The sequence below is a fragment of the Actinomycetota bacterium genome, assembly GCA_035765775.1.
GTDB lineage: Bacteria > Actinomycetota > CADDZG01 > JAHWKV01 > JAOPZY01 > DASTWV01.
On the sequence record DASTWV010000050.1, the window covers coordinates 57,672 to 107,551 of the forward strand.

Genomic DNA, 49,880 nt, shown 5'->3' on the forward strand with positions numbered 1-49,880 from the left:
CACCGGGGCGGCGATGCTCGCCCGGCCCACCAGCACCGCCATCCCGGCGCGCCGGGCCTCGAGGATCCCTTCGGCCAGCAGACGGGTCTTGCCGATGCCGCCCTCGCCGGTCAGGAACACGCAGGAAGAGGCCCCGTACTTAGCCGACCTCAGGGCCGCTCGCAGGCGGTCCAGGTCGGCCCGGCGGCCCACCAGCACCGAGGATCTACGGACTCCTCCCTCCACGCGGCCCATTGTGCTGGCATTAGTTCCGTGGCGTCCACGGATGTGGGCGGATGGGGGCCGCTCCTAGCATCGCAGCACGGGCCAAGGGGTCCCGATCCCGGAAGGAGTACAGCGATGGCGAGCACCGAAGTGGCGTTGGACCCGCAGAAGATGGAGGAGGCCGCCGGGCGGATCATGTCGCTCTACGTCGGCTCGATGATGACCTACATGATCGACATCGGGCACCGCACCGGGCTGTTGGCCACGGCGGCGCAGGGACCGGGCACCGCAGCCGAGCTCGCCGCCCGGGCCGGCCTGCACGAGCGCTATGTCCGGGAGTGGCTGGGCGCCGTGGTGACCGGTGGGCTGTTCGACTACGACCCCGAGTCCCGGACCTACGCGCTGCCGGCGGAAGCCGCCATCGTCCTGACCGCCGGGCCGATGCCGATGTCGGCCTTCGCCGGCCTGCAGACCCACCTGGGCAAGCACGTGGGCGACCTCGCCCGGGTCTTCCGGGAGGGCGGCGGCGTGCCCTACTCCGCCTTCCGCCCCGAGTTCACCGACCTCATGGACCAGATCGGCCGGGCCTGGTACGACTGCTCCCTGGTCGATGCCTACCTGCCGCAGGTCGAGGGGCTCACCGCCACCCTGGAGGCGGGGGCGGCGGCCGCCGACTTCGCGTGCGGCACCGGCCACGGCCTCGTCGTGCTGGCCCGCCGGTTCCCGGCATCGTCGTTCGTGGGCTACGACCTGGACGAGGGGGCAATCGCCTGCGCTCGGGCCGAGGCGTCGGGGGCCGGGCTGAGCAACCTCCGCTTCGAGGTGGCTGACATCGCCCGGGTGGACGTCGCCGGCGCCTACGACGCCGTCTTCGTCTTCGATGCGGTCCACGACCAGGTCGATCCGGCAGGCGTTCTGCGGGTCATCCACCGTGCCCTCAAGCCGGGGGGCGTCTTTGTTATGAAGGAGCCGCGGGCCGCCGACCGGTTGGAGGACAACATCGGCAACCCGTTCTCGCCCATCATGTACTCGGTGAGCACACTGCACTGCCTCACGGTGTCGCTGGCGCACGAGGGCGCCGGGATCGGCACGGCCTTCGGCGAGGGCCTGGCCCGGTCCATGCTGGCCGAGGCGGGGTTCGAGGTTGTGGCCGTGGAGGGGATCCCCGGCGACCCCATGGACGCGGTGTACATCGCCCGTCCGGCCCTGGGCCGGTGAGCGGCCCGGGGGGATCCGGCCCTGCGCTGTCGCCGGAGATGATCGCGGTGATGATCGCCGTCACCCGGTTCCACGCCGCCGCCGAGGCGATGGCGGCCATCGGTGCCCGGGCGGCCGTGGACCCGGCCGCCATGCCCGACCGGGTGACGGATGCGGTCGACGACGTGCTGGCGGCGGCCGGCGTTCCGGATCTCGGGCTGCTGGAGGCGCCGCAGCGGGCGATGGTGGCGGCCTACGTCCGCTCGGCGTTCGGCCAGACCGCCCACCTGCTGGCCGATCCTACCCGGGCGGAGGGCTGGAGCTATACCGATGTCGCCGTACTGGAAGGCCAGGGCCGGGCGTCGATGGGGGTGCCACCGATGATCGCGGCGGCGGCGCAGATCACCGAGGTCGGGACCCTGCTCGACGTCGGCACCGGTGTCGGGTGGCTGGCGGTGGCGGCCACCCGCGTCTGGCCCGGGTGCCGCGTGGTGGGCATCGACCTGTGGGAGGCGTCCGTCGAGCGGGCCCGCGCCAACGTGGCCGAATCCGGCTTGGCGGACATCATCGAGATCCGCCTCCAGAGCGTGGCCGACCTCCCCGACCGGGACCGCTTCGACCTGACCTGGCTGCCGAGCTTCTACCTGCTCCCCTCCGTGCTGCCCGCCGCCTGCAAACGGATCCTGGCGGCGACCCAGCCCGGGGGCCAGATCGTCGTCGGCCGCTACGACGCCCCGCCCGACCCACTGGCGGCGGCGACGCTGCGGCTGCGCCTCATCCGCGACGGCGGGACGTGGCTGGAGCCCGGGGAGCTGACTGATCTCCTGGCTTCGAGCGGGTGGAGCGACGTCCGCGTCCTGCCGAAGGCGGGGCCTCCCGGTATGACCCTGGTGGCGGGCCGGAAGGACTGAGGCCGGCTTCACTCACCTAGGGCGTCGGCCCTCGCACCGCCGGGGGCCCGGGAGCGGGAACAATGGAGAGGTGGGTGACTCCCGGTACATTCGGTTCTTCGACGAGGTCGGCATCGCTGACATCGGCCTCGTCGGCGGCAAGAACGCCTCGCTGGGCGAGATGTACCGGGAGCTGTCCGCCCAGGGCGTGGCGGTGCCCAACGGCTTCGCCACCACGGCCGACGCCTACCGCCTCGTGCTGGAGGAATCCGGCGCCGGGCCGAAGCTGAAGGAGATCCTCGACGGGCTGGATCCCGGCGACGTCGCCGACCTCGCCCGGCGGGGCAAGGCCGCCCGCCGGGTCGTCTACGGCGCCCGCCTGCCGCACGAGATTGCCGGCGAGGTCCTGGCGGGCTACGGCCGCCTCCAGGAGGAGTACGGCCCGGACCTGAGCCTGGCGGTGCGCAGCTCGGCCACCGCCGAGGACCTACCCGATGCCAGCTTCGCGGGCGCCCAGGAGAGCTACCTCAACATCGCGGGCGACGAGGAGCTGCTGGAGGCGTGCCGGCGGTGCTACGCCAGCCTGTTCACCGACCGGGCCATCGCCTACCGCACCGAGAACGGGTTCGACCACGAAGCGGTGGCGCTGTCGATCGGCATCATGAAGATGGTCCGCTCGGACCTGGCCGCCTCGGGGGTGATGTTCACCGTGGACACCGAGTCCGGCTTCCCCGACGTCGTCTTCGTGACCGCCGCCTACGGGCTCGGGGAGAACATCGTCCAGGGGGCCCTGGAGCCCGACGAGTTCTACGTCCACAAGCCCACCTTCGCCGCCGGCCGCCGGGCGGTCCTGCGCCGCCGCCTGGGGGCCAAGGAGCGGACGATGGTGCTGGCGACCGGGGGTGTGCACAAGACGACGCGCAATGTCGTCACCCACAAGGCCGAGCGGGCCCGCTTCTGCATCACCGACACCGAGGTGCTGGCGCTGGCCGAGTCCGCCATGGCCATCGAGGCGCATTACGGCCGGCCGATGGACATCGAGTGGGCGAAGGACGGCGTGGACGGCCAGCTCTACATCGTCCAGGCCCGCCCCGAGACCGTCGCCTCCAGGAAGACCGGCGCCACCGTGGAGCAGTACGTCGTGCTGGGCAAGGGCCCGGTGCTGGTCGAGGGCCGGGCGGTGGGGGAGCGGGTGGGGTCCGGGCAGGCCCGGGTGGTCGAGAGCCTCGCCGACCTGCCGGCGTTCCGGCCGGGTGAGGTGCTGGTGGCCGAGACCACCACTCCGGACTGGGGGCCGGTGATGGCCACCGCCGCCGCCATCGTCACCAACCACGGTGGGCGGACGTGCCACGCCGCCATCGTCGCCCGGGAGCTGGGGATCCCGGCGGTGGTGGGCGCGGGCGACGCCACCGAGCGGATCCCGGGCGGGGCAACCGTGACGGTCTCGTGTGCCGAAGGGGCCACCGGGCGGGTCTACGAGGGCTCCCTCGAGTTCCGCATCGACCGCACCGACGTCTCGGCGATGCCCCGCCCGGCCACCCGGATGATGGTCAACCTGGGCAACCCCGACCTGGCGTTCCAGACCTCGATGCTGCCGTCGGACGGCGTGGGCCTGGCGCGGATGGAGTTCATCATCGCCGAGGCCATCAAGGCCCACCCGCTGGCGCTCATCCACCCCGACCAGGTGCCGGACCGGGAGACGAGGCGCCAGCTGGCGGAGCTCACGGCCGGCTATGCCGACGGGGCGGCCTTCTTCGTCGAGCGCCTCTCGGAGGGCATCGGGACCATCGCCGCCGCCTTCTGGCCCCGGCCGGTGGTGGTGCGCATGTCGGACTTCAAGACCAACGAGTACGCCAGCCTGCTGGGTGGGGCAGCCTTCGAGCCCACCGAGGACAACCCGATGTTGGGCTTCCGGGGCGCCGCCCGCTACGCCCATCCGGCCTACGCCGAGGGCTTCGCCCTGGAGTGCGCCGCCATGGTGCGGGTCAGAGAGGCGATGGGGCTGGACAACGTGGTGCTCATGATCCCGTTCGTGCGCCGGGTGGGCGAGGCTCGGGCGGTGCTGGAGCGGATGGCCTCGCTCGGTCTTCGGCGGGGCGACCACGGGCTGCAGATCTATGCCATGTGCGAGGTCCCCAACAACGTGGTGCTGATCGATTCCTTCGCCCCGCTGTTCGACGGGTTCTCCATCGGTTCCAACGATCTCGCCCAGCTAACGCTGGGCGTCGACCGGGACAGCGAGACGGTGGCCTTCGACTACGACGAGCGGGACGAGGGCGTGAAGGAGATGATCCGCCGGGCGGTGGAGGGCTGCCAGCGCCACGGCATCCACTCCGGCCTGTGCGGGCAGGCCCCCTCCGATTACCCGGACATGGCGCAATTCCTGGTGGAGCTGGGGATCGAGTCGATGAGCCTGAACCCCGACACCCTGGTGAAGACCACCGAACGGGTGCTGGAGGTGGAGGCCCGGCTGGGCCGGAAGCCGCGAGGCTGACGCCCTGCGGTCTCCCCTTGGATCGTTAGACCTCTGTTTGTGCACCGGTAAGCAGGATAATCCTGCTCAGCGATGCACAAACATGAAGCCGCACAGACGCCGTCGCCCGACGCCTACCCGGTGGGGCGCGGCCCCCGGCTCCGGGGAAGCAGGGCGCTGGTGACCGCCAGGTAGGCCAGCGACACGGCGACCGCGACGCCGGCCACCGGCGCCAGGGTTGCACCGGCTGTCGCCAGGACGAGGGCCATGACGGCGACGTCTGCGGCCGCCAGCACCATGCCCGCAAGGCCCAGCCACCGGGGCCCGTTGTGCAGGAACCACGAGGTCACGGCCAGGCCCAGCACCGACACCCCGATCACTGCCGCGGCGGCCGGGCCGCCCAGGGCAAAGGCTCCGGCGCCCAACGCGTGGCGGAGCGGCTGCCCGGCCCCGCCGGCGGTGGACAGGACCCATAGCAGCCCGCCGCTCACCGCCAGCAGGCCGCTGCCCACAAGGCCGCCCACCCCGGCGATCACCGGCCCGGGGGCGTTGGGGGCCAGGAACTGCAGGCGGGCTGAGATGACGGCACTCCCGAAGGCCAGCCCGGTGGCGGCCACGATGAGGCAGATGGCGGCGAGCACCTCGGCCGCGTGGTGCCCGCTCACAGTCCTGGGCAGGGCGAAGGGCGAAGCGCTGCCGGTGGCGAGGCTGACGAGCCCCGTGGCCGTGACCGCCAGCGCCGCCACCGCGGTGGCCACGTGGGGCGGCGGACCCACCTGGGTGCGGCCGGGCCGGTGGGGCCGCTCGGTGACCTGCTCGGCGGCGATCACCGGGCACCCCCCTGCGACTCCGCGGCCTGACCGGGCTGCGCCGGCGGCTGCATGATCGGGCTGAGGTGCTGGCTGATGTAGCGCCACCCGGCGCGATCCCGGACGAGGACGTGCGTGGCGCGGAACTGGCCGTCGATCGGGCGGCCCTGGTAGGCGCCCCGCTGGTTGTGGATGCCGATCGCCACGGCGGCGTCGCCGTGCTTCCGCACCACCGCCTGCTCCCACGCCAGCTGGTGCATGACGAAGCTGCCGGAGCGGTAGCGGTCCAGCCACTGGGTCTTGTCCAGCACGAACCCGGCCGGGCCGACGAGCCGGAAGTCGTCGGTGGCCATGGCGTCCAGCACGGCGGTGTCGCCGGCCTGCTCTGCCTGCGCCCAACGCTGGCCCAGCTCGAGGATCTCCTGGGTGGCTTCCATCTGCTGCCTCCTCTCTCCCGGGGGCGACCCCCTGCCTTCTGACGATGATCTTAGATATCTAATGGTTAGAAGTCAAATGCTTAGGGATCTAGGTCTGGCGTGTATCCTGGCGCCGTGCCGCCGCCCCGGGAGGTCCCCATCGGTCTGGTGCTGGCCAACACCGCCAAGGCGGTGAGCCGGGCCTTCGACGACGCCCTGACCGCGGCGGGCGGCTCCCGCCCGATGTGGCTGGTCCTGCTGGCGCTCCAGATGCGCCAGCACGGCAGCCAGGTGGACCTCGCCGCCGAGGTCGGCATCCGGGACGCCACCCTCACCCACCACCTCAACGCCATGGAGGCCCGCGGCCTCGTCACCCGGGAGCGCGACCCGGCCAACCGGCGCACGCACCAGGTGCGCCTCACCGATGAGGGCCGGGCGATGTTCTTCCGGCTGGCCTCGGCGGCCCAGGGGCATGACCGGCGCCTGCGGGCCGGCTTCGGCGATGGGGAGTTGGTGGCCCTGCGCGAGGCCCTCGGGCGGCTGCAGGCCAACGTGGCGGGGTAGCAGCGGACCGTACTGGTCGGCGGCTATGAGGTCACTCTGCACGCTTCTGGGGGCAAATCGACCTGCGATGATGTGGGCCCGAGTCCGGGCGGCACCCGGACCCATGCCATCGCTCGGGGTTGACCATGCGGCCCCTCGGGTGAAGTCGGGGACTTTCGTCCCGGCCAGTGGGACAAATGTCCCCCGAATGATGTGGGCGGCGGCCCGGTTGGCGTCTGACCCGAAAATTCCTGGCTGGGAGGCCAGCTTCGCCAAGCTGTGCGGTGGGGCGGCAGGCCTTGTCGTCATACCTGTGGAAAGGTAGGCTCGGCTCCCGGACCGGGAACGTCGATCAAGGCGAAAGGAGCCGGCATGCCGAATCAGGACGTCGACCGGGTACAGCTCAGCCCGCTGGGCAGCGCCCGCCACCAGGCCGGCCACGAGGCGGGCGAGCACGGCCCCCCACAGGTACGCACCGCGCCCGGCCAGGTCGTCCCCGAGCTCCACGTCTGCATGGGCCTCAACGCCTGCACGGGCCAAGGAGCCAACGGGTCGGGCCCCATGGCCGGCATGGGCGACTGCGCCACCGTGGCGCACGTGTGCCATGGCGCCAACAACTGCCGGGGCCAGGGCGGGTGCGGCTACTCGGGCAGCGACTACGAGCAGGCCAAGCCCGGTGAGCAGGCGTGCAAGTACAGCGGCAGCTGCGCCAGCCCGATCAACATCTCCCGTATGAGCTCGGCGGGGCCGAATAAGGGCAAGAGCGTCTGGCAGCTCGCCCGCTTCCTGTTCGAGAAGCGCATGTACGACGCGGGTGTCCCCTTCGGCCCGTCACCCGGCCAAGGCTCCCCGGACGATCTCGTGCCGTCGTACGAGTCCCCCTACCAGGGCTGTTGATGGCCGAGCCGGCCCCCCGGTTGGGCTTCCCGGACCTGGGGATCGGCGTCGGGCTGCGCTCCGCCCACTTCCCGTACCTCGACGCCCACCTGGACGGCGACCTCCCTCCCGCCGTGGACTGGTTCGAGTGCATCACCGAGAACTTCCTCGACTCGCACGGGTGGCCCCGGCGCATGCTGGACCGCATCGCCGAGCGCTACCCGGTCGTGCTCCACGGCGTGTCGCTCTCCATCGGCAGCACCGACCCTCTCGATTTTGAATACCTCGCCAAGGTGCGGTCGCTGGCGGCCGCGACCCGGGCCCACTGGGTCTCCGACCACGTGTGCTGGACCGGCGTGGCCGGGGTCAACACCCACGACCTGCTCCCGATGCCCTTCACCGAGGCGTCCCTGGCCCACGTCGTGCAGCGCATCACCACCGTGCAGGACTTCCTGGAGCGCCCGCTCGTCCTGGAGAACCCCAGCACCTACCTGACCTTCCGCCAGTCGACGATGACCGAGGCCGAGTTCATGGCCCGCATGACGGAGGGGTCGGGCTGCGGCCTGCTGCTGGACGTCAACAATGTCTACGTCTCCAGCGTCAACAACGACTTCGACCCGTACGCCTACGTCGCCGCCCTGCCGCACGGGCGCGTGGTCCAGATGCACCTCGCCGGCCACGCCGACGAGGGGACCCACATCGTCGACACCCACGACCGCCCGGTGGCGACCCCGGTCTGGGACCTGTACGCCGACGCCGCCCGGTGGACGGGGGGCGTGTCCTCCCTGCTGGAGTGGGATGCCCGCATCCCGCCGTTCCCCGAGCTCCTGGCTGAGGCCGCAAAGGCCCGCGGCCGGGTGGCGGGCATCGGGGAGACCGCCGTACAGCCAGCCGGGCCGGGGGCCTCCAATCCCGTGTCCCATCTCGTGGCGGTGCCGGCCGGTGCCTGAGCCCCCGGGCCTGCGCCCGCTCCAGGCCTGGGTGCAGGCGGTCCTCCGCCATCCCGACGGGCCGGCGGCCGGGGCGGCGTCGCCCGAGGCGGTCTCGGCACTCGGGCGGGAGGCCCGGGTCGGCGAACTCGTGGCGCCGTCGTCGCGCCTCGGCCCGGAGGAGCGCCTGGGCCTATACCACCGGGGCTACCACCTAAGGCTCCTCGAGTGCCTGCGGGCGATGCACCCGGGCCTGCGCCACGCCCTTGGTCCGGATCTGTTCGACGGCTTCTCGCTCGACTACCTCCACGCGCATCCCTCGACCAACCGGTCCCTGTTCCAGCTCAACGCTGGCTTCGCCGCGCACCTGGAGACACACCGCCCGGACCGGGACGGGCCGGACGAGGTGTGGCCCGACTTCCTCATCGAGCTGGCCCGCCTGGAGCGGGCCTTCCTCGAGGTGTACGACGGCCCGGGGGTCGAGGAGGACTGGATCCCCTCGGCACAGGACCTGCCCGCCGAGCACTGGACCGACGCGGACGTGGTCCTCGCACCCTGCACCCGGCTGCTCGGCTCCCGGTTCCCGGTGGGCGACTATCTGGTCGCCGTCCGGTCCGGGCAGGATCCGCCGCTGCCCCTGCTCGACCCCCTGCCGGAACCCACCTTCCTGGCCCTGACCCGGCGCGCCTACCAGGTGTCGATCCTCACCCTCGACCCGGCGGGCTACCAGCTGCTGGAGGCTCTCGGTGCCGGCGTCACCCTCTCCCGGGCTGCCGCCGGGTGGGAGATGGCGTCCGCCTGGGAACAGCTGCGCCACTGGGCCGACTGCGGCCTGCTGGCGTCGGTTTCACCGGTCCGCTCCACCACTCCGGCTTCCCGGCGTACGTCCGACATCCCTGCTGCCCGCTGACCCCACGACCCACAAGGAGCCCGGCATGGTTTCGGCAATCCAGAGTGCCCCAATCGACGCCACCCAGCCCATCCGTGACCGGCACGCCCTGCAGAACCATCTCATCCACGCCGCCCAGCTGGAGCTGTCCACCATCCCGCTGTACCTCTACGCCGCCTACTCGATCCAGACGCAGAGCTACTGGAGCTGGAACCCGGGCATGTCGGCCCTGCGGACCATCCGCAGCGTGGTGATCGAGGAGATGCTGCACCTGTGCCTCGCCCGGAACCTCATGGTTGCCATCGGTGGCGGCGAGCGGCTCCACTTCTACGACAAGGGCTTCGTCCCGACGTACCCCAGCCCGATGCTGCACCGGATCCCCGAGCTGTTGCTGCACCTCGAGGCCTGCACGGAATCGTTGATGGAGAACGTCTTCATGCCGCTCGAGCTGCCCGCCAAGACCGACGCACCCCCGCAACCGCACCGCTACAACACCATCGGCCAGTTCTACGCGGCCATCGTGGACGGGTTCAAGCACCTGGACAGCGAGAAGCTCTGGGCCGACAACCAGCCCGACCTCCAGTACCAGAGCGCGTACTGGAACAACGACGGGGGCGGATCCCCGGTCCTGGTGTGCAACTTGGACACGGCACTGGAGGCCATCGCCACCATCGTCGAGCAGGGCGAGGGCCTGCACCCGGGCGACGACGAGGTGCCGATCGAGCCGCAGAAGCCGACTCCGGGCGCCAACGAGCTGTCCCACTACGCCAAGTTCCAGCAGATCCAGTTGGGGATCGACCAGATCGGTGTCACCTGGCCGGTTCCCACCGACCCCAAGGCGTCCGACTTTCAGGGGACGCCGGCCGAGGGCTTGGCCGAGTTCTTCAACGCCGCCTACTCCTACGTGCTGGCGATGATCGACGCCCTCTATTCGACCTCCCGCACGACTGTGCAGCCGGGGGCGCGCAGCCCCCGCTACGGGCTGGAGCGGACCTTCATCGGGGCGATGAACGGGCTGCTCTTCCCCATCGCCAACCTGCTGGTCGCCACGCCGATCTCGGCCAGCGCACATGCCGCCCCCACCTTCGAGTTCCACGCCTTCGCCGAGTCGCCGCCCAAGAAGGAGCAGCTGGCGGCGATGTGCGACGGCCTGCTCGGGAGGTTCCCGGCGCTGGGAGGCGACAACGGCGTCCGCACGTTGATCGGGCTGCTGCCCCCGGTCTGAGGTCAGGTCAGGATGGCCATGTCGTATGTGGAGTCGAGGTTGCGCGGGCCCAGGTGAAGGCGTTGTGGAGCGCGAGGAACCCGGTGACCGCATCGGTGCTCGAGATGTCGACGCGCGCTGGCACCTTGATCTCGGCACCCCGTCGGCGTAGACACCCCAGTGCCAGGGCGGTGCCGTGCACCGACGCCGTGGTGATCGAGCCGGACCCGGCCCAGCGGAGGTCGGCTTCGGGCGAGACGACCGCCAGGTGAGCGGGTTGCCGCTGAGGCCCGCGGTGGTGGGTGAGCGGACCATCACCGGCCCGGTCAGGGTGACGGCGGCGGGCGGGGAGGCCGACGGCTGTCCGAGCTGGCGGTGGGGGCGGGGGCCTGAAAGCTGTGAGTGCGCCGCGCTGACGCTGGTGGGCGAGGCCAGGGTGATCCCCGCCCCGGTCATGTCGGCGGTGGGGGCTGGTCGCCACCTGGCCCGATGGGCTGCGGGCGGTCACGGCGGCGTGCCTCCCCCGGGGAAAGGCACGCACTGGCCCCATCCCTAGGAGGGCCGTGAGGGCAGCGAGGGTGCGGGGCTTCATCTCCCCGGTTTAAATCGGCAGGAAGCTTGGTCGGCTCCACTCACTGGGTGCGCGTGCTGGCCCGGCTGGCGCCGGGCGGTGCTGGCCGGCAACATCGACCGCGCACCCCCCACAGCCACAGGCTGACCGAAAAAATTCCTGGATTTTCCTGCGCCGAGGGGTCCCGGGAGCCCTGCGGGAGCGGGGCCGGCCGTACTCTCTCCTTGGGACGCCGCCAATAGGGCGGCCGGGGATGGGAGGAGAAGGGATATGCCGCTCTACATGGACGTGCACCACAGCCTGCCCGAGGGTGCCACCGCAGCCGACGTCGCCGGTGCCCACGCCGAGGATCTGAAGGTGCAGGAGCGCTACGGGGTCAAGTACATCAACTACTGGGTGGACCAGGAGGCGGGCAAGGTCTTCTGCCTGGTGGAGGCGCCGGACGCCGAAGCCGCCCACGCCGTCCACCGCGAGGCCCACGGCCTCGTGGCCGATGAGATCTTCCCGGTGGTCCAGGGCTAGAAAGCCTACGAAGAGGGGTGCGCTGGGCGGCGGCTTGCACGAGCGCCGCCCAGACATCCAGGACAGTGCCGAACCCCCCGGTCCTCCTAGTCCCACGACGGGAGGGCCGGTGCGCGCGGGCGCCCGTGAGGTGACCAGCGGCGTATCTGGGCCACCGAAGGTGGCGGACCCGCACCCGCATTCGGTTCTTATTGTGCGATGATACAAGCGGCCAGACGGAGAACTGGTACAACGCACGGGAGCCATGCCATGCCTGACCACTGGCCACGGCCACTGTCCCTCGCCTCGGCAGAGTGCCCGAGATGCCGTGCTCCGGCACTGACCAGCGGTGAGTCCTTTGTGTTCCTATCGACCTCGGGGCCGGTGATCCATCAGATGTGGCGGTGCGCCGAGGGGTGCTGGTGGTTCAGCTTCCTGCCCAGCCCGGAGCTCGGGGACGCCGAAGGATAGTTTCCCGGCTACCGCACCGTCCGGTCGCCTCTGAGGGTAGGGAATGCCCCGGCCGGAGGTGCGTTGGCCGGGGTCGATGGCCACCGACGGAACTGCGGAACTCCTGCTCCACAACGAGCCGGTCCTGATCGCGGCCCTGGTGGCGAGCGCCACCTCCCGGGAGCAGATGAGCGCCGCGCTCGGGTTTGACGCCGGTCTGGCGGAGCACCGCTATGCGGCGGGCCTGCACACTGCGCCGGGGATCGAGGTGGGGTCTCTGGCGTTCGCCATCGACGGGCACCTGGGGGCGGACCCCGGCGCCGGCGACGCGCTCGCCGCCCGGGCCACCGCGGCGGGGGAGACCCTCATCGAAGCCTGCCGGGCGGTCGCGGACATCTCGGACGGGTTGGGCGCCGCCCTGGAGCGCTTCGCCTCGGCGGTGGCATTGGTGGTGCCGTTCGTCATCGCCGCCCCGCCGCTGCGCCAGATCCTGGCCCGCCGGGCGGGTGCCCCGGGCAGCCCGTGGGAGCCGGAGATCGCCCGGGAGGTACGGGACTGCTTCGCCATCGCGGCGGTGGTCGCCGGCCGGGAGGAGGCCCGGGAGCTGGTGTGCAACCGGGCTCCCCGCTTCGCCATGCCGCTCATCGAGCAGCAGGTGCCGGACATCGCCGGTCTGATCGCCCGCCATGTCGAGCGCTACGGCTGGTTGGGTACCCACGGCGGCGCCTACGACTCCATGACGACCAAGGCCGTGATCGAGCGGCTGCAAAAGATGGTCCTCCGGTTTCCGGCGGAGGTGATCGCGCAGGCCGCGGCGCCGCCCGCACCCGGGCCCGGTGGAGCGCTGGGGGCGGTGCAGTCCCTGCCCTGGTTCCGTCCCGATGCCCTGGTCCAGGCCCTCGCCCTCGTGCGGCCCCTGGTGATCCGAGTGGCGCACATCCTGGGCTGTAGCACCGCCCAGGTGGAGGCGTGCTCGGTGGGGGAGCTCGTCGCCGCGCTGGCCGGCGGGGCGCCGCTGCCGGTCGCCGAGGCGGACCGGCGGATCGAGAACGGGTTCGTGGTCGAGCGCTCCTCGGGCGAGGTACGCATCGCCGCCGAGGACTCGCCGGTGCCCGTACGGCCCGGCGGCTACCGGCCGGCGGTGGTGACCGGGCAGAGCGTGGCGCTCGGCCGGGCGGTGGGCCGGGTGCGGATCCTCACGGAGGCCGTCGAGTTGGGGGACCTGGAGTGGGGTGATGTCCTGGTCACCGCCGCCAGCACCCCGGACCGGATGGGCGTCGAATCGGCGTTCCCGGAGCGGGGCGGCTCACCTCCGGGGATCGAGCGGGCGGCGGCGATCGTGGCCGACGAAGGCGGACTCCTCAGCCACGCCGCCATCCTGAGCCGGGAGCTGGGCATCCCGTGCGTGCTGGGAACTGAAACCGGTACCAGGACCCTCCACGACGGCCAGTACGTGGAGGTGGACGCCACGAAGGAGCAGGGAACCGTTATCCCATTCGACGCCTGAGCCTCCGGGTCATTACGGATGGGCCGCGATTGCGGCCCGGGCGCCAGCGGCGCCCGGACAATCGCGGGTCCCCAAACGGCAGGGACGCCGGCGCCCGGGAGGGACGGGTCCCAAGACGAAGTAGCCGGAAATGGGCTCACGGTCCGCCTGGGCCGTGTTCGCAGTATGGCGGTTAGGATCCGGGCGATGGAGCGCTACGAGGCATCGACCTACGGCGAGCGCATCGCCTCGATCTACGACCTCCTGTACCCGGCCGGCCGCGACGCCGAGGACGCCGCCGACTTCATCGCCGGGCTCGTGGCAAGCGGCGCCCCAGGTGGTGCCACAGCCGGTGCCCCAGGCGGCGGGAGGGTGCTCGAGCTGGGCATCGGCACGGGGCGGGTCGCGTTGCCCTTGGCGCAGCGGGGCGTTGAGATCCACGGCATCGACGCTTCGGAGAGCATGCTCGCCCAGCTGCGGGCCAAGCCGGGCGGCGACGCCCTCCCGGTGGTGCTGGGAGACTTCACCGCTCTGGCGCCGTCGGAGCCCTACGCAATCATCTTCGTGGCCTTCAACACGTTCTTCCAGCTGCCCAGCCAGAACGACCAGGTCCGGTGCCTGGCATCGGTGGCCGAGCACCTCGCCCCCGGCGGGGCCTTCATCCTCGAAGCCTTCGTCCCCGACGTCTGCCGTTACGACCGGGGCCAGCGCACGGCCACCAGCCTGCTGGCGGGCGACTGGGTGGTGCTGGAGAGCACGGTGCACGACCCGGTGGGCCAGAAATTCCGCACGGTGAACGTGCTGATCGCCGGCGACCAGACCCGCCTGTACCCTCTCGAGGCCCGCTACGCCTGGCCCGCAGAGATCGACCTCATGGCCCGGCTGGCGGGGCTCACGCTGGAGCAGCGCTGGGGTGGGTGGCAGCGGGAGCCATTCACGGCCACCAGCGAGCGGCATGTGTCGATCTACCGCCGCCCTGGGTAGGACTTCGGCAAAGCCTATGAAGCGTATGCTCGCGCCCCTGCGCAACCGCCGGAACTCGCTGATCGTCGTGCTGGGGCTGGTGCTGGCCGCCTGCGGGACCTCGCACAAGTCCGCCTCCGCCAAGAAGTCACCCGCGCCGGCCCGGTCGCCATCGGCGCCGGCGTCCAGCCCGGCACCGCCCCCGCCGCCCCCGGCCATCTGCCCGCTCAGCGGCGAGACCGTCGCATCGGTGCCCCAGCGGCCGATGCTGGCCATCAAGGTGGACAACTCCCCGCAGGCCCGGCCGCAGTGGGGCCTGGACACCGCCGACATGGTCTACGAGGAGCCGGTCGAGGGGGGCGTGACCCGCTTCATCGTCATGTACCAGTGCCGGGACGCCGCCCGGGTGGAGCCCGTGCGGAGCGCCCGGCAGGCTGACGTCTACATCGTGAACCAGCCGGGCAAGTCGTTGCTGGGCAACGCCGGCGGAAGCCCGCCGACCCTGCAGGCGGTCCAGTCGTCGGTCAACGCCGGGTGGATCGTGAACGTCGGCTACAACACCGGCGGCGGCTACCAGCGGGACCCGGGTCGGGGAAGCCCGTACAACCTGGAGACCTCCACGCAGGGGCTCTACTCCCGGCCCGACGCCAAGGGGTTGCCCACGGCGAAGCCGATCTTCACCTACTCGGCCAGCCCACCGCCGGGCGGCCCGGGGTCGACGATCCACATCGGGTTCTCGCAGTACTCCGATGTGTACTGGCGCTGGAACGCCCAGGCCAACGCCTACCAGCGCTACTACGGCAACAGCCCGGCGCTCGGCGCCAACGGGGGCATCATGTCGGCACAGAACGTCGTCATCCAGGCGGTCCCGGTGCAGATGAGCTGGTGGATCGAGGACCCCAGCGGGTCGCACCAGCCCGTCCCCCAGCTGCTCGGCACCGGCGCGGCCCTCGTGTGCCACGTGGGCACCTGCGTGACCGGGACCTGGTTCCGGCCGGGCGAGGGCCTCGGGCAGCCGACGTACCTGCTGGACCCCCAGGGCCACCAGATCCCCCTGGCGCCGGGGACGACCTGGGTGGAGCTGGCGCCCTCGTCGGTGACCGGGCCGGGGCCGAGTCCGGTGGCCGCGTACTCCGCATCGTAGAACCGCCCAGCGGGGCCATTCAGCTTCGCGGCCGATCCCCGACCAGCCGGCCGATGAGGCGCATCGGCAGGATTGCCAGCCAGACGAAGGGGGCGATGTTGGCGTCCACCAGGGCAACGGGGATCGAGGCGGCGAAGACCGCCACCAGCCAGCCCGAGCGCCAGAGAGCCCGGCGCACCCCGGCGGGGGTCATCGAGTCAGCCAGGAGGTTCCGGTGCTGGGCCACCAACGTCAGCAGGCCCAGCAGGAGACCCACGGCGATCATGTTGGTGGCGTACAGGATCACCGCCGAGGCCTGCCCCCCGTAGCGCCCCATGACCGAGGAGGGGAACGGCAGGAGGGCGATCGTCGCCAGGAACACCAAGTTGAGCGACATGAAGCCCTCATCGGCCCGCCGGAGCTGGCGGAACAGCCGGTGGTGGCCGAGCCAGAACCCGCCGATGACGAAGAAGGTGAGGGCGAAGACGTAGTAGTCCGCCCCCATCTTGCCCAGGGCATGCGCCAGGTGGTGGACTGCGCCCCCCTGCAGGTTGGGGGCCTGGATCTGGAAGGCCACCAGCGTCATGGCGATGGCGAAGATGCCGTCGGACAGCGCCAGCGTCCGACCGAGGCCGACCCTGCCCTCCTCCCGCTCGTCGTCCTCGTCCACCGCATCCACGCGCCGATGCTACCGGCGCGGGACCGGGAGACCGCGGGGGGCAAGGGCCGAGCCCGCTCTCCTCGGTACGGCCTCCCTCGGGGCCGGTGTCCGGCCGGCATTCCTGCGAAGATCTGCACCGTGAGCGACGCTCTGCGCCACCATCGGGCCCACACCGACTTGCATGGGACGTTTGGCAACGATCCCTTCGGGAAGCTGGCCGAGCGCATCGCGCGGTTCTTCGGCACGCCGCGCTACATCGTGGCGCAGACCATCGTGGTCATCCTGTGGATCGCCTACAACGGCTGGGTCGCCCTGCACTACCTATCGACGAAGGCGTTCGATCCCTACCCCTTCATCCTGCTGAACCTGGCCTTCTCCACCCAGGCGGCGTATGCCGCCCCCTTGATCCTGCTGGCCCAGAGCCGGCAGGCGGCCCGGGACAAGGCGGCCGAGGAGGCGGATGCCCGGCACCGGGAGGAGATCGCCCAGCTGGGCCTGACGCAGCAGCAGGCCCTGGCCGACCTCATCCGGGAGAACACCGCGCTCACCGAGCAGGTGCGGGCGATCGCCGCGAAGGCGCGGGACAACACCGAGCGGCTGGACGAGATCCACCGCCATGTGGAGGCGATCGGGCAGCGGATGGGGGTGGTGGCCGGGCGGTTCTCGGCGGACGAGTACCTCCCGCCGCCGGATGTGACCTAGTCCCCGACCTCCGGGAAGGGGTGGCGCTCCCAGTACATGCGCCGGTGGCCGAACAGGGGCCCGTCCGGGCCCCAGTGCTCGACGAACTCCCCCCACGCCTGGGCGCAGCCGGTGTTGCGCTTGGCGGTCAGCGTGGTGCCCGCGGGGAGGCGGACGGTCCGGATGCGGGGGTCGGCGGGGAGGCCGGCAAGGTCACCGGGCCCGTCGTGGACCACGATGATCTCGGCGTCATCCTCCCCCCGCTCCAGGAACATCGCCACCGCGTGGGCGATGCCCTTGCCCTTCTCCTCGCTGCCGTTGGCGGGCAGCACGCAGGTCAGGCGCCGGCGGACGGGGAGGTCGGGGCGGCGCACCGGGGCTGGCGCATGCCGGGGGAGCACCGGGGTGGGGGCCGCGGCCGGGAGTGGCTCGTAGTCCTGCCAGTGGCGGCGCAGGAGGGCGCGGACCGGGTCGTCCAGGCTCCGGGCCACCGGGTGGATCCACCATGTGTCCGCCTGGGCGAGGGCGGCAGCCACCTCCGCCGGGGTGAATCCGGTCCGGTAGCGGACGGTGTGCTCGCAGAACGGGTTGCGTGCGACACGATGGCCGGCGAGCACGGCCAGGGAGGGGAGGAGGACCTCCTCGGAGGCCCAGATCCGGGACTGGGCAAGGGTTTCCTGGAACTCCGGCGAATCCCAGAGGGCCATGACGTCGGCGGCCGCCTCCCGGGAGAACGCAGTTGCTGGCCAAAAGGTCCAGTGGGGAAATCGTTCCTCCCCGGCGGGGAAGCGCTGCAGGAACGGCCGCCACAGGTCGATCTCGTGCCAGGCCGACTGGGCCGGCCCAAAGAGGGTGTCCCGGGGCTGGGCGTGCGGCGCGGTCATGAGGCAGCCGGGCCGGGGCTCGGCAGACAGGACGGCCGCCAGCGCGGCGGAGTACCCGGGCCGGGCGGCGAGCTGGTCGGAGTCGATGAACGTGACCGCCGAGGCGCCCAGGTGGTCCACGGCGATGCGGAGGCACGCGATGGCTGCCTCGTCCAGGCGGCCCCACTCCACCGCCGTGGGCTGCGGGTGGACGACCGCGCCCATGGCTTCGACCGTGTGCCGGAGCCCGGGATCAGCCAGGGGTCCTCCAGGGCCGGCGCCGTCGTAGAGCAGCACCGCGGACGCCGGGTCGAGGAAGCGCAGGTTGGCCACCAGGTCCACGATGCACTCGGGCGCCTCGTGGACGAAGCAGGCGAGGACGTTCACCCGAGCGGGGGTGGGTCCTCCTTCTCCGGGGGCGCCTCCGCGGTCAACTGCAGCGCCCCCAGCTTCTCTCCGATCCATGTGTCAATTCTCGCCCACCAGGCGAACAGCCACTCGACGAGCTCGTCGCCGCCGGCGGGGACTTCGGCTGCCGGGATGCGCCAGTAGTGGGCCGCCACGGACGTGTCGAGCGGAATCCGGCGCCACAGGTCGACCAGCGACCCGACGTCCTCGAAGACCGTGTGGGCCACGAAGATGACATCGGCCCCGGGAGCATGCTCGATGGCGGTGGTCACCCCGCCGATGCGGGGGGGCAGCACGTTGCGCATCTGCTCGGCCTTGAGGGCGGAGTCGTCGTGGCCCTTCTTGCGCAGGTGGGCGATCGCCCGCTCCCGCAGGCGGGGGCTGAAGTCGTGGCCCTCGGGGAACAGCACGAAGGCGTCCTTATCCCCCAGGCCGCTGGCCAGCTCGCCGATGGCGGCGATCTGGGCCTCCCGGTTGGCGGAGCCGTGCTTGATGAACCGGTTGGGGATCCGGTGCAGCATCGTGTCGAAGAGCGGCTCCCACTGGAGCTTCTCCAGCATGATGATCCGGGGGTGGCGCTGGTACTCCAGCATGATGGTGGCCACCAGCATCAGCGAGTTGCCTGCCCCGCCGTGGCGGGAGAACACCAGGATTGGCCCGTCCTGGCGTTCGGCCTCGGTCTCGACCTCAACCTGCAGCCGGAACAGCTTGGTCCCGGTGGTGCGCAGGCCCCGCAGCCACCACTCCATGAGGCGGTAGTGATCGCCCTGCCACCCCTCGCTGGACAGCCGGGTGCCCAGCCCCGAGGCCAGCCACATCCAGAAGACGGCCAGCAGGCAGGCGACCTCGTAGAGGCAGTAGACGAAGCCGAAGGCCACCACCCGCACCGTGCGCCACCGGCGGCCGCTGAACAGCAGGTCGATGGGCACCGCCAGCACCAGCAGCACGGGCGTGAGGACGATGACGCCCGCCGACACGAGCCCGACGAGCGGGGCGAGCACCACCCGGCGGAATGGCTTCGGCGGAACCGGAAGGCTGGCCACGGGCGTTACGGGAGGGCGACCCGGTCGAGGTAGGCGGCGGTGGTCTCGTAGGCCCGGCTCATGCGCTGCATGACCGCTTCCAGGTCCCAGGTGCGCAGGCCCATCCCACCGCCCGGGTCGTCGTCACCGGTGGGCAGGACATGGGCCACGACCCCGTCGGGCAGATGGGCCATGTCATAGGCGAAGCGGTGCCGGCGGGCGACCTCGAAAGCCACGCTCATGACCTGGTACAGGGTTTTCGGGGCCTCCAGGCGCCGCTCGATACGGCCGACGTGCAGGATGTACACCTCGGTCGCACCCAGGGCCACCGCCCGCTCCACCGGGATGCTGTTGACGATGCCGCCGTCTAGGAAGTGCTCACCGTTCACCTCCATCACCGGCAGGAGACCGGGGACCGCCGAGGAGGCCAGGATCGCCTCGATGACCGGGCCGGTCGAGAACCAGTGCTCGGCTGCCTGCTCGATCGAGGCGGCCACGCACTGGAAGGGGATCGCCAGCTCCTCGAAGGTGCGCACCGGGAGCAGCGCGGCGCAGATCTGGCGGAGGCGCTCGTTGGAGTGCAGGTGGGTGCGGCCCCGGAGCAGGTTCCCCGCCACCCGCAGCGGCGAGCCGAGGACCCCGGTCTCGGTCAGCTGGCGCCAAGCGCCCTCCAGGCGGTTGACCATGTCGACGCTCGGGTCGGCGGCGATGGCCGCGCCGTTGAGCGCCCCCACCGAGGCGCCGACGATGAGGTCGGGGCGGATCGTGCGCTCGAGGAGGGCCCGGAGCATGCCGACCTCGTTGGCGCCCAGGTCCCCGCCCCCGCCGAGCACGAACGCCACACGCGGCTCGGAGGGAGCCGGTGGGACGCGTTCCGCTCGCGGTCCGGGCATGCCTGCAAAATCATAGGCCCGGGCGGGCCGGCCCGGGACGCCGACCGGGGGCGGCGCGACCTGTGCCATCCTGCGGAGCCGTGAGGACAGCCCCGATCACCGGAATGGCGCACGCCGATGGCGCCGACCTCTACTTCGAGCGCCGGGGGTCAGGCCCCCCGTTGCTCCTCATCGCCGGCGGCGGCGGCGACTGCGGGGTCTACGGACCGCTCGCCGACCTGCTCGCCGCCGACTTCACCGTCCTGACCTATGACCGGCGAGGCAACTCCCGGAGCCCGCTGCACTATCCACCCCGGCCCATCCAGGTGGACGAGCAGAGCGGCGACGCCCTCGTCGTGTTGCAGGCCAACGGGTTTGCCGAGGCATCGGTGTACGGCAGCAGCGGGGGAGCCAGCATCACCTTCGAACTGGTCGCCCGCTACCCGGAGGTGGTGGAAAGGGCCCTGATCCATGAGCCGCCGATCCCGAGCGTGCTACCGGACGGCGCCGACATCCTTGCCCAATACGCCGAACATGATCGCATCCGGGAGGCAGAGGGCTGGGAGGCTGCCTTCCGCTGGTTCCTGCGGATCAATGACCTCGTGCCGCCAAACCGCCCCGAGATGGCCGACTACCTGCTGGCCCCCGACCGGTTCTTGCCGCCCGGGCGGGCCCTGGACGCCGCCCTCCGCATGAACGGCAACTGGGGGTACATGTGCGCCTATGAGGTCCGCCCCTGCATCGACTACATCCCCGATCTGGACCGGATCGCGGCGGGCGGCACCCGCTTGGCCTTCGGGTGCGGGGAGAGCACGGGGGCGACGTTCTTCCACCGCGCCGCCCGGGAGCTGGCCCGGCGCCTCAGCGTGGAATGCTTCGAGTTCCCCGGCGGCCACGCCGGCTTCGCCGAAGTGCCGGCAGCGTTTGCCGCCACCCTGCGCGCATGCCTCCGCACGTTGGAATGATCATCTAGCTCCCTGCATCTTTGCTTCCCGGCCGCAGCCGGCAGGCTCAGGGGCCGGGCTTGCGGGCACGGATGATCGCCGAGCCCGCCCGGGGGTGGACCCGGTGGGTCTCCTCGATCTCGACGTCCTGGAAGCCAGCTCCCGCCAGCAGGTCCCGGTACTCCTCCCGGGTGAGCGCGCCCGCCAGGCAGCCGGTCCAGGCTTCCATGTCCCGCCGGGTGAAGGGATCGAGGTCGGGGTCGGCGACGATGTCGGTCACCGCCAGGCGCCCCCCCGGGCGCAGGACCCGGGACGCTTCGGCCAGGGCGATCACCTTGTCGGTGGAGAGGTTGATCGCGCAGTTGGAGATGACGACGTCGACGCTGGCGGCGGGCAATGGGATGTCCTCGATCTCGCCCCGCAGGAACTCGACGTTGGTCGCCCCTGCCTCGGCGGCGTTGCTGCGCGAGAGGTCCACCATTTCGTCGGTGATGTCGAGGCCGTAGGCAAAGCCGGAGGGGCCAACCCGCCGGGCGGAGAGGAGCACGTCAATGCCGCCGCCCGAGCCCAGGTCCAGGACGGTCTCGCCCTCCTGCAGTGAGGCCACGGCGAGCGGGTTGCCGCACCCGAGCGAGGCGGCGACTGCCCGTTCGGGAAGCTCGGCGAGCTCCCGGGTGCTGTAGTCGTCCGGTCCGAGGCACAGGCTGCCGCCCGCCCCGCAACTACACGACCCGCCACACCCGCACGCGTCCTCGTCCGTGCTGATGAGCGCCAGCTCGGCGTACTTGGTGATGACGGCCTGCTTGGTGCTCTCCCGCTCCAGCATCGCAACGCCCCCGCTTTCCCCGTGTCTGGAGGCTCCATCGTACGACCGCCGTAGAATGATGGGGTTCCTACTTCCTCGACCCGTAAGGAGACCGGTGATGACCGAGGCCCACGACCACGTGCACGGAGACACCTGCGCCCACCACGCCCAGGAGGCAACGAGCTGCGGGTGCGAGCATGACGCCGCCGGCGCTCAGGGCGACCTCTGCGGCGCAGAGGCCGGAGCCTGCTGCGGCGGCCACGGCACCGACCTGTTCGCCTTCCCGGTCACCGACGAGGTGGTCTCGGTCCCGGCGGTGCAGCTCGCCGGCCTGCTCGACCTGTGCGAGAAGCTGGCCGCCGATGTGTCGGTGCTGTCCGGCGAGGTGGACTACCTCGAGGCCCAGCGGGCGCTCGAGGACCAGGCCCCGCGCCTGGTAGTGCTGCGGGCGCAGTTCCTGGACCGGATGCGCACCCTGCTGGCCGAGGTCGCCGGCGCCCAGTCCTGACCGACACCGTCGACCTCACCGCCCTGGCGGCCGCAGAGCGGGACGCCTGGGCCGAGATCCGGGAGCTTGTTGGCGACCTGACCCCGTCCCAGCGCGCCACGCCCGGGTATTTCGTGGAGGGGTGGACGGTGAAAGACGTCCTGGCTCACCTGGCCTCCTGGCTGGCCGAGGCCGGCCTGGTGCTCGAGCAGTTGGCCGCGGGCACCTTCGACGGGCGCGACCTCGAGGTCGATACCCGCAACCGGGGGTTCCTGGACGCCAACCGGGACCAGCCCTTCGACCTGGTGGAAGTCCAGGCGGAGGCATCCCGCCACCGGCTGCTGCAGGAGCTGCACCGGTTGGAGGAAGTGGGGCCGGTGGCCGAGGAGTGGATCCTCAAGGCCGGGCCGGACCACTACGCCGAGCACCTGCCCCGGCTGCGGGAATGGGCGGCCGAGCTGAGGGCCTGAGCCGAGGGCCTGAGCCGAGGCGGCGCCCCTACGGGGTGAAGGGCACCGGGATCCAGGTCGCGCCCGCGTCGTTGGTCAGGTAGATCTTGCCGTCCTGGTGGGGGGAGTACACGACGACCCCGCGGGTGGCGTCGGTGAAGCCGAGGTCCGCCCAGCCCTCCCCGCCGTCCGGGAAGGTGAGCGGCGTGGTCCAGGTGGTGTCCGCCCCCGAGGTGCGGTAGACCCAGCTCGCGCCCGACGCCGCCGCAATGGCGATGGTGGTGGGGGACGCGGCAGCGATGCCGACGGTCTGCCCGCCCCGCGGGGCGTCGGCCAGGGCGTGGAAGCTGTGGCCGGCATCCGAGGACACATACACCGTCTTGGTCGAGCTGCCCGCCCCGGCGTCGCCCACGCAGAGCACCTCCACGTCGGTGGCGCTGGACACCGTCAGGTCGCCGGGCGCGAACTGGCCGGGGCACGGGCTGGCCAGGGGGAAGAACTGGCTGCCGGTGGCCGAGCTGAACAGCGTGTTGTTGACGTCGAGGTAGACGGCGGTGCCGTGCAAGGCCAGCTGGCCGCCCGAAGCCGCCGGGAGGGAAAGGCCGGAAACCGCCTGCCACCCGTCGGAGGTGGTGGACGTGCGGAGCAGGGATACCGCCCCCGCGCCCCCTTGGAGCGCCCAGGCGGTGCTGCCCGACGCTTCCACGTCGCTCACCGGCCCGGGGAGCGGGGTGGGCTTCCAGGTCACGCCGCCGTCGTGGGTGGCGTAGAGCCCGGGGTTGAAGGCCCAGCCGTCGTGGGCGTTGGCGAAGCGGATCTCGCGGGCGTTGGCGCCGGCGGGCAGTGTCCCGGCCAGGGACCAGTGCTGGCCCCGATCCACCGTGTGCAGCACCACCTGGCTGGTGGCGGCCTGGGCGAGTGCCCACGCCTGCTGGACCGAGATGAACGTGATGGACTCGGCGGCCGCCCCCGCCGGCGGGGGCGCCCCGGTGGGCGATGGGCTCGGCGGGGGCGTGGGCGATGGGCTCGGGGTGGGCGACGCTGACGGGGACGGGGAGGGGGAGATCACGGCCGAGGAGACCGCCGTCGGGCTGGGCGGCGTCGGCGGCGACGCCGTGTTCTTCGCCGTCTTGGAGCACGCCGCCATCGCCATCACCGCTGCGCACCCGACCGCCAGCCACCGCCGTGCCATCGTCGCCTCCTCTTTCCTGTATCGGTATTAGACGGCGGCGATGTGAGCGTTGTTTCAGTCGGCCTCGGGGAGCGCCGGGCGGCTGTGCAGGGTGACCAGGGAGTGGGCACCGTCCGGCCCCTCGACGTCGATGGTGCGCACCGCCATCGGAGCGGGCGGGTCGAAGGTGATCTTCCACGGGTGCTCGACGATGTGGCGCAGGGCGTCCTCCTGCCCGTCCCGGCTGTTGACGGCGATGATGAAGGTGTCGTCTCGCTCATCGAAGGTCATCGAGTCCAGCGGCATCTCGTCCGCCTCGATCTTGGTGCCGAACTCCGGGCTGATGATCTCGATGGTCACCGGCGTGCCGGCGGTGTCCTCGGTGATGGTGGCGAAGTGGGTCGGCCACTCCTGGCGAACCGGCTGGCGGGTGGGCGGGCTCATCGGGTCTCCATCTCTCGGGTGGGGCTCAGGCGGTGCTCGCTCGGTACTCGGGCGACGTGCGCATGGCCCGAGCCTACCGCCGGGGAGCCGCCCGGAGCGGGGCGCGATGGATTGACGACGAATCAATTGTGTGCTAACCATTAGCCATGCACTATGCCCTCGGCCGCCAGCTGGCCATGACCCACAAGGCGGTGCGGGCCGAGTTCGAGGCCCGCCTGGCCGCTGTGGGCGGCAGCTTGTCCACCTTCATCGTGCTGCGCTCGGCCGAGGATCTCGGCCTGTCGCAGCGGGAGATCGCCGAGCGCATCGGCGTGGAGGGGCCGACGTTGGTCCGCCACCTCGACCGCCTGGAGAAAGAGGGCCTCATCCAGCGCCAGCGGGACGCCGCCGACCGCCGGGTGACCCGGATCCTGGTCACCAAGGCGGGCGAGGAGCATCACCGGCGCCTCGCCGAGGTGGCCGCCGACATGGAGGGGCAGCTCCGGGCGTTGCTGGGCGGGGAGCGGTACGAGCACCTGGTGGACGAACTCGAACACGTGCTGGGCGACGTGGCCCAGCTGACCGCAGACCGCAAGGCAGGGGAAAGGACGACGCATGCCAACACAGTCTCCTGACACAGAGGTGGTCTCCGGGATGCAGGAGGGTGTCCCGGCGGCGCCGCCCGCCCGGGAGGAGCCCAAAGAGGACCCGCGGGAGGTGATCCGCACCGAAGGCCTGACCAAGGTGTACCCGGGGATGGACATCCCCGCCGTGGACCACCTGGACCTCTCCGTCTACAACGGTGAGATCTTCGGCCTGCTCGGCCCCAACGGGGCGGGCAAGACCACCACCGCCGGAATGCTCACCACCCGGGTGATCCCGACCTCGGGCACGGCCATCGTCGGCGGGGTTGATGTCGTGCGCCACCCGGCGCTCGCCAAGCAGTTCATCGGCGTCGTGACCCAGCAGAACACGCTGGACCGGTCGCTCAACGTGTGGGAGAACCTCTACTTCCACGGGCGCTTCTTCGGCATGTCCCGCAAGGCATCCAAGCAGGAGGCCGACGACCTGCTGGAGAAGTTCCACCTCGGCAAATGGGCGAAGGCCTCGGTGTTCGCCCTCTCGGGCGGCATGGCCCAGCGCCTGCTGGTGGCTCGGGCGATCCTGCACCACCCCCGGATCCTGTTCCTGGACGAGCCGACCGCCGGTCTCGACCCGCAGAGCCGCCTGGCCCTGTGGGACATCCTCATGGAGATCCATGCCGAGGGCCAGACGATCCTGCTCACCACCCACTACATGGAGGAGGCCGACCAGCTCTGCAGCCGGGTGGCGATCATGGACCACGGCAAGTTCCTGGCCCTCGACACGCCCGCCGGGCTGAAGTCATCGCTGGGGGCCGAGACGATCGTGACCGTGACCGCCGACGGCGACCTGGCTGCCCTCGCCACCCTGCTGGAGCGGGAGGTACCCGGGGTGCAGAGCAGCCGGCAGATGGACGGCCACGTCCTGCTCCAGGTCGCCGGCGCCTCGGGGATCCTGCCCCAGGTGGTCACCACCGCCGAACGGGGTGGGGTCACGGTCCGGGACCTCTCGGTGACCGAGCCCACGCTGGAGACCGTGTTCATCACCCTCACCGGGAAGGAGCTGCGCGACTGATGGCTACTGCAACCGCCCCCGCTCCGGCCGCCCTGCGGGGCGCCGAGATGGGCCGCTCCGCCGTCCGGGCCAGCCGGTCGGCCTTCGGGGCCCTGCTGCTGCGTGACCTCGCCGTGCTGAAGAAGAACCTCAGCGAGTTCATCCCCCGCACGATCATCCAGCCCTTCTTGCTGGTGTTCGTGTTCCTCTACGTGTTCCCCAAGATCGGCCAGAGCGTCGGGTCGGGGGGGCCAGGCGGCGCATCGACCTTCGCCACCATCCTGGTGGCCGGCGTCGTGGGCCTGGCGATCCTCTTCCAGGGCATCCAAGCCGTCGCTCTGCCCATGGTGCAGGAGTTCGGCTACACCAAGGAGATCGAGGACCGGGTGCTGGCGCCGCTGCCGGTGGGCCTGGTGGCGGTCGGCAAGGTGACCGCCGGGGCGATCCAGGGCCTGGTGGCCGCCGCCATCGTGTTCCCGATCGCCGCCTACGTGCACGCCGCCGGGGTCATCCCCCACCTGAACGTGCACTGGCTGATCCTGCTCACGATGATCCCCCTGGCGTGCGTCCTGTGCGCCTCGCTCGGGCTCACCATCGGCAGCCGCTTCGACCCCCGCCAGGTCCCGTCGCTGTTCGCCATCATCATCATCCCGATGGTGTTCCTGGGCGGCACCTACTACGCCTGGACGGCGCTGCAGGCGGTGAAGCTGGGGGCGTGGTCCTGGCTGCAGACCGTGGTGCTGATCAACCCACTGGTCTACATCACCGAGGGATTCCGGGCGGCGCTCACCCAGTCGCCCCACATGCACCTGTACGTGATCTACCCGGTGATGATCGGGCTGACGGCGCTGTTCCTGCGCTTGGGGATCGGCGGCTTCAAGAAGCGGGTCCTGAGCTAGTAGTTGATCACGCCACAAGCATCGGGGCGCAAGGAACAAAAAGAGCCGTGGCCGCAGCGCCTCGCGAAAATTTCTGTGATCGGGCGCCCGGGGGGGCCGCCGGCGGCCCTCACGGCCCCACGGCGGGGCTGCCCGGAGATAGTTGGTGGCGTAGTACATCTCCTGGCTGTACCACGCCGCCAACATTGCCCGGGGGTGCCGCCCCGGCCCTCGCGGCCCCACCGCGGGGCGGCCCCGCCGGAAGGCCTGTTGCCTTCCCGGAGGTGCTCGGGCCCGTCGCCGAGCGCTATGGCATCGAGGTCATCGGTCCCCCGCGCCGCGCGCTGAACTAGTGCCCGGGGCGGCCCCTATGGGGCGCGAGGTATCACCGGTTGAGAACTCGCGCCACCTCCTGGCTCAGCTCGACTCGCCCAGGAATGCCGCCAGACTGGCGACAGGCGTGATCAGCCCGAGGGAGTCGGCGCCGGCCGGGGGGCCAGGGTGACCGTGACCGTGTGGGCGCTGCCGCTGCGCACGTAGCGGATCGAGACCTTCGAGCCGGGTGCCAGCGAGCTGACCGCCAGGCTGACGTCCCCGCTGGTGGCCACGGCCGTGCCGTTGACCCCGACGATGATGTCGCCGGACTGGAGCCCGGCGCTGGCCGCTGGGCTGCCGGGCTGCACGCTGGTCACCTGCGCGCCCCCGGTAGGCGCATCGGTGACCTCGACGCCGAGGAAGCCCTGGCGGGCGGGCGGCACGCTGCCCTTCTTCAGGTTGGGCAAGAGGGTGGTGACCTCGTCGATGGGGATGGCGTAGCTGATGTTCTGGGCGGTCTCCCCGGACCCGGGCGCCGCCGCCGAGGTCACCATGCCGATGACCTTGCCGTTCGGGCCCACCAGCGGCCCCCCCGAGCTCCCCGGGTTCACCGGGGCGCTGGTCTGGAGGAGCCCGATCAGCCGGGTGCCGGCGGGGAGGTCGGCGTCGCTGGAGTCGACGGTGCGGTTCAGGCCTGAAACGATGCCGTGACTGACCGTAAGTCCCCCCGGCGCCAGGCCGAGGGCATTGCTGATGGTGAGGACCGGGTCGCCGATCTGGACGTTGGCAGATTGACCGAGGGGCACCGGCGTCAGCTGCGGCGGGTTCTGGATGCGGATGACTGCGACGTCATCGTTGTCGTCGGCCGCCACCACGGTGGCGGTGTAGCTCGCCCCCTGGCCGTCGAACTGGACGGTGGCCTCCGTGGCCCCGGTCACGACGTGGGCGTTGGTGACGATGTTTCCCTGGTTGTCCACCACCATGCCGGTGCCCTGGTTGGTGGTCGTCCCCGGGCCGGTGGTGCCCTGGGCGGTGATGGCGACGACGCCGGGTTCCACGGCACGCAGGGCCGCCCGGACGTCGAGCCCGCCCGCGGTGCCTTTGGGAGGCGCTGCTCCCCCGCCCTTGAGGCCCGACTTGGCGTTGGCCGGGACGCCGCTGCTGGTGGTGGAGGAGGAGTTGAACGCGCCCAGGGCGCCCGCGATCACCAGGATGGCTACGACCGCGAGGGCCGCGGCCACGGCAACCTTGATCCAGGCATGCAGGCGCTTGGTCCGGTCCGGGCCCGGTCCCTGCGGGGGTGGCCCCCAGGGCGGCTGGCCGTAGGGGGGCTGGCCGTACGGCGGCTGGCCGGGTGCCGGTGGGCCGGGTGCCGGTGGGCCGTAGTACGGGGGTTGGCCGGGGCCGTAGGGGGGCTGTCCCGGCGCCGGTGCAGACCACGGGGCGGGTGGGTACGGCGGTTGTCCGTACGGGGGCGGGGCGCCGGGGGGGCCGGCCTGGCCGGGCGGCCCGTATGGGGGCTGCCCCCCATACGAGGGCTGCCCGGGGGGGCCGTACGGCGGCTGGGGGTACGGCGGTTGCCAGTAGGGCGGCTGTGGGTAGGGCGGCTGGCCGTAGGGCGGTTGGCCCGGGGGCCGGATGTACGGCGGTTGCTCTTGCGGAGGCTGGCCGTAGGGGGCTTGGCCGTAGGGCGGCAGCGCCTGCGGGTACCCCGGAGAAGGCGGCTGGGGCCAGTAGGGCTGGGTGGGGGTCTCTGGGCCGGGAGGGCTCTCGGGCGCCTGCGGCATTGGCCCGGTCACTGAAGCCGGCTCCCCGGGAGCCTCGCCTGAGGCTTCACCGGGAGCAGGGAAGGCCGGCGGGAAGGTGCCGGGGCCCGGTTCCTGGGCTCCGGCATACGAGCCCGGCACCGTCTCCGGAGTCTCGGCTGCGGTACCGGCGGGGGCCTCGGGCGGCAGCTCCCGGGGGGCTGCGGGAGGGCCGGGCGCCTCCGCCTCAGGAGTGCCTGGGGCGGCGTCCTCGGGACCGGCTTCCGGCTCTGGTGGCTCCGTCGTCATAGGGCCGCGGGCGGTGGATCTGTCGGGGTGGGGGGCTCGGCCGGGGGCTCCGGGAAGGGCGGGTAGCCGGGCGCGGCAGGGGCCGGGTAGGCGGGGGCCGCCGGGTATGCCGGGGCTGGGTGGGAAGGTGCGGCGTATGCCGGGCCCGCCGGCGGGCGCTGCCCGGTGAGATCCTCGACCACCCGGAAGTACTGGTCCCGGTCCAGCTCGCCCCGGGCGTAGCGCATGCGGGCAACGTTAAGTGCGTCATCGGTGGGGTTGACCCACCCGCCCGCCGGGGGAGGGGGAAGGGGCCGTGCGGCCACACCGTGGTGGTCGTGCGCCACGAGGCGGGCCACCGCCCACGCCACCAGGGCAATGAAGCCAGCAAACACTGCGATCCACAGCAGGCCCGGCAAAAAGCCGTGGTGGTAGCCGGGTCCACAGAGCACGCGTCCGCACATGGCGTTCCTCCTGAGTTACCTCTCGCCTGGGGTTGCCTGGATGAAACGGGGGGATCCTGTGCTTCAGGATCGCACCTGGCGCTGTGACCGGCCTGTGCCGAAGCTGCGAGGCAGCCTCGAAACGCTACAGCTGGAAGCTGGGCGGCACGGCGGGGCCGGGGCCTGGACCCCCGCCCGGGGCCTTGCCTCCGAAGCGTCCGAAGGGTCCGGGCACGATGCCGCCGAGCCCCTTCTGGTTCACGAACGTGGTGACCTCGCTCGAGAGCTTGGCCTTGAGGCTGGCAGCCTGCGCCGCGGTGATCTTGCCGGCGTTCGCCGCGGCATCGATGCGATTGGTGGCCTCGGTGGTGAGGGTGTGGATGACGCTCTGCGGCGGGACGTTGTGGCTCTGGGCGACGTCGGCGATGCTCCGGCCGGCGCGGAGGGCCTGCACCACCACCGTCGGGCTGACCCCGATGGCCTTGGCCGCGGCGCCGATCGACCGCACGCCCAGGCCGCCGAGCGGTCCGCGGAAGGGAACGACGGTGGACGTCGGCGGCCCGAACCTGCCGTGCGGCGCGGCAGTACCGGTGACGCCCGGGAAGCGGAAGCGCAGGCCGGTCTGGTTCACGAACGCGGTGATCCGGCTGGCCAGATCGGCTTTCAAGGTGGTGGCCTGGGCGTCGGTGATCCGGCCGTTCTTGAGGGCGGTCTCGATGCGGGCGGTGGCGGCGGTGGTGAGGGCGTCGATCACCTTCTGCACGGCCACGTTCTTGCTCCGGGCGACCTCGGCGATGCTCTGACCGCTGCGCAGGTCCTGCGCCAGGATGGTGGCGCTGACCCCGATGGCCTTGGCGGCGACCGCCAGCGAGGGAATCTCCAGCCCAGCGGCCCTGCGCGGGCCCGGCAGGCGGGACGCCGCCGGCGCCGGCTCGGCGCTCGACAAGCCGGGCACCCCGAGCAGGAACCCGAGTGCCACCCCGGCGCCCAGCGCACCGATGACGGCGGTCACCACGAGCAGGCGCTGCTTGTTCAGGAACGCACGCACCCCCGGATCATGCTCCCCGACCTTTGGCCGGGCCTGAATCGCACCTGTGCCCTGGCTGAGAGATGCCCGGATTGTCATGATCGCGGGACGAGGAGCGGCCACCCGGTGGGATTTTCGCCATCAGATATCAAAGGGGATGGGCCGCAGGCCGGGATGACGGGCCGCGGGCCAGGAGACGGGCTGCGGTACCCTGCCAACGGTGGTGCCGGTGACCGATGCAGGGCTCATTGCGACCTTCCGGGGCTTGGTGGGAGACGCCCGGGTCTTGGCGCACCCGGATGCCCTGAGCACCTACGAGTCGGACGGCCTGCTCACCTACCGGGTGTCGCCGATGGTGGCGGTGCTGCCCGAGACCGCGGACGAGGTCCAGGGCATCGTGCGGGCCTGCGCCCAGGCGGGGATCCCCTGGGTGGCCCGGGGGTCGGGGACCGGTCTTTCCGGCGGGGCCGTGCCGGTCGAGGGCGGCGTGCTCATCGTGCTCTCCCGCATGCGCCGGATCATCCAGGTGGACCTGGCCAACGAGCGGGTGGTGGCCCAGCCCGGGGTGCGCAACGCGGCGATCACCGCGGCGGTGGCCCCCACGCACTTCTACCCGCCGGACCCCTCCAGCCAGGTCGTGTGCTCTCTGGGGGGCAACGTCGCCGAGAACTCCGGCGGCGCCCACTGCTTCAAGTACGGCTTCACCACCAACTACGTCACCGGCCTGGAGGTGGTGCTTCCCGACGGCGACATCGTGACGCTGGGCGGGGCGGAGCTCGACCACCCGGGCTACGACCTGATCGGTGCCTTCGTGGGGTCGGAGGGGACGCTGGGTGTCGCCACCAAGATCACCGTCCGCATCCGGCGCCTGCCCGCCGAGATCCGTACCCTCGTGGCCTACTTCCCCTCCATCGAGCAGGCCGGCCAGGCCGTGACCGACATCGTGGGAGCCGGGGTGGTCCCGGCCGCGCTCGAGATCATGGACCGGCTCACCATCACCGCCTGCGAGCAGGCGACCCACGCCGGCCATCCCGCCGACGCCGGCGCCGCCCTGGTGGTGGAGATCGACGGCGCGCCGGGGGAGTGTGAGGGCCCCTTCGGCCACGTGCAGGACATCTGCCAGGCGAACGGGTGCTCCGGGATCAGGGTGGCGCGCGACGAGGTGGAGCGCCAGCTGATCTGGAAGTCGCGCAAGTCGGCGTTCGCCGCTATGGGGCGGATCTCGCCCGACTACTACGTCCAGGACGGCGTGGTGCCCCGCACGATGCTGCCCGCGGTCCTGGGCCGGATCGGTGAGCTGTCGGCCCAGTACGGGCTGGCGGTGGCGAACGTCTTCCACGCCGGCGACGGCAATCTGCACCCGCTGATCTGCTACGACCACTCTGTTCCGGGCGAATCTGAGCGGGCCGAGGCGCTGGCCTCCGACATCATCGAAGCGTGCGTGGCGGCCGGCGGCTCCCTGACCGGGGAGCACGGCATCGGCATCGACAAGGCCCGGCACATGGGGCGGATGTTCTCCGGGGCCGACCTGGATGCCTTCAGCCGCCTCCGGTGCGCCTTCGACCCGGCGGGCCTCGCCAACCCGGGCAAGGTCATGCCCACCCCCCGCCTGTGCGGGGAGGTCCCGGGTCCCTTCCGCCAGCACCCGTTGGAGCGGGCCGGCGTTGCCGAGCGTTTCTGAGGTGCTCGCTCCCGCTACGCCCGGGGAGGTCGCAGAGGTCCTGGCCGATGCGGCGGCCGAGGGCCGGAGTGTGCGCCCGGTGGGGGGCGGAACGAAGCTCGGCTGGGGCCGCCCGTTCCCCGAGCCGGGTCTCGTGGTTTCCACCTCGGGCCTGGCTGGCGTGGTGGAGTACAACGCCGCCGATCTCACGGTCGTGGTCCAGGCGGGCGTTCGGCTGGACGAGCTGCAGGCGGTGCTCGCCGGACGGGGCCAGATGCTGCCGCTGGACCCGCCCTCCGCCGACGCCACCGTGGGGGGCATCGTCGCCACTGCCGACTCGGGGCCCCTGCGCCACTCGGCCGGCGGGGTGCGGGACCTCGTGCTGGGGATTACCGTGGCGCTCTCGGACGGGACGGTTGCCCGGGCGGGCGGGAAGGTGATCAAGAACGTCGCGGGCTACGACCTGGGCAAGCTGTACGCCGGTTCGTTCGGCACCCTGGGGGTCATCGTCGAAGTGGCCCTGCGCCTGCACCCGGTGCCCGGCGAGCGGGCGTCGGCAGTGGGCCGGTCGGCGGATCCGGCAGCACTCCAGTCGGCCGTGAGCGCCCTGATGGCGGCCCCGCTCACGCTGCGGGCCCTCGATGTTGCCTGGGGGGAGGGGGCTGGGTCGGTGCTTGCCGAGGTGGCGGGCGCAGGGGCCGCCGGCCGCCTCGCGGCGGGGGCGGCGGTGATGGAATCGGCGGGCCTGGCGGTGGAACCGGCTCAGGAAGGCGGAGCCCTCTGGGAGGCCCAGCGCTCGGGACAGCGCAGCGGCGGTCCTCGGGGGCAGGGCGAGGGTGCCGTGGTGCGGGTGTCGGGGCTGCCGGCGGAGCTCGGAAGGGTGCTGGCCGCACTCCCCGCAGGAGCATCGTTGGTGGGGCGCGGCGGTCTGGGGCTCTCCTGGGTCCGCCTTCCGGCCGGCTCCGACGAGGAGACCGCCCGGGCCGTCTCGGCGCTTCGGGCAGCGCTGGCGCCCCGGCCCTGCGTGGTGCTCGATGCACCCCCCGGGGTGCGGGAGCTGGTGGATGTGTGGGGTCCGGTCGATCCCGTCCGGGCCGCCCTCGACCGCCGGGTCCGGGAGCGCTTCGATCCAGCGGGCATCATGAACCCAGGAGTTCTCTGACCTGACCGCCGAGTGATATCCGGAGCCTACTGATGTCCGCTTTCGATGCCCACCGCCCGCCGGACGCCGCCCTCATTGCCGACTGCGTCCACTGCGGCTTCTGTCTGCCCAGTTGCCCCACCTACGTCCTGGACGGGCTGGAGACCGACTCGCCCCGGGGCCGGATCGTGCTCATGGGCGACGGCCTCACCCCCGCCGGCCGGCTCTCCGCCGAGGTCGTGTCGCACTTCGACTCCTGCCTCGGGTGCATGGCGTGCGTGACCGCCTGCCCGTCGGGGGTGCAGTACGACCGCCTGATCGAGGCGACCCGGGCGCAGGTCGAGCGCAACTTCGAGCGGCCGCCGGAGGACCGCGCCTGGCGCTGGCTTCTCCTGGCGGTGCTCACCCGCCCGGCGCTCCTGGCGGCGGCGACCGCTTTGGTGCCCTTCGCCCGGCCGCTCGACGGACTCCTCGGGAGGTTCCCCCGCCTGCAGGCCCTCCTGGCCCTCACCCCGCCACCCCGCCCGGCGCCCCCTGTCCCTGTCCCCGTCCCCGAGGTCACGAGACCGGTCCGGGCCCGGGTCGGGATGCTCCTCGGGTGCGCCAACCGGGTGTTCTTCTCCCGGGTCAACGACGCCACCGCCCGGGTACTGGCCGCCGAGGGCTGCGAGGTGGTCGTACCGCCGGAGGCGGGCTGCTGCGGCGCCCTGCCCCTGCACGCCGGGTTCGAAGGCGATGCCCGCCGCCGGGCGCGGGCGCTCATCGCCGCCTTCCAGGACTGCGACGTGGTGGTGGTGAACGCGGCGGGGTGCGGCTCCGCCATGAAGGAGTACGTCCACCTGCTGGGCGATGAGCCCCAGTGGGCGCGCCGGGCCGAGGACTTCTCGGCGAAGACCCGGGACGTGAACGAGTTCCTGGCCCAGCTCAGTCCCCGGGCGGAGCGCCACCCGCTCCCGGTGCGCGTGGCGTACCACGACGCCTGCCACCTGGCCCACGCCCAGGGCATCCGGGCGGAGCCCCGGGAGCTCCTGCGGGCAATCCCGGGGTTGACCCTCCAGGAGCCGCCGGAGTGGGAGATCTGCTGCGGGTCGGCAGGGATCTACAACCTGCTGGAGGTGGAGACCGCCCGGCGCCTCCGGGACCGCAAGGCAGAGAACCTGGCAGGCACGGGGGCCGAGGTGGTGGCGGCCGCCAACCCGGGATGCTCGCTGCAGATCGAGGCCGGCCTGCGCGCCCGGGGGACGCCGGTGCCCGTGCTGCACCCCGTGGAGATCCTGGACGCCTCATTCCGGGCCGCGAGCGAGGCCGAAGGGCGAGCGCTCCTCGGCATTTGATCACCCGGACGGCCACCGGCGGCTCGAGCACGGTTGAGCGTCACCGGAGACACCTGTTGCCCGGGGCATGCCCAGGTCCGGGCCGCTCTCGCCACCAACGCGCGCTGGCACCCCGCAAACGAGGCCCTCGACCCGGCCCGCCACCCTGGACAGGGCAGCGAACGGGTATTTGTGCATGATGGCTTCCGCTCCCGCCATTGGCACCCGGTACGGCTGTGCGCCGACCGGCCCTCGGCCGATGGAAAGGCGTCCGCCGCTCAGTCGGTGCGGGAGAACTGCACGATGGCCCCGCCCACCATCACCAGGCCCACCAGGGCGACGATGCCCAGCTCCACGCCGACCGGCACCACGGTGTGGCCCCACGTCAGTGGCTGGGTGAACGCCGAGGTAGTCCCCAGGTGCAGGTGGGAGTAGATCGCCCGCCGGATGGCGTCGACTCCATAGCTGAGCGGGTCGAGGCGGGTGGCGATCTCCAGCCAGCCGGGCAGGCCGTACAGCGGGAAGACCGCCCCGGCGAGGAAGAACATCGGCAGGACGAACATCTGCATGACCACCTGGAAGGACTCCACCTGCTCCATGCGGCTGGCCACCAGCACGCCGAAGGAGGTGAGGGCGAAAGCGGTCAGGGCCATCTCGAGCAGGAGCGTGATGATCAGCAGCGGGTTGTAGGGCACGTGCACCACGCCCGCCAGGACCAGCAGGATGGTGCCCTGGACGGTGGCCACCGTCGCCCCGCCCAGGCACTTGCCCACGACCAGGGCGGCCCGGGGGACGGGGGCGACCATCATCTCCCGCATGAAGCCGAACTCCCGGTCCCACACGATGGAGACGGCCGAGAAGATGGCGGTGAAGAGCACGATCATCGCCAGGACGCCCGGGAACATGAAGGTCTTGAAGTCGACGCTGCCCGGCTGCTTGGGCAGGAGGTCGGCCAGCCCGGTGCCCAGGACGATCAGGAACAGCAACGGCTGGACCAGGGCGGTGATGATGCGGGTGCGGTTGCGCGCCCAGCGGATCAACTCCCGGCGCCACACGACCCGCACCGCCCGGAGCGCCTCGGTCAGGGTGCCGGCGGTCTCGCGGACCGGGACGACCTCGACGGGCTCGACGGGCTCGAGGGTGGTCGACGCCACTACCGGCTCCTCGTCCGCATCCGGACCACCGGGTTGGTCTTCAGCCGCTCATTTCCCGAGGACTCGGCGTCCCGGATGGTGCGGCCGGTGTGCTCCATGAACACGTCGTCCAGGGTGGGCCGGGCGACGCTGACCGACCGGATGCCCACCCCGAGCTCGGCGAACAGGCGGGGGATGAAAGCCTCCCCGCCGGCGACGTGCAGGGTCAGCGTGCCCTCGCTCTCGGTGGCCTCCAGCCCGAACAGCTCCTTCAGCCGGGCGGTGGCGAGGGCGTCGTCGTTCGTGCGGATCTGCACCCGGTCCTTGCCCACCCCGGCCTTCAGCTCCTCCGGGGTGCCCTCGACCACGATCACACCGTTGTCCATGATGGCGATGCGGTCGCAGTACTCGGCCTCTTCCATGTAGTGGGTGGTGAGGAACATCGTGATCTGCTCCCGGCGCTTCAGCTCGTTGATGTAGCGCCAGATGTGCAGGCGGGTCTGCGGGTCGAGGCCGACGGTGGGCTCGTCCAGGAAGAGCACCCGGGGCGAGTGCAGCAGGCCCCGGGCGATCTCAAGGCGCCGCTTCATGCCCCCCGAGAAGGTGCGCACGATGCCCTTCCGGCGTTCCCACAGGCCCACCATCTCCAGGACCTGCTGGACGCGGCCGGCCACCAGGCTGCGGGGCACGCCGTAGAGCTCGGCGTGGAAGCGGAGGTTCTCGTCGGCGGTGAGGTAGTCGTCCAGGGTGGAGTCCTGGAAGACCAGCCCGATGCGCCGCCGGACGTCCGCCCGCCCGGTGACGACGTCGTACCCGGCCACCCGGGCGGCGCCACCGGTGGGCTTCAGCAGCGTGCACAGCATCGAGATGGTGGTGGACTTGCCCGCCCCGTTGGGCCCCAGGAAGCCGTAGGTCTCGCCCGGCTGCACTTGGAAGTTGACCCCCCGGACCGCCTCGAAGTCGCCGAAGGCCTTGCGCAGGCCCCGGGCGTCGATGGCGGGAACGACCTCGGCGGCCAGGGCCTCGCCGACCTCGGTGGCGGTCGAACTCACAGCTCGGCTCCCGGCTCGGCCGGCCGGCAGCCGTAGGCGACGATGTCGTCCGCCAGGCGGCCGAGGATCCGGGCGAGCTCGTCCCGCTCCTCCGGTGTCCAGCCGGCCAGGAGCTCGGTGATGACGGTGCGCCGGGCCTCCAGGATGTGGCCGACCATGGCCTTGCCGGCGTCGGTCACCCGGAGCAGCGCCGCCCGCCGGTCCTCCTCGACCGCCTCCCGGGCGACGAAGCCCGCCGCCTGCAGCGCGTGCACCTGGCGGCTGGCGGTGGAGAGGTCGACGCCGACCCGCTCGGCGAGGTCGGACAGCCGCGAGGGCCCCTGCTCGTCCAGCCGGACGAGGAGCCGGTAGCTGGCCTTGTCGATGGGCGTGTTGCCCATCACGGCCTCGTAGCGTTCCCGGATGCGCGGGAGGTTTCCCCAGCGGCGCAGGATGGTGAGCGACCGGTCGATGGTGGAAAGCTCGGAGTCGTGCGCTGCCTCGGCGAGATAGTTGGTAGACACAAGCAACAGAGTACCACGGTGTCCGGGTTGACGGGAAGGATTCCGGCGGTAATCTAGTTGCACGTACCAAGCAACTGACCGGTTCCGCTAGTTCCGCCGTTCCGAAGGGTGGGCCCCCGCATGACCGACACCGAGACGACGACCCACGATCGCTACAAGTGGGTGGCATTGTCCAACACGACCCTGGGCATCTTCATGGCGGCCCTGGACTCGTCCATCGTCATCATCTCGCTGCCCGCCATCTTCCGGGGCATCAAGCTGAACCCCCTGCTGCCGAGCAACATCGGCTACCTGCTCTGGATGCTGATGGGCTACCTGGTGGTGACCGCCGTGCTGGTGGTGACGCTGGGGCGCATCGGCGACATGCTGGGCCGGGTCAAGATGTACAACCTGGGCTTCCTCATCTTCACCGTGGCCTCCGCCGGTCTCTCGCTGACGCCCTGGGTGGGCAGCGCCGGGGCCATGTGGTTGATCCTCGGCCGGGTGGTCCAGGGAGTGGGCGGGGCGCTCCTCATGGCCAACTCCACCGCCATCCTGACCGACGCCTTCCCGGTGGAGGAGCGGGGTACGGCGATGGGCATCAACATGATCGCCGGCATCGTCGGGTCGTTCATCGGCCTGGTGGTGGGCGGCATCCTGGCCGACGTCAACTGGCGGCTGGTGTTCTGGGTCAACGTCCCGGTGGGCATCTTCGGCACCGTCTGGGCCTACATGAAGCTGCGGGAGCTGGGCACCCGCAACCCGGCCCGGCTCGACTGGTGGGGCAACATCACCTTCGCGGTGGGCCTGGTGGCGATCCTCGTCGGCATCACCTACGGCATCCAGCCCTACGGGGGCCACACGATGGGCTGGACCAGCCCGCTGGTGCTGACCCTGATGTTCGGCGGCCTGGCCGTGCTCATCGCCTTCGCCGTCATCGAGCGCCGGGTGCCCCGGCCGATGTTCGACATGAAGCTGTTCGGCATCCGGGCGTTCACCGCGGGCAACATCGCCTCGCTGCTGTCCTCCATCGGGCGAGGGGGCCTGCAGTTCATGGTGGTGATCTGGCTGCAGGGCATCTGGCTGCCCCTGCACGGCTACAGCTTCGAGAGCACCCCGCTCTGGGCGGGCATCTACATGCTGCCGATCACGGCCGGGTTCCTCGTGGCCGGCCCGGTCTCGGGCTGGCTGTCGGACCGGTATGGCGCGCGCCCGTTCGCCACCGGAGGCATGCTGCTGGCGGCTGCCACCTTCGGCCTCCTCATGACCCTGCCCGCCAACTTCAACTACATCGCCTTCGGCGCCCTGCTGTTCAGCAACGGCATCGGCTTCGGCCTGTTCGCCGCCCCCAACATCACCGGGATCATGAACGCCGTGCCCGCCCGCGAACGGGGTTCGGCCTCCGGGATGCGGGCGACCTTCCAGAACAGCGGCATGCTGCTGTCCATCGGGCTGTTCTTCTCGCTCATGATCGCCGGGCTGGCCTCCGCCCTGCCGCACACGATGAGCAGCGGGCTGGTTGCCCAGGGCATCCAGCCGGCCGTGGCAACGAAGGTGGCCAACCTGCCACCGGTGGGCAGCCTGTTCGCCGCCTTCCTGGGCTACAACCCAATGAAGACGTTGCTCGGCCCCGCCCTGCACGCGCTGCCGCCGGCCCGGGCGGCGGTCATCACCGGCAAGACCTTCTTCCCCCAGCTCATTTCCGGACCGTTCATCCATGGACTGCGCATCGTGTTCACCGCCTCGGTGATCCTCTCGCTGGTGGCCGCCGCCGCCTCCTGGCTGCGGGGCTCGAAGTACGTGCACGCCGAGGTGCCGGCCGAGGTGGTGCCGGTCGTGTCGCTCGCCGCGGGGGTCGAGGTCGAACCGTAGAATCGCCGGCCATGGATCGGGTTCCCGGACGGCACCTGCCGGCCACCGTTGTTCTGGCCGCGCTGGCCGTGGCCCTCCTGGCCGGGTGCTCGACGAAGTCGTCGCCCCCGGCCGCCACTCCTCCGACGGCGACCTCGGCCGCCCCGGCGGCCACTGGCCCGGGAGCGGCGCCCCCGACGGCGCCCCCGCCCGGAACCACTCCGCAACCCGCCGCCAGCTCCGCCCAGCAGCAGCAGGAGGACACCGACCTGCAGCAGGCCGAGACCGACATTGCCCAGCTCGAGCAGGAGCTGAGCGAGGTGGACAGCAACCTCAACAAGAACCCGGGCACCGAGGGGGACGTCAACCCATGAGGGTCTGCGGGTCGGGGGCGAAAAATTGGCTCCGGGCGGGCGTCGCCGTGCTGGCACTCGCAGTCGGCCTGGTGGCGGGCGTGGTGGCCGCCCCGTTGGCGGCGCAGGCCCGCCGGAGCGGCCGGGGTGGGCAGGCCGGCACCCTGGCCGCCGGCAAGGCCCTGTGCGACGCAGCCGTCGCCCGGCGGACCGCCGACCTCGCCGCGCTCAAGGTCCTGGTGGACGGGGCCGCCAGTGTCACCGCCACCGACCGGGCCACCCTGGACACCAACATCGCCACCCACGTGAGCGGGCTCAACTCGCTCCGGGGCGTGATCGACGCCGACGCCACCCTTCCCGCCCTGCGGGCGGACTGCGCCAAGATCGTCACCGAGCACTACGTCTACGTGTTCCTCATCCCGCAGACCCGCCTGGTGGTGGCCGTCGACCGGGTGCAGGCCGCCGCCACGGCCCTGACCAAGCTGCAGGGGCTCCTCCAGCAGGACGCCGCCGCCGCCCAGAGGAAGGGCAAGGACGTGACCTCGGCCGACGGGTCGATCGACGAACTGGCCAACAAGGCGAAGGCCGCACTCCAGTACGCCGGGCAGGCGGAGACCAGCGTGCTGCCGCTCAGCGCCAGCGGCTACCCGGGCAACAAGCCCACGCTGGTGGCGGCCCGGTCGGCCATGGGCACGGCCCGGGACGCCCTGAGCGGGGCGCTGACCGACGCCAAGGCGGCGATCTCCGCCCTGCGCCACCCGTAGCGGGGAGGGCGGCAGCGCCTGGGGTGTGCTGTGGTTTTCTGTGAGTCCAGGGACGAAATAGCGACGTCTATTGCCCACCGACTTCGAGCGGGGGGGGTGATCGGGGTTAGCCGCCTCCGAGGTACGGGGCGTCGCCGAGGGCGTACACGCTGCCGTCGGCGGTCGTGAGCCAGTAGCCCTGGCCCGACGGTGTGGTGGCGATCGACACCACCGGCTCGGGGGGATTGGTGGGGATCGACCCGTGGTCGGCGGCCGACCCGAAGGCCGACACCCGGCCGTTGGCGGTGGCCAGCCAGAAGCCCTGCCCCGAGGGGGCCGAGCAGATCGCCATCACCGGATCGGCGGCCCGGTTGACCACCGGTGTCGCGATCGACTGGGCGTCGCCCAAAGCGGTCACCTGGCCGTCGGACGACGCCACCCAGGCCCCCTTCCCCGACGGGGTCGAGGCGATCCCGACGAAGTAGCGCCCGCCGCCCGACGGGCCGGTGAGGGCCGGGGCGTCGCCGAAGTTGAAGACCTGGCCGGTGGTCGAGAGGAGCCAGTAGCCCTGGCCGTCGGGGGTGGCCGCCATGCCGGCGATGGTCGGCCCCGAGCCCACCGGCCCGGCGGAGGGGACCGCCCCGTAGAACGGGGCGCCTCCCAGGGCGAAGACGCCGCCGTCGGCGGCAACCAGCCAGTAGCCGCCAACCGGGTTCTGGGGAGCGGGCGCCCCGCCCACCAGGACCCGGTTGAGGCTGAGCCCGGTGGTCACGCTGCCCGACCCGGCGGAGCCGTGGTTGGACACACCGCCCAGCCCGGTGACGATCCGGTAGCCCTTGCCGTCGGTGGTGGGCACCCCGGCCACGACGTTGGCCATGATCGGCGGCGCGTGGAACCCCCCACCGTCGCCGACCCACTCCCAGTGCCAGGGTTCCGGGCACGGCCCGCCGCCGGGGACCGCCCAACCCGGGTGGTTCCACCCGAAGCGGGCCGCCTCGGCCACCAGCCACTTGTAGGTCGGCGAGGTGAAGGTGTCGACCGAGCCACTGGCGTCGGCGAAGTCGACCGCCTCGCCCCAGCCGTGCATCGAGGTGCCGCCCACCGCCGCGCACGCGCAGTTGCCCGACGTGCACGCGCTGCTCCGGTCCGCCTGCTGGATCTGCAACGGCCGGTAGCAGCGCTGGGAGGCCAGGCCGACGCCCTCGGCCCGGGCGATGGTGAACAGCCGCTCCAGGCTGGTGGCCGCCGGCCGGTAGGCGTCGCAGTTGCGGTCGACGTAGATCAGGAGCCCGGCGGTCATCGACCCGTTGGTGGCCCCCGGGACCGCGTTGGGCACGTTCTTGGGCGAGATGGCGCCGGCCAGGTGCACGCCCGGGCTGGGCAGCGGGGAGATCGAGGGGTTCGGGGTCACCGGGACGGCTGCGGGACTCTTGGCTGGGCTGGCCGAGGGACTGAGGACGGGGCTGGGGACCACGGTGCTGGGAGCCACCGCGCTGGGCACGCCGCTCGCCGGCGCGGAGGGGCTGGGAGAGGTGGGGCGGCTGGGGCTGGCAGCGTTTTTGGAGCCACACGCCGCCAAGATCACTGCCAGCACCAGCAGCACTGCGGCCCGACGTTTCGCCAACATCGAGCCGAAAGGATAGTGGCCCACCCCCCACAGCGGGTCCCCAGCCGCGCGGTAGTCAAGCGCCGCCGAGGTACCCTGTGGCGGCGGCGCTGCCTTCGAGCGGGGGGGACGGGCACACTGTCACCGCTGGTGGAGCGCCAAGAAAGACTCGTCCGAGGGGAAAGGTAGAGAGGGATGTCGGAGAACGCGCGCCAGTTCGACCCGCAGGACGCCTTATCGGCCGATGAGCCGCTCGGGCTGTCCCTGCTCGCCGACGACGAGGAGGAGGAGCCCTTCGCCTGGGATCACCTGACTCCACGGAACATTTCGCCCGAGCAGATGTCCCGCTACGAGGGCTACATGCGGGAGATCTTCGGGTCCCTCGGCATGAACCTGGACACCCCGGGCACCCGGCGCACTCCGGAGCGCTTCCTGAAGGCGATGCTCGACTCGACGTCGGGCTACGAGGGCGACCCCCGCCTCCTGACCGCCTTCCCCACCGAGTGCCGGGGGGGCCCCGACTGCCGGTTGAGCCAGGTGATCGAGGGCCCGATCCAGTTCTTCGCTTTGTGCGAGCACCACTCGCTGCCGTTCTTCGGGGTGGCCCACGTGGGCTATGTGCCCCACGAGATGATCATCGGCATCTCGAAGCTCACCCGCCTCGTCCGCCTGTTCGGCCGGCGGTTCACGGTGCAGGAGCGCATCGGGGTGGAGATCGCCGACACATTGGTCAAGGTACTGGAGCCCCATGGGGTGGCCGTCCACCTCGCCGCCACCCACCTGTGCACCCAGATGCGGGGGGTGAAAGAGGAGCAATCCCGGACGTGGACCTCCTTCTGGCGGGGCAGCTACGAGCGCGACCCCGCCATGCGGGACGAGTTCCTGCGGACCGTGGGGATCAGCGGGCGGTAGCCGCTATTCCTCATGCCGGCGGCGGGCCCGTGCAGGCCTGCCCAGCATGAACCCGGTGATGCCGCCGATGAGCAGGCAGCCCACAATCAGCCAGATCATGCGCGGGTGGCCACTGGTGATGATGAAGTTCACCCGCACCCGATTGAGGTTGCCGATCACAAAGATGATGGCGAGGATCACCAGGATGGCTGCCGCCACCGCCTTGCCGCCCCGGCCCTTGGCGATGCTGGAGCGCTCCGAGGGGGTGGGGGCGCCGCCGATGGGCGGGATGCCGGGGTCGCCGCCCCGGCCGGAATGCGACGATCCACGCCGGGATTTCGAGAGATCCTCCCAGCCCGAACTCATAGACCACCCATAGTCCACGTCATAGGCCACGTCATAGGCCGCATGGGATAAGGATAGTGCCCCGGCCTGTTGCCACTTGGGCGGGCCACCGCTATAGTCCAATGTAGACAGTCGAGGAGGGACGATGGCGACGCTCACGGTGGACCGCACCCGCACCCGCGAAGCCGTCCAGGAGGTCACCGATGCGCTGGTCGGCCTCGTCGGGTCGGTCCCCGACACCGGGGTGCGGATGCCCGACCACGACTGGACCGTGGGCGACGCCGCCTCGCACCTCATCATCGCCGCCCGGCTGTTCGGGGAGCTGGTCCAGGGGGTGCCGACGTTCTACGCCGAGTCCAACCGCGAGTCGCTGGCGGCGGCGAATGCCCACAGCCTGTCCACCCGGACCGAGCGGGACGGCCGGGTCCTGGCCGCCGATCTGGCGGAGTCGATGGGAGCGCTGTTGGCGGGCATGGCCGCCCGGCCCCCCACCCAGCGGATGCTGACCCCGATGGGCGACATGGACCAGGACATGCTGCTGTCCTACACGCTGACCCACCTCCTTATGCACGGCCACGCCATGGCCCGGGCCCTGCGCAAGCCGTCGCCGGTGACCCGGGAGCGGGTGAGCCTCACGCTGCCGTTCATCGCCGGGGCGATGCGCACGGTGCTGGCACCCGAGCGCGTGGGCCGGCTGACGGCGACCTACCTGATCCACCTGCGGGGTGGGCCGAAGCTGGCGGTGTCGTTCACCGGCGGGGCGATCGACGTGGCCACCACGGCGCCCACGCACGTTGACTGCCACCTGTCCGCCGACCCGGTCGCCTTCTTCCTGGTGGGCGTCGGCCTGGTGAGCCAGTGGGGCCAGATCGCCCGGTTCAAGATGCTGGCCTGGGGGACCAAACCCTGGCTGGGCCTCCGCCTCGTCGGGTTCTTCTCGCCGCCGTGAGCGACCCGAGCGCCATCCTGAGCGCAGGCGTCGGCGGGGGCGCCGGGGACGGCGCCCGGCCCGCCGAGCGCGTCTTCGCCAAGGCCTTGGTGTTCACCCCGCACCCCGATGACGCCGAGCTGGAGTGCGGCGGGACGTTGGCCAAGTGGGCCGACGCGGGCACCGAGGTGATCCTGTGCGTGGTCACCAACGGGGCCGCCGGCTCCAACGACCCCGACGTCGCCCGGCACTGGCTCATCGAAACCCGCCAGGCCGAGCAGCGGGCGGCGGCAGCCCTCCTCGGCATCAGCCACGTGGTGTTCCTGGGCTACGAGGACGGCTTCCTCGAGGATTCCCACGAGCTGCGCCGGGACATGATCCGGGAGATCCGCCGCCACCAGCCCGACGTGGTCGTCGGCCCCGACCCCGCCATGTACTACGCCGGGCAGTTCTACGTGAACCATCCCGACCACCGGCGGGTGGGGGAGGCCTTCCTGGCCGCGGTCAACCCGGGGGCCACCACCGTGCCCCTCTACCGCCGGGAGCTCTACGACCAGGGGTTCCTGCCCCACCAGGTCAAGGCGTGCCTGCTGGCCTTCTCGATGCAGGCGGACTACGCGGTGGACATCGCCGGGACCATCGACCGGAAGCTGGCCGCCCTGCACGCACACGATTCGCAGATGAGCGGTTTCCCGGGCCTGGAGGAGTTCGTGCGGGGCATGGCCGGGATGATGGCCGAGCAGGCCGGCGGTGGCCTGACGGCGGCCGAAAGCTACAAGGCGATCTTTTTCGACTGAGGCGGCCCTGAGCTCGCTCAGCCCTCGTCGGCCCCGAGATCGGGCGTGGCGGCGAACCAGATCCCCCCGACCCCGTTCCCGCTGGCCTCGCCCGCCTGCGTGTCGCCCGAGTAGGTGTACAGCGGGTGGCCCCCCACGATCACCTGGCGCCCGTTGATGTCCGAACGCACCGCCAGCTCCCCCTGGACCGTCGGCGTCGCCGTGGGCCGGCCGGAGTTCAGCAGCAACGGCGGCCACGTCGCCGCGCACCGCCCGGAGCACACCGAGCTGAGGGTGTCCGAGGTGCGGTAGTAGAGCGTCAATCCCTCGGTGGTGGTCAGCACCGAGGCGGCGGTGCCGCTGACGGTGGCCCGGCCGGCCTGGATGACCACCACGGGGTTGGCCGGGACGGTGGCGGAGGCGGCGCTCGGGTTGCCGGGCTTCGACGAGCACCCGGCCAGCGCCCCCGCCAGCCCGACGGCCAGCACCACGAGCCACATCGCCACCCGCCGCCTGACCATGACGGTCGGAAGGCTACCGCAGGATGCCGGTGTGGCCGAGCGAGTAGCGCCCGGGCTGCGGGTAGACGCACAGCCCGTGCGGCCCGCTGCCCACCGGGATCCGGGCGACGAGGGCGCCGGTGGTGGTGTTGAAGCCGTAGACCTCGGAGTTGTACCGGCCCGAGAGCCACAGGACGGAGCCGTCGGCCGAGACGCCGCCCATGTCCGGGCTCCCGCCCCCCGGGATGCTCCAGGTGGCCGCCACCTGCCGGTTGGCGAAGCTCACCACCGAGACCGACCCCGACCCCCGGTTGGCAACGTAGAGGTCCTGGGCATCCCGGCTGACGTACAGGCCGTGGGCGTTCTTGCCGGTGGGGAGGAAGCCCTCCTGGGTCATGGTGGCGCCGTTGACCAGGTACACGCCCCCGGCGGTCATGTCGGCGACGTAGAACGTCTTGCCATCGGGCGACAGCTTGATGTCCTGGGGTTGGGCGAGGGTGCGGCCCTTACTGGGCAGCTGCAGCGACGCCACCACCTGCTGGGTGGCGACGTCCACCTTGATGAGGTTGCCCCCGAACTCGCAGGTGGCCAGCAGGTAGGTACCGTCGGCGGAGAAGTCGATGTGGTCGACGCCCTTGCACGGCACCGGCAGCGAGTGGGTCACCTGCCAGGTGGACGGGTTGGCGAAGTTCAGCTCCTTCAGGCGCTCAGCCACCACGATGGCGTACTGGCCGTCGGGGGTGAAGTACAGGTTGTAGGGATCCTCGACCCGGATCGCCGGCCCCGGGCGCCCGGTGGAGGCGTCGATGGGCGTGAGCGAGTTGCCCTCGTCGCTGGTGACGTACAGCGTCTTCAGGTCCCAGGCCGGCACCACGTGCTCGGGGTCTTTGCCCACGGCGAAGTGCTCGACGATCTGGTCGGTCTTCGGGTCGATGACGTCCACCGAATTGGACAGCGTGTTGGGGACGTAGATCAGCGACGGATACCCCTTGACCGTCGGGCTGAACTGGTTGGCGGCATCGGCGGCGTAGATGTTGGTGGGGTTGAGGAGCGGGGGCATCCCGGGGAGCACGCTCTCGGTGGGTGTGGGCAGCCCGGGCACGAAGCTGGCCTGCGGGATGGGGGTTGCCGGCGGGGGCGTGGTGGCGACCTTCTTGCCGCCCTGGGTGGCCAGCAGGACGGCCACGAGGAAAACCACGGCGGCGATCAGGATGGGGACTAGCGGGCGGCGCACCGGTCGAGGCTACCGGATCGCCTGGTGATTAGGGGCGCCTGAGATCCGTCCCGGGATCGGGACTACCTGGGCCGGGCGCGGCGTTGTCGTCGGTACAGGAATCCTTCAGGGAGGACGAACCATGGACGCGATCACGAAGACCGAGGAGGAGTGGCGGCAGGAATTGAGCCCTGCCCAGTACCGGGTTCTGCGCCAGGCCGGTACCGAGGCCCCCTTTACCGGTGAGTACTATGACTGCCATGACGACGGGATGTACCACTGTGCCGCGTGCGGGGCGCCGCTGTTCTCCTCGGACGCCAAGTTCGAGTCAGGGACCGGCTGGCCCAGCTTCACGGAGCCCGTGGTGGCTGCCGCCGTCGAGTTGCACCGGGACCGCAGCCACGGCATGACCCGCACGGAGGTCCGGTGCGCACGCTGCGGCTCGCATCTGGGGCACGTGTTCGACGACGGGCCCCGGCCGGCGGGCACGCGCTACTGCATGAACTCGTGCGCGCTCGATCTCGAGCGCGGGGGTGCCGCATCGGTGGGCTCAGCGGGAGGCGACGACCAGTGAAGGCGACGTTCGGGGCGGGCTGCTTCTGGGGTGTCGAGGCGGCGTTCCGCCGGGTACCGGGGGTGACGGGCACCGCGGTGGGCTACGCCGGTGGCAAGACCGAGCAGCCGACCTATGAGCAGGTGTGCACCCACCGCACCGGGCACGCCGAGGTGGTGGAGGTGGACTACGACCCCGAGCAGGTGAGCTACGACCAGCTGCTCGACGTCTTCTGGTCCATCCACAACCCGACGACCAAGAACCGCCAGGGGTTGGACATCGGGAGCAACTACCGCTCGGTGATCTTCTACCGCGACGAGGCCCAGAGGGCGGCCGCCGAGGCATCGAAGGAGGCGGTGAACCACAGCGGGAAGCACTGGCGCAAGGTGGTCACCCAGGTCGTCCCCGAGGCGCCGTTCTGGCGGGCCGAGGAGTACCACCAGCAGTACTACGACAAGAAGGGCATCGCCAGCTGCGAGATCTGACCGCTGTCCCCCTGCAGGCATCCGGGAGGTGGCCCGAGCCCGAATACCCTGCGGGGTCCGAGCATGCAAGGAGGCGACGGTGCCTGAGTTCCGGTGAGTGGACGCAGGTGCGAACTGCAACGGACACTTCAAGGCGGCAACCAAGGAAGAGCTGATGCGGACGGTCTCGGACCACTTCAAGAAGAAGCACGGGGTCGATGACCCGACGCAGACCATCATGAACCTGGTCGCCAAGCTTTCGAAGTAGCCAGCAGCGCAGCGCCCCTCGGGAAGGGGCGCACGACAACCAACCAAGGACCGAACCGAGCATGCCCAACGCCGTGACGGCCGCCGGGGAGCGCAAGGGGTCGAAGATCGACCTCGGCGCGCGCCTCGTCATGACGAGGCTGTACAAACGGCTCTTCGCCCTGGGGCTCTGGCAGCACATCCGCTCGGTGGGTGGCACCCGCGAGCGGGGCCTGGGCGGGGCGAACTTCGTGACCCACGACAACGAGGCCTTCTTCCAGGACCTCATCAACAGCGGGTCGTTCTGCAAGGACTCCGCCGCCGGCGGCATCCTGCACAAGGGGGTGGTCTCCCTCCGGGAGGTGGGTGCCCAGCCGGCGTTGCACCTGGAACTCGGGGCGGATGACCGGATCTACGTGCACCTGGACGAGCACTCGCCCGTCGGGGGGATCAAGTCCGGCGGGGCCTGCCGGTACGAGACCTCGAAGGCGGCTGAGCACATCCGCCGGGACGTGTTCCGGGCGATCACCGGGAACCGCAAGGGAGAGGAGGCGCGTGCGGCTCCCTCCTCCCGGGAGCTCATGGCGGCCGAGACCGCCGTGCGCAAGGCCCGGGAGGGCAAGGACCCCCTCGCCGTGGCCCGCCCCGCCCTGGCCCTGGGGGCCCTGCTGGAGGGCCACGGCCACCGGGCGCGGGCGCAGCAGCTCTACCGTGAGGTGATGGCCTCGGGCGACGCCGACCTCGGCCCGGCGGCGGCGTTCAGCCTGGCCGAGCTCCTCGAGGAGGCCGGCGACGACGACGGCGCCGAAGCCGTGTACCGCTGGTCGGTGGCCTCCGGGCATCCCGAGTTCGGGGTGTGGGCGACATCCTCGCTCGCCGCCCTGCTGGAGCGCCGGGGCGACACCGAGGGCGCCCGAGCAGCCTACGAAGAGTCCTCCCGGTCCCACCACCCCGAGATCGGCCCGTGGGCGCAGGTCAAGCTGGGCGGCCTGCTGGACGAGCAGGGCGACGTCGAGGGTGCCGCCACCGCCTACGAGGCCGCCGTGGCCTCCGGCCACCCGGAGTTCGCCCCCTGGGCGGCGCTCGACCTCGCCTCCCTGCAGGAGGCGTCGGGGCAGCCGGAGCGGGCACTGGCCGGGTACCGGGCGGCGATCGGCATGGACCACCCCGACGCGACCCCGTGGGCCGGCCTGAAGCTGGCCGACCTGCTGGCGATGACCGGCGACGTGCCCGGGGCCCTGGCCGCCTACCAGGCGGTCGTCGCCTCCGAGCACCCGGAGGTGGCGCCCTGGGCGCTGCTGCGCTCGGCCAACCTGCTGGCCGAATCCGAGGACCCCGCCGATCTCGCCCGGGCCGGGGAACTGTACCGGGCGGCGGTGGCGAGCGGCCACGAGGACTGCGCCCCCGACGCCCTGGTGAAGCTGGCCCACCTGGCGGCCGACCGGGGTGACGCCGCCGCGGCCGAGACCGATTACCGGGCCGCCCTGGAGACCGCCCACCCGCAGGCGGCACCCGCCGCGGCGCTCGGGCTGGCTTCGCTCCTGGAGGATGCCGGCCGGACCGAAGAGGCCGAGCAGCTCTACGAGGAGGCCGCCTCGACCGATCTGGAGGACATCGCCCCGTGGGCCTGGCTGGGCCTGGCCGGCCTGCGGGCGGCCCGGGGCGATGTGCGCCGGGCCGAGGAGGCCTACCGGGCGGCTCTGGCCACCGGCAACCCCGACGCCGGGTTGAGCGCCGGCATGGCGCTGGGGACCCTGCTGGAGGAGGCGGGCGACGAGGCCGGGGCACAGGAGGCCTACCGGGCGGCCCTGGCGCTGCAGGAGGCCCGGGCGGGGGCCGGCGCCTAGCCCGAAGTTGCTCGCCCCCGGAGCCCAACTTTGGTTCTGACAAACAGAAATTGGCCTCTAGCGGTCTGAGAATGTAGACACTAAATCCGGCTGGTCGTACCCCGGCCGTGAGAGAATGGGCCATGCCCACAAGGGATGGTCC

At 71.6% G+C, this 49,880-nt stretch carries 52 protein-coding genes (1 of these 52 only partly in view); 32 read left to right on the forward strand and 20 right to left on the reverse strand.

Annotated features, from left to right (window positions below):
* On the reverse strand, nt 1–225 hold the 5' portion of the coding sequence (locus VFW71_11205; protein ID HEU5003328.1) for an AAA family ATPase. 2,583 nt of this gene lie to the left of the window's left edge; 225 of the gene's 2,808 nt are visible here — the first part of the coding sequence; the start codon lies at nt 223–225; the stop codon falls past the left edge of the window.
* A 114-nt stretch (nt 226–339) separates the two neighbouring features.
* On the opposite strand from VFW71_11205, the gene VFW71_11210 reads away from it, so the two are divergent.
* From VFW71_11210 to ppsA, 3 genes are all read left to right on the forward strand, one after another.
* The gene (locus tag VFW71_11210; GenBank protein HEU5003329.1) at nt 340–1,422 is read left to right on the forward strand and encodes a class I SAM-dependent methyltransferase; all 1,083 of its coding nucleotides are present in this window, start codon (nt 340–342) and stop codon (nt 1,420–1,422) included.
* Nucleotides 1,423–1,472: 50 nt separating this feature from the next.
* Entirely contained in the window at nt 1,473–2,312 is an 840-nt protein-coding gene (locus VFW71_11215) for a methyltransferase domain-containing protein (protein ID HEU5003330.1), read from the forward strand.
* Nucleotides 2,313–2,382: 70 nt separating this feature from the next.
* Entirely contained in the window at nt 2,383–4,785 is a 2,403-nt protein-coding gene (ppsA, locus tag VFW71_11220) for a phosphoenolpyruvate synthase (protein HEU5003331.1), read from the forward strand.
* 113 nt (nt 4,786–4,898) lie between these two features.
* On the opposite strand, the gene VFW71_11225 is transcribed toward ppsA, so the two are convergent.
* The gene (locus tag VFW71_11225; protein HEU5003332.1) at nt 4,899–5,594 is read right to left on the reverse strand and encodes a hypothetical protein; all 696 of its coding nucleotides are present in this window, start codon (nt 5,592–5,594) and stop codon (nt 4,899–4,901) included.
* Nucleotides 5,591–6,010: a nuclear transport factor 2 family protein gene (locus VFW71_11230; GenBank protein ID HEU5003333.1), complete on the reverse strand. Its 420-nt coding sequence runs from the start codon at nt 6,008–6,010 to the stop codon at nt 5,591–5,593. Before VFW71_11230 ends, VFW71_11225 begins: the two co-directional genes overlap by 4 nt.
* 114 nt (nt 6,011–6,124) lie before the next feature.
* Between VFW71_11230 and VFW71_11235 the strand changes: the two genes are divergently transcribed.
* From VFW71_11235 to VFW71_11275, 9 genes are all read left to right on the forward strand, one after another.
* Entirely contained in the window at nt 6,125–6,553 is a 429-nt protein-coding gene (locus tag VFW71_11235; protein ID HEU5003334.1) for a MarR family winged helix-turn-helix transcriptional regulator, read from the forward strand.
* A 351-nt stretch (nt 6,554–6,904) separates the two neighbouring features.
* Nucleotides 6,905–7,429, forward strand: a complete 525-nt coding sequence (locus VFW71_11240; GenBank protein ID HEU5003335.1) for a hypothetical protein — start codon at nt 6,905–6,907, stop codon at nt 7,427–7,429.
* Nucleotides 7,429–8,358, forward strand: a complete 930-nt coding sequence (locus tag VFW71_11245; GenBank protein HEU5003336.1) for a DUF692 domain-containing protein — start codon at nt 7,429–7,431, stop codon at nt 8,356–8,358. The genes VFW71_11240 and VFW71_11245 overlap by 1 nt, the downstream gene beginning before the upstream one ends.
* On the forward strand, nt 8,351–9,247 hold the full coding sequence (locus tag VFW71_11250; GenBank protein HEU5003337.1) for a DNA-binding domain-containing protein: 897 nt from the start codon (nt 8,351–8,353) through the stop codon (nt 9,245–9,247). The genes VFW71_11245 and VFW71_11250 overlap by 8 nt, the downstream gene beginning before the upstream one ends.
* Before the next feature lie 25 nt (nt 9,248–9,272).
* Nucleotides 9,273–10,451, forward strand: a complete 1,179-nt coding sequence (locus VFW71_11255; protein ID HEU5003338.1) for a ferritin-like protein — start codon at nt 9,273–9,275, stop codon at nt 10,449–10,451.
* Nucleotides 10,452–11,271: 820 nt separating this feature from the next.
* Nucleotides 11,272–11,523, forward strand: a complete 252-nt coding sequence (locus tag VFW71_11260) for a DUF4242 domain-containing protein (GenBank protein HEU5003339.1) — start codon at nt 11,272–11,274, stop codon at nt 11,521–11,523.
* A 493-nt stretch (nt 11,524–12,016) separates the two neighbouring features.
* Nucleotides 12,017–13,459, forward strand: coding sequence for a PEP-utilizing enzyme (locus tag VFW71_11265; protein HEU5003340.1), 1,443 nt, complete (start codon nt 12,017–12,019; stop codon nt 13,457–13,459).
* 186 nt (nt 13,460–13,645) lie between these two features.
* Complete coding sequence (locus VFW71_11270; protein HEU5003341.1) at nt 13,646–14,422, forward strand: class I SAM-dependent methyltransferase; 777 nt, start codon at nt 13,646–13,648, stop codon at nt 14,420–14,422.
* 25 nt (nt 14,423–14,447) lie between these two features.
* Nucleotides 14,448–15,545 carry a DUF3048 domain-containing protein gene (locus VFW71_11275; protein HEU5003342.1) on the forward strand — a complete coding sequence of 366 codons (1,098 nt, stop codon included), beginning with the start codon at nt 14,448–14,450 and terminating at the stop codon, nt 15,543–15,545.
* Between the two features lie 19 nt (nt 15,546–15,564).
* Here the strand turns inward: VFW71_11275 and VFW71_11280 are convergent, their stop codons facing one another.
* On the reverse strand, nt 15,565–16,203 hold the full coding sequence (locus VFW71_11280; protein ID HEU5003343.1) for a TMEM175 family protein: 639 nt from the start codon (nt 16,201–16,203) through the stop codon (nt 15,565–15,567).
* Nucleotides 16,204–16,323: 120 nt separating this feature from the next.
* Here VFW71_11280 and VFW71_11285 point away from each other — a divergent pair, with 120 nt between their 5' ends.
* Nucleotides 16,324–16,887, forward strand: a complete 564-nt coding sequence (locus tag VFW71_11285) for a DUF1003 domain-containing protein (GenBank protein ID HEU5003344.1) — start codon at nt 16,324–16,326, stop codon at nt 16,885–16,887.
* On the opposite strand, the gene VFW71_11290 is transcribed toward VFW71_11285, so the two are convergent.
* The 3 genes from VFW71_11290 to VFW71_11300 are packed head-to-tail and all read right to left on the reverse strand — an operon-like array spanning nt 16,884 to nt 20,001.
* Nucleotides 16,884–18,116, reverse strand: a complete 1,233-nt coding sequence (locus VFW71_11290) for a glycosyltransferase family A protein (GenBank protein HEU5003345.1) — start codon at nt 18,114–18,116, stop codon at nt 16,884–16,886. The genes VFW71_11285 and VFW71_11290 overlap by 4 nt on opposite strands.
* Entirely contained in the window at nt 18,113–19,180 is a 1,068-nt protein-coding gene (locus tag VFW71_11295) for a 1-acyl-sn-glycerol-3-phosphate acyltransferase (GenBank protein HEU5003346.1), read from the reverse strand. The genes VFW71_11290 and VFW71_11295 overlap by 4 nt, the downstream gene beginning before the upstream one ends.
* A gap of 5 nt (nt 19,181–19,185) precedes the next feature.
* Nucleotides 19,186–20,001, reverse strand: coding sequence for a patatin-like phospholipase family protein (locus VFW71_11300; protein HEU5003347.1), 816 nt, complete (start codon nt 19,999–20,001; stop codon nt 19,186–19,188).
* 155 nt (nt 20,002–20,156) lie between these two features.
* Between VFW71_11300 and VFW71_11305 the strand changes: the two genes are divergently transcribed.
* A complete protein-coding gene (locus VFW71_11305; GenBank protein HEU5003348.1) occupies nt 20,157–20,996 on the forward strand; it encodes an alpha/beta hydrolase in 840 nt (279 codons plus the stop codon).
* Nucleotides 20,997–21,042: 46 nt separating this feature from the next.
* On the opposite strand, the gene arsM is transcribed toward VFW71_11305, so the two are convergent.
* Nucleotides 21,043–21,801 carry an arsenite methyltransferase gene (gene arsM / locus VFW71_11310; GenBank protein ID HEU5003349.1) on the reverse strand — a complete coding sequence of 253 codons (759 nt, stop codon included), beginning with the start codon at nt 21,799–21,801 and terminating at the stop codon, nt 21,043–21,045.
* Nucleotides 21,802–21,898: 97 nt separating this feature from the next.
* Between arsM and VFW71_11315 the strand changes: the two genes are divergently transcribed.
* Both VFW71_11315 and VFW71_11320 read left to right on the forward strand, forming a co-directional pair.
* Nucleotides 21,899–22,288, forward strand: coding sequence for a hypothetical protein (locus tag VFW71_11315; protein HEU5003350.1), 390 nt, complete (start codon nt 21,899–21,901; stop codon nt 22,286–22,288).
* A gap of 23 nt (nt 22,289–22,311) precedes the next feature.
* Nucleotides 22,312–22,737, forward strand: coding sequence for a maleylpyruvate isomerase N-terminal domain-containing protein (locus VFW71_11320; GenBank protein HEU5003351.1), 426 nt, complete (start codon nt 22,312–22,314; stop codon nt 22,735–22,737).
* 28 nt (nt 22,738–22,765) lie between these two features.
* On the opposite strand, the gene VFW71_11325 is transcribed toward VFW71_11320, so the two are convergent.
* Both VFW71_11325 and VFW71_11330 read right to left on the reverse strand, forming a co-directional pair.
* The gene (locus VFW71_11325; GenBank protein HEU5003352.1) at nt 22,766–23,908 is read right to left on the reverse strand and encodes a hypothetical protein; all 1,143 of its coding nucleotides are present in this window, start codon (nt 23,906–23,908) and stop codon (nt 22,766–22,768) included.
* A gap of 54 nt (nt 23,909–23,962) precedes the next feature.
* Nucleotides 23,963–24,331, reverse strand: a complete 369-nt coding sequence (locus tag VFW71_11330) for a DUF5335 family protein (protein ID HEU5003353.1) — start codon at nt 24,329–24,331, stop codon at nt 23,963–23,965.
* A gap of 146 nt (nt 24,332–24,477) precedes the next feature.
* Here VFW71_11330 and VFW71_11335 point away from each other — a divergent pair, with 146 nt between their 5' ends.
* The 3 genes from VFW71_11335 to VFW71_11345 are packed head-to-tail and all read left to right on the forward strand — an operon-like array spanning nt 24,478 to nt 26,844.
* On the forward strand, nt 24,478–24,945 hold the full coding sequence (locus VFW71_11335) for a MarR family transcriptional regulator (protein ID HEU5003354.1): 468 nt from the start codon (nt 24,478–24,480) through the stop codon (nt 24,943–24,945).
* Complete coding sequence (locus VFW71_11340; GenBank protein HEU5003355.1) at nt 24,926–25,966, forward strand: ATP-binding cassette domain-containing protein; 1,041 nt, start codon at nt 24,926–24,928, stop codon at nt 25,964–25,966. Before VFW71_11335 ends, VFW71_11340 begins: the two co-directional genes overlap by 20 nt.
* Nucleotides 25,966–26,844 carry an ABC transporter permease gene (locus VFW71_11345; GenBank protein ID HEU5003356.1) on the forward strand — a complete coding sequence of 293 codons (879 nt, stop codon included), beginning with the start codon at nt 25,966–25,968 and terminating at the stop codon, nt 26,842–26,844. The genes VFW71_11340 and VFW71_11345 overlap by 1 nt, the downstream gene beginning before the upstream one ends.
* A gap of 443 nt (nt 26,845–27,287) precedes the next feature.
* Here the strand turns inward: VFW71_11345 and VFW71_11350 are convergent, their stop codons facing one another.
* From VFW71_11350 to VFW71_11360, 3 genes are all read right to left on the reverse strand, one after another.
* Nucleotides 27,288–28,379, reverse strand: a complete 1,092-nt coding sequence (locus VFW71_11350; protein HEU5003357.1) for a trypsin-like peptidase domain-containing protein — start codon at nt 28,377–28,379, stop codon at nt 27,288–27,290.
* A gap of 809 nt (nt 28,380–29,188) precedes the next feature.
* Nucleotides 29,189–29,635, reverse strand: coding sequence for a hypothetical protein (locus VFW71_11355; GenBank protein ID HEU5003358.1), 447 nt, complete (start codon nt 29,633–29,635; stop codon nt 29,189–29,191).
* A gap of 124 nt (nt 29,636–29,759) precedes the next feature.
* The gene (locus VFW71_11360) at nt 29,760–30,662 is read right to left on the reverse strand and encodes a hypothetical protein (protein ID HEU5003359.1); all 903 of its coding nucleotides are present in this window, start codon (nt 30,660–30,662) and stop codon (nt 29,760–29,762) included.
* Nucleotides 30,663–30,888: 226 nt separating this feature from the next.
* Between VFW71_11360 and VFW71_11365 the strand changes: the two genes are divergently transcribed.
* The 3 genes from VFW71_11365 to VFW71_11375 are packed head-to-tail and all read left to right on the forward strand — an operon-like array spanning nt 30,889 to nt 34,776.
* Nucleotides 30,889–32,322 (forward strand): FAD-linked oxidase C-terminal domain-containing protein, encoded by a 1,434-nt coding sequence (locus VFW71_11365; GenBank protein ID HEU5003360.1) that lies wholly within the window; start codon nt 30,889–30,891, stop codon nt 32,320–32,322.
* 1 nt (nt 32,323) lies between these two features.
* A complete protein-coding gene (locus tag VFW71_11370; GenBank protein ID HEU5003361.1) occupies nt 32,324–33,463 on the forward strand; it encodes an FAD-binding oxidoreductase in 1,140 nt (379 codons plus the stop codon).
* Nucleotides 33,464–33,495: 32 nt separating this feature from the next.
* Complete coding sequence (locus tag VFW71_11375) at nt 33,496–34,776, forward strand: heterodisulfide reductase-related iron-sulfur binding cluster (GenBank protein HEU5003362.1); 1,281 nt, start codon at nt 33,496–33,498, stop codon at nt 34,774–34,776.
* A 257-nt stretch (nt 34,777–35,033) separates the two neighbouring features.
* Here the strand turns inward: VFW71_11375 and VFW71_11380 are convergent, their stop codons facing one another.
* From VFW71_11380 to VFW71_11390, 3 genes are read right to left on the reverse strand one after another with little or no spacing between them, the layout of a single operon-like run.
* Nucleotides 35,034–35,909, reverse strand: coding sequence for an ABC transporter permease (locus tag VFW71_11380; GenBank protein ID HEU5003363.1), 876 nt, complete (start codon nt 35,907–35,909; stop codon nt 35,034–35,036).
* The gene (locus VFW71_11385) at nt 35,909–36,940 is read right to left on the reverse strand and encodes an ATP-binding cassette domain-containing protein (GenBank protein ID HEU5003364.1); all 1,032 of its coding nucleotides are present in this window, start codon (nt 36,938–36,940) and stop codon (nt 35,909–35,911) included. Before VFW71_11385 ends, VFW71_11380 begins: the two co-directional genes overlap by 1 nt.
* Nucleotides 36,937–37,443 (reverse strand): MarR family transcriptional regulator, encoded by a 507-nt coding sequence (locus VFW71_11390; GenBank protein ID HEU5003365.1) that lies wholly within the window; start codon nt 37,441–37,443, stop codon nt 36,937–36,939. The genes VFW71_11385 and VFW71_11390 overlap by 4 nt, the downstream gene beginning before the upstream one ends.
* A 120-nt stretch (nt 37,444–37,563) precedes the next feature.
* Between VFW71_11390 and VFW71_11395 the strand changes: the two genes are divergently transcribed.
* From VFW71_11395 to VFW71_11405, 3 genes are read left to right on the forward strand one after another with little or no spacing between them, the layout of a single operon-like run.
* On the forward strand, nt 37,564–39,294 hold the full coding sequence (locus VFW71_11395) for an MFS transporter (protein HEU5003366.1): 1,731 nt from the start codon (nt 37,564–37,566) through the stop codon (nt 39,292–39,294).
* Nucleotides 39,295–39,305: 11 nt separating this feature from the next.
* Nucleotides 39,306–39,647, forward strand: a complete 342-nt coding sequence (locus tag VFW71_11400) for a hypothetical protein (GenBank protein ID HEU5003367.1) — start codon at nt 39,306–39,308, stop codon at nt 39,645–39,647.
* A complete protein-coding gene (locus VFW71_11405; protein ID HEU5003368.1) occupies nt 39,644–40,390 on the forward strand; it encodes a hypothetical protein in 747 nt (248 codons plus the stop codon). Before VFW71_11400 ends, VFW71_11405 begins: the two co-directional genes overlap by 4 nt.
* A gap of 106 nt (nt 40,391–40,496) precedes the next feature.
* On the opposite strand, the gene VFW71_11410 is transcribed toward VFW71_11405, so the two are convergent.
* The gene (locus VFW71_11410) at nt 40,497–41,996 is read right to left on the reverse strand and encodes a D-alanyl-D-alanine carboxypeptidase family protein (GenBank protein ID HEU5003369.1); all 1,500 of its coding nucleotides are present in this window, start codon (nt 41,994–41,996) and stop codon (nt 40,497–40,499) included.
* 174 nt (nt 41,997–42,170) lie between these two features.
* On the opposite strand from VFW71_11410, the gene folE reads away from it, so the two are divergent.
* The gene (folE, locus tag VFW71_11415) at nt 42,171–42,887 is read left to right on the forward strand and encodes a GTP cyclohydrolase I FolE (GenBank protein ID HEU5003370.1); all 717 of its coding nucleotides are present in this window, start codon (nt 42,171–42,173) and stop codon (nt 42,885–42,887) included.
* 3 nt (nt 42,888–42,890) lie between these two features.
* Here folE and VFW71_11420 read toward each other — a convergent pair whose 3' ends face one another.
* Nucleotides 42,891–43,232 (reverse strand): LapA family protein, encoded by a 342-nt coding sequence (locus tag VFW71_11420; protein ID HEU5003371.1) that lies wholly within the window; start codon nt 43,230–43,232, stop codon nt 42,891–42,893.
* 124 nt (nt 43,233–43,356) lie between these two features.
* Here VFW71_11420 and VFW71_11425 point away from each other — a divergent pair, with 124 nt between their 5' ends.
* Both VFW71_11425 and VFW71_11430 read left to right on the forward strand, forming a co-directional pair.
* Nucleotides 43,357–44,160, forward strand: a complete 804-nt coding sequence (locus VFW71_11425) for a maleylpyruvate isomerase N-terminal domain-containing protein (GenBank protein HEU5003372.1) — start codon at nt 43,357–43,359, stop codon at nt 44,158–44,160.
* Nucleotides 44,157–44,936, forward strand: coding sequence for a PIG-L deacetylase family protein (locus VFW71_11430; GenBank protein ID HEU5003373.1), 780 nt, complete (start codon nt 44,157–44,159; stop codon nt 44,934–44,936). Before VFW71_11425 ends, VFW71_11430 begins: the two co-directional genes overlap by 4 nt.
* 17 nt (nt 44,937–44,953) lie before the next feature.
* Here VFW71_11430 and VFW71_11435 read toward each other — a convergent pair whose 3' ends face one another.
* Together VFW71_11435 and VFW71_11440 are read right to left on the reverse strand one after the other, a co-directional pair.
* The gene (locus tag VFW71_11435) at nt 44,954–45,436 is read right to left on the reverse strand and encodes a hypothetical protein (protein HEU5003374.1); all 483 of its coding nucleotides are present in this window, start codon (nt 45,434–45,436) and stop codon (nt 44,954–44,956) included.
* Nucleotides 45,437–45,449: 13 nt separating this feature from the next.
* Complete coding sequence (locus tag VFW71_11440; GenBank protein ID HEU5003375.1) at nt 45,450–46,649, reverse strand: beta-propeller fold lactonase family protein; 1,200 nt, start codon at nt 46,647–46,649, stop codon at nt 45,450–45,452.
* A gap of 121 nt (nt 46,650–46,770) precedes the next feature.
* On the opposite strand from VFW71_11440, the gene msrB reads away from it, so the two are divergent.
* From msrB to VFW71_11460, 4 genes are all read left to right on the forward strand, one after another.
* On the forward strand, nt 46,771–47,202 hold the full coding sequence (gene msrB / locus VFW71_11445) for a peptide-methionine (R)-S-oxide reductase MsrB (GenBank protein HEU5003376.1): 432 nt from the start codon (nt 46,771–46,773) through the stop codon (nt 47,200–47,202).
* Nucleotides 47,199–47,666: a peptide-methionine (S)-S-oxide reductase MsrA gene (gene msrA / locus VFW71_11450; GenBank protein HEU5003377.1), complete on the forward strand. Its 468-nt coding sequence runs from the start codon at nt 47,199–47,201 to the stop codon at nt 47,664–47,666. Before msrB ends, msrA begins: the two co-directional genes overlap by 4 nt.
* Before the next feature lie 97 nt (nt 47,667–47,763).
* The gene (locus tag VFW71_11455; protein HEU5003378.1) at nt 47,764–47,913 is read left to right on the forward strand and encodes a DUF1059 domain-containing protein; all 150 of its coding nucleotides are present in this window, start codon (nt 47,764–47,766) and stop codon (nt 47,911–47,913) included.
* Between the two features lie 61 nt (nt 47,914–47,974).
* Entirely contained in the window at nt 47,975–49,738 is a 1,764-nt protein-coding gene (locus tag VFW71_11460; protein HEU5003379.1) for a tetratricopeptide repeat protein, read from the forward strand.
* The last annotated feature ends 142 nt before the right edge of the window (nt 49,739–49,880 follow it).

Excerpts from the sequence above, each read along its gene's own strand:
- VFW71_11210 (HEU5003329.1), top strand. The coding sequence starts at position 340 with ATGGCGAGCACCGAAGTGGCGTTGGACCCGCAGAAGATGGAGGAGGCC.
- VFW71_11215 (HEU5003330.1), top strand. The coding sequence starts at position 1,473 with ATGATCGCCGTCACCCGGTTCCACGCCGCCGCCGAGGCGATGGCGGCC.
- VFW71_11230 (HEU5003333.1), bottom strand. The coding sequence starts at position 6,010 with ATGGAAGCCACCCAGGAGATCCTCGAGCTGGGCCAGCGTTGGGCGCAG.
- VFW71_11240 (HEU5003335.1), top strand. The coding sequence starts at position 6,905 with ATGCCGAATCAGGACGTCGACCGGGTACAGCTCAGCCCGCTGGGCAGC.
- VFW71_11245 (HEU5003336.1), top strand. The coding sequence starts at position 7,429 with ATGGCCGAGCCGGCCCCCCGGTTGGGCTTCCCGGACCTGGGGATCGGC.
- VFW71_11255 (HEU5003338.1), top strand. The coding sequence starts at position 9,273 with ATGGTTTCGGCAATCCAGAGTGCCCCAATCGACGCCACCCAGCCCATC.
- VFW71_11260 (HEU5003339.1), top strand. The coding sequence starts at position 11,272 with ATGCCGCTCTACATGGACGTGCACCACAGCCTGCCCGAGGGTGCCACC.
- VFW71_11265 (HEU5003340.1), top strand. The coding sequence starts at position 12,017 with ATGCCCCGGCCGGAGGTGCGTTGGCCGGGGTCGATGGCCACCGACGGA.
- VFW71_11270 (HEU5003341.1), top strand. The coding sequence starts at position 13,646 with ATGGAGCGCTACGAGGCATCGACCTACGGCGAGCGCATCGCCTCGATC.
- VFW71_11275 (HEU5003342.1), top strand. The coding sequence starts at position 14,448 with ATGCTCGCGCCCCTGCGCAACCGCCGGAACTCGCTGATCGTCGTGCTG.
- VFW71_11305 (HEU5003348.1), top strand. The coding sequence starts at position 20,157 with ATGGCGCACGCCGATGGCGCCGACCTCTACTTCGAGCGCCGGGGGTCA.
- arsM (HEU5003349.1), bottom strand. The coding sequence starts at position 21,801 with ATGCTGGAGCGGGAGAGCACCAAGCAGGCCGTCATCACCAAGTACGCC.
- VFW71_11315 (HEU5003350.1), top strand. The coding sequence starts at position 21,899 with ATGACCGAGGCCCACGACCACGTGCACGGAGACACCTGCGCCCACCAC.
- VFW71_11325 (HEU5003352.1), bottom strand. The coding sequence starts at position 23,908 with ATGGCACGGCGGTGGCTGGCGGTCGGGTGCGCAGCGGTGATGGCGATG.
- VFW71_11330 (HEU5003353.1), bottom strand. The coding sequence starts at position 24,331 with ATGAGCCCGCCCACCCGCCAGCCGGTTCGCCAGGAGTGGCCGACCCAC.
- VFW71_11335 (HEU5003354.1), top strand. The coding sequence starts at position 24,478 with ATGCACTATGCCCTCGGCCGCCAGCTGGCCATGACCCACAAGGCGGTG.
- VFW71_11340 (HEU5003355.1), top strand. The coding sequence starts at position 24,926 with ATGCCAACACAGTCTCCTGACACAGAGGTGGTCTCCGGGATGCAGGAG.
- VFW71_11345 (HEU5003356.1), top strand. The coding sequence starts at position 25,966 with ATGGCTACTGCAACCGCCCCCGCTCCGGCCGCCCTGCGGGGCGCCGAG.
- VFW71_11355 (HEU5003358.1), bottom strand. The coding sequence starts at position 29,635 with ATGTGCGGACGCGTGCTCTGTGGACCCGGCTACCACCACGGCTTTTTG.
- VFW71_11375 (HEU5003362.1), top strand. The coding sequence starts at position 33,496 with ATGTCCGCTTTCGATGCCCACCGCCCGCCGGACGCCGCCCTCATTGCC.
- VFW71_11395 (HEU5003366.1), top strand. The coding sequence starts at position 37,564 with ATGACCGACACCGAGACGACGACCCACGATCGCTACAAGTGGGTGGCA.
- VFW71_11400 (HEU5003367.1), top strand. The coding sequence starts at position 39,306 with ATGGATCGGGTTCCCGGACGGCACCTGCCGGCCACCGTTGTTCTGGCC.
- VFW71_11405 (HEU5003368.1), top strand. The coding sequence starts at position 39,644 with ATGAGGGTCTGCGGGTCGGGGGCGAAAAATTGGCTCCGGGCGGGCGTC.
- VFW71_11410 (HEU5003369.1), bottom strand. The coding sequence starts at position 41,996 with ATGTTGGCGAAACGTCGGGCCGCAGTGCTGCTGGTGCTGGCAGTGATC.
- folE (HEU5003370.1), top strand. The coding sequence starts at position 42,171 with ATGTCGGAGAACGCGCGCCAGTTCGACCCGCAGGACGCCTTATCGGCC.
- VFW71_11420 (HEU5003371.1), bottom strand. The coding sequence starts at position 43,232 with ATGAGTTCGGGCTGGGAGGATCTCTCGAAATCCCGGCGTGGATCGTCG.
- VFW71_11425 (HEU5003372.1), top strand. The coding sequence starts at position 43,357 with ATGGCGACGCTCACGGTGGACCGCACCCGCACCCGCGAAGCCGTCCAG.
- VFW71_11435 (HEU5003374.1), bottom strand. The coding sequence starts at position 45,436 with ATGGTCAGGCGGCGGGTGGCGATGTGGCTCGTGGTGCTGGCCGTCGGG.
- msrB (HEU5003376.1), top strand. The coding sequence starts at position 46,771 with ATGGACGCGATCACGAAGACCGAGGAGGAGTGGCGGCAGGAATTGAGC.
- VFW71_11460 (HEU5003379.1), top strand. The coding sequence starts at position 47,975 with ATGCCCAACGCCGTGACGGCCGCCGGGGAGCGCAAGGGGTCGAAGATC.